Below are 57,671 nucleotides of genomic sequence, written 5' to 3' on the forward strand. Positions count from 1 at the left end.
CTCAGACTGGTTCTCGTCTTTTCTCATAGGAAGTATTGCCTGCTCATTAAAGAACAGCCTTTCCTGAGTAACTTTGCCCTGTGGTTCCAGCTCAACACCAAGAGATTTTAAAGCAGATAAAATATAACAATCATCTTTTTTCCAAAGATAAAAAGTATTCAGCCTTTCATGGGAGGATGATTCAAACCACGCAAACCCACCTCTATAAAGTGCAATATCAGAAGGATAATTAGGATAATCCCAATCCCAAAGACTACATTCAAATTTGTCCAATACAAAAAACGATTCTATCGTTGCTTTGTATGTTACCAGCTCACAAATAGGCTCATGGTCAATTAATTGTTTTGTCAAAGGCCATTCTGATACCATCTTAGATCCGAGCTTAAATTTTTGAAGTTGTCTTCTTATATCCTTAACATTCTGTTCAAACTTCTCATTTTTAGACGTTTTATAATATAAAAAAGAAAAGGCATCACTAGATGTAAATGCACAAACAAATAAGTCTCTTGTCACTTTTTTACTATCGCAATTTCTAACAAAATATGAATCATACATCATATACAATCCCCCTCCTAACTCATATACCAAATATGAACATGCGAATCGCGGTTTGGATGATAATGGAAATAATGACCAGTTCCGCTATCAATTTCTAGTCCTACTGCATTCTTTCACTCCCCATTTTTTCGATAATAAGTTCCTGATATCATATTATATTTTTCCGTTTTCAATTTTGTCAATACTATTATCATATTCTGTTATTAGTATTGACTTAATCAAAACCTGATATATAATTAAATTGTCAAATGTCACTTTTTGAGGAATCACTTTATGAGATTAAATCAATTAAACGCTAGGGAAAAAACTATAATGGATTTACTTTGGACCTCTGATTCAGGTTTAACCAGTATTGAAATGCTTGACAGATTGGACGACACTGATTGGAACAAGCTAAGCATTTTCCGTACAATCAACAGCCTGATTGACAAGAATCTGATAGAGGTTTCAGGCTTTGAACAATACAACACTCAGTACGCCCGTAGATTCAGATGTTCCATCACCCGGGAAGAATATGCTGCCAGGTTATTGAAAATGGATGGCCTTACGTACAAGTCTCTTGGAAACATTGCCATGGCGATGATTAAAAATGATGGCGATGATAATGAAGAAACAAGGGAAGAATTGATTGAGAGTCTTCAGGAAATAATTGACAGTCTAAAAAAGAATCAAAAAATTGATCAGGAAAGATGATGTATCAAATGAGCAACCTGGAATTGTTCTGTGACTTTTGGATTTGTGTGCTATATACCAGCATTTTTATTCTCCTGTTTTACCATATTAGAAAAAAGCTCATGAAACTGAGGCTCATAAGTGTTAGAGCTATCTGCTTCATCTATTTTTTATGCCTTTTACGACTCCTGCTTCCCTTTGAAGCCCCATGGGCCATCTGCATAACCAGCAGAATCTTCAATCCCATTATGGATTTCATGTTTTTTAGAAGAATTAGCTTTGGTCACCATAGCCTGTATTTTTACCAAATACTATTCACTTTGTATGTCACAATTAGTATTTTCTTACTATTAAGGCTTTTATTCTCCTATACTGTGGTTTCCGCACAAACCAGAAAAAAATCGCTGGATCCTTCTGATAAAGCCTACCGTTTCTTAAGCGATATACAGGATGATTATTCAACATCTCTTAATATCAAACTCTATGAACTGGATAATCTAAACAGTCCTTTGAGTACGGGCTTACTGAGGAAATGCATAATCCTACCAGCAAGCTACAGCACTCTATATTCGGATGAGCAGTTGCACTTCATCCTTAGGCATGAATACAATCATTTGAAAAATCGTGACTGCTTTTCAAAATTACTTGCAAACGTCGTTGTTTGCCTGTTTTTCTGGAATCCCTGTGTATATATTTTCAGAAAAGACATTGAACAGTCAATGGAACTTAGGTGCGATCAGATGACACTTGATGGTTTGACTGACAATAAGCGCCTTCAATACCTGGAAACAATGCTTCTTGTTATAAAGAATCAGAACACATTGAAAGCCTCTCGTTCATCATTATCGGAACGCTGTGCCCTTAAACTGGTTTCAAATTATCCTGTAGATCTCAAGGAACGCTTCCTGGTGATATCAAAAAAGCACTATGCACATTCATTTTTTAAAGACCTTGTCGTCTACACTTTTGCGGCAACACTATTTATTTCTTCATACACTGTATTCTTCAGTTCTCACTATGATCCGCCACTGGATGATATTGAACCTGATTGTGCATGTCATGAAATAGATCCCACTACAGATACTCTGGTTATTGATGATTCAGACTGCTATATTCTCTTAAACGATGGATCAACACTGTCAGTATCTGGTAATGCAATACAATTATGGGAAGAAAATGGAGGAAGAGTTATAAGAAAATAAAAAAAAGAATCCGATTACTAACTATTGTGTCACACTTTATTTTACATTGCCGATTTTGCATTGATTTAAAGGGCGGAAGTATATATACATACTTCCTTGCCCTTTTTATTTATAAACACATATCCGTCTGTTTCAAATCCACATCTTTCATGAAGTGCAATACTGGGCTTATTATCAACACGAACCTGGTCCTGTATGATTTTATAGCCGCGCTCTGTTGCAAGCATGAAAGCTTGTTTCATAGCCGCTGTAGCATATCCCTTGCTTCTTTCATCTAAATACACTTCAACACCAAGCGACACAATACTCATTTGTTTTATTACAAAACATATATTCAATTTTTAATGATGCATCTGATTAGTTCTAAAGTCTTAGTTTTATCAAGATTCAAGAACTCAATAAAGTCCAGAACATTCGGGTACATTGAGATATTACAAATCCTACGATAGTCCATGATGGATGCTTTCTCCATGTCGTTCAATACATATTCCGCTAAAATCTCGTTCAGTGCATCCTGTTGCCTTCTGGCCCATTCCCCATAGAAGGTTTCAGCGTCCTTTGACAAAAAATCTTTTCCTGATAATTCAAGGTTTGTTTCGCAGCAAAACTGATTGATATTGACCTCTGTTCCCGCCATATTAAAGTCAATGAGTCCGGCAAAATGCCCATTATCAACAAGGATGTTAGACTCGTTAAGATCTCCCTGAATCACGCATCGAGGCAGGTTCTTGTAAACTCTTTTTATCCTGGCTCTAGTATCTTCGTTGAAGGTAATTACTTCTTCGGCAAAAGAGTCCTCACCAATCTTTCGTAGTTCTTCTACCAGCATATCAAGGTTTTCCTGCTTTTCGTCAACATCAATATCAAGAGGAGCCAGATCAATCAGTGACCACATGGAATTTACTTCAGAAAGGTCAACTCCCGAGTACTTACTCGCAAGCCTTCCGATAGAGCGCCAAACTTCTTTGAAAACCACCGATGAATCAACCTCTTCTACCTTTTCCTCAAGAGAAGGATTATCGATATATTCTGAGACATAGCAGGCGTGTCCATCATGCATGAATACATAACTTCCTGACTTGCTCTTAATTAACGCAGGTGCGCACACACCTATTTCCCTGTATCTCCCAATAAGTCTATCTATTGATGAGAGACGTTCTTCTGTCATGACATCATTATTTATCCTCAACACATATTTCTTATCAAGGATAATATTTAAGCGATAGTCATCCTCCGAGGATGAGTCTATCTCTTTTTTCTCCTTAAAATCATTAATACCAAATTCTGTTAATATGCTTAATATCTCTTCTTTTTCCACTTTCTTCTCCCTTACTCCAAATTATTATGTGATTTTTTGTGCAATAAACCTCATCCTATCTGTTGCAGAGGGCTATTCATAGCACTTAACAATTTTTCCATCCTCTACTCTTATTTTCTTAAACTCTCCGATATCATCAGAACTATCATGTGAAACATAGATCATTGTAAGATCTTTTTGCTTTTCCAACCAGCTAAGAATATTGTGGCGTACATCAGCCTGTATCTCATTTAGGCCTTCATCGATAACCAGTAATCCTTTACCTGGAGCAATGGTCATTAATAATGCAATCTTTTGTTGTTCGCCACCTGATAGTTCAATGTTTTGCTTACTTAAATCATCAAATACACCATTCTCATTTATCCGAGGAATGGATAAAAAATTCTTAAGCAGATCCGGTTTTACTCCTTCCAGCATTTCACCTATTGTGGCATCAATTATATGTTCATTCTGAAAAACAACTCCCATATATGAGCAGATATCTGAATAGGTGAGGTTTATATAATCTAAATCATTAATCAGGATTTTTCCTGATAACGGATCAATTGCTTTATATATAGCCTTCAGAAACGTGGACTTTCCGCCACCATTATCGCCGGAAACAATTATTTTATCGCCTTTGTTTATTGTAAGGTTCTTAATATGCAAAAGCGTATTATCATCATATCCAAGCTCAGTATCTGAAAATACCAATTTGTTAAATACACTCACATCTGGATCATTAAACTCTCTCTTGGAAGAATCAAGCCTCTTTTCTAGTATTATCTTTACCGCCCTGCCACCGGAAAAAGCGTTTATAGCAGAGCAAAGGCACACAATAGGAACTGCAATCAATTCGCAATACTCTAAAGATGCGGCCACTGTTCCAACTGTTAGCTTATTTGTTACCAAGCCATACGCTCCATAAAATATTATCAGTAACACACCCATAAAAGAAGTCAGGCCCATTACTGTTTCAGCTTTACTTTGAAGCATTCCATATGAAACAGATTGTTTAATATACTTATCTCTGGCTTTCCCTATCTTCTCCCTATATCCCCCAAGGTTAAGATTGTTTTTTATAGCATTTATATTCATGTAAAAATCATCGAGCACTTTATTCATTTCGACTGATTTTTCCAGACACCGCTCTTTATTATTCTCGATCTTGCCCTGAAGCAGTTTAGGTATTATCAGAGTAATGATGTTCGGAATAAGGATCAGAACGGCCATTACTCTGTCCATTCTAAATATTGATGCCCCATAAAACACCAATCCGATTGCAGTAGAGATTATCACAAGCCTGTTCTCATAGAATTCCGATATCATTTCATCTATGTTTTTATTGATATCCGTATCTATTATTGCCTTCTCTTCGGAATTGGTTTTAATAAATATGGGGAAAGAATACTTATCTGTGATTCTCTTAAGACAGTTACTTTTGATTATAGCAGTCATATGAACAATACAGCGTTTTGATATGTATCCAAATAGCAAAATGCCAATTACTGATGCCATGTATGCAAATGCGGCATGCCAAATTTTCATATTCTCTATATTTCCATCAAGAATTACTTTTAACAATAATGGTTGTACAACAGTACATATCGATTCCAAAATTGCAGACGCCACATACGTTATCTCATTTTTCTTCGCTCCCTTATCAAAGCTCATTCAAGTCTTCCTCTTTTCATCAATCATCATCCAGCATGAAGTGAATCACATTGTTTCGAATAATAAAAAAGTTGTACCATAATCTTCTGTCTATTCTAAAACACACTGACTTCAGGAGAGCCATATACTGTAGCGGAACTATTAGGCGGAGCATAACTCCGCCTGGTTAGAATACACATCAACTAATAAATATTTAATCAACTACATAGTTATACTCGAGGCTATAGTCTCTATCGCTTTCTTCATTTCTAAGATAGTCATAACCTTTATCGGAAACAATCTTAAAGCCGCATTTCTCATGTGTTTTCAATGATGCTGTATTTTTCTTGCTCACGCAGTCACATACTCTAAAACTTCCTTCTTTTTTCAAATTTTCAAGGACAAGATTGATAAGATGCGCAGCATATCCCTTCTTTCTGCTTTCCGGAGGTGTTTCAAGAGCTTCAATATAGAACAATCTAGGCTCAACCATGTTGGTTCTTAGTGCACTGAGCCATTCTCCATTCTCTTCATATATCCAGTAAACACTATCCTCTCGCTTGAAAAAATCATTCTTTAAAAAATCGCAAAAATTCGTCTCCACAAGCTTAACTGCTTTTTCTTTATCCTTTTCGTCTGGATAAAAATACTCGGTATTATCATAATTACTCTCTGAGTATATATCCATCAGTTTTCTTTCATCCAAGTCACTATACTTCATTATTTTTCTAAGCATAACAATACCTCCCAAATGCAAACAGAAATCTGCTAAAAGTACAAATTCACTTTCTTCTACTTGTTCAATAGGTATAGGACCATCGATAGTTTCAACTAGCGTTCCCGCGACGAAGCAATGATTGGACGTCATTCCTCCCGTGACAAATCCGGTAATAGCACCAGACATAAAACCATCACACGCTCCATATTACTGCAAGCAGTAACATATTTGGGCGACAATGAAGTTTTGCTTTGCAAAAGGTCGCCCCAAGTAAAACTGAATCATGTTCTCACGCAAAGCGCAGCGGAGTGCGCTTTGCTACATAAAATAAAAAATGCCTTAGTTGCAGCTTGTTTAGTCTTTTCCAAGTCGCCACCACTGGTAACGAAGGCTATGCCACCATTTATTGCAGGTACGAATCCTTCTATTTGGTTTATTGTCCTTATTTTTAGGTCAAGATTAATCTGTGAACCCCAGTCCTTTCCTCAAAAGTGGAAGGACCGGGGTCCTTTTCCTCTTAGCGATGCCTTGGTATCACTGTGGTTCATATCCAGTACATCTTTTTAATCATAATAACCTTCACAAAAAACAATAATAGATTCCACTAGTAGCTCTTCTGATTCTCGCCATGAAGGACAATAAACACCAATACCATATTTTTTTGAAGTAAATCCATCTTCATCCAAAATAATTTCACTATCTCTTTGCGAGAACGCCTTCAATACGCAATCGAATGTTTCATCTCCAATCGTTATTTCATCAACACAAACATTAATATCTCCGTAAAATTCTATCGCTTCAACATACTGTCTATCCTTGTAGTACACAAAAAAATCTTGATAAACATCTGTAAGGCAAGTATTATCTGGTCCTCTGTAAAACTGCTCTAGTGGTTCGCCTATCTTATTATGTACTAATGAAATTGTGTTTCCAAATTCTATAGTATGAATACCTACATAAGGTGTAACAAAGTATCTCAATTAGAACTCCTCCTATTTAATTAAATCTTCTAATGTTTTCGTATATTTCAGCATTTGTTCAATCGCATCATCATATTTGGTCCCAAAAAGTGCTCGAATATTTTTTATATCCATGAGTTGAGCTTCCATAAACTTGCCCTGATCAATTAACTGTTTCTGCAATTCTCTATACTTAATAGCTTCCGAAGACCTTCCCCAGCTAGCTGTCTTTAGATGATCAGCAGTATCCATTCGAATTGCTGGTCCTTTTGATTTTGACAAAGGGCTTACTGAATCAGCAGGCATATGATGAACCTGGCCTCCCTTACCTTTCAATTCTCCATAAGCCCCTCCCTCTGGAATACAATCATTATGAACTAGAACAATCGAATTTCCTACGAAATATGTATGGTAATCTTCAACAGCAAAGTTATAGACGGGTATTTCGCACTGTAGCTGTTCCCAACGCTTGATCAGAAGATGTAGCTCATTACCTTCATTATCAACAAGAGTTGTTCCTTCCTCAAGGTCTCCAGCAATAACAAATCCGATATTCTTCACGTAGAAGGGATGGGCAGGTGTTGTTACTATCTCTTCTCCATCTACGTTCAGATGAATAAGCTCTGTAGTCTCATTGACATAGGTTTCAAGAACTCTCTTGTAGGTAACATCTCCTGTTTCAGGATCTTCTGAAAGGACGAATTCACCTTCTTCTATCTGATCTATAGGGGTAAGACCGTCGATAGTTTCAACCAATGTTCCCGCGACGAAGCAATGATTTGACGTCATTCCTCCCGTGATAAATCCAGTAATAGCACCGGACATGAAGCCGTCACAAGCACCATCGATAGCCGCCTGTTTAGCCTGCCCAATATCTCCGCCACTTGTCACAAACGCAATTACACCATTTATCTCAGCACCGGATGCTGCACCAGTTGCTGCTCCGATAATTGCACCCTCTAGAGCTCCGGTTGCGAAACAGTTCACTGCAGCAACTACTGTTCCAGCAGCTGCTCCGCCCGTTGCGATTGTAAGAACTGCTGCAACGCCAATAACAGCAAGACCTATTGCAACCTTCTGCTTGTTATTCAGCTCTGGCCAGTTACCGGATGTATCTATCTTATTGACAGGATCATTATCACAGTATGCAAAAAGATTATAGCCGGCAACATCGGATGATACGCCTGCAATTACACTATCAGGACTTATGAATCTATGGATCTCAGGATCATAATATCTTGCATTAAGATAATAAAATCCTGTCTCCTTATCATAATAATATCCTCTGTAACGAAGAGGATTCTTATCTGTAATTCCAAGAGAATCATCTGCCGTAGCAGTAGTATAGACAATCTTTCCCCACAGGTCATAGGTGTAGGTTCCCATGAGTTTTGAGTCTTTTGACCTGTATATTCTTTCTATATCGCCCTGTCCGTTTCTGGTAAAGAAGAAGTATTCTTCAGCAGCGTACTTTGCTCCAGCCTTATTTATATATCCAAGTTCAGCAACTACACTTCTGTCATAATAATACTGCCATCAGGAATCGTGTTCTTTTCACCAAGGCTGTTCTTTACATAATCGTAGGTAAAGATGTGAACTTTCTTTGTAGCTACTTCACCAGATTCATAGTTCATTACCTGAACATTGTAGACAAACAGCTTCTTATCAGATCTTTTCTATACAAAAATCAAATGAACCTTCTTCTAGAGAATTATACTCATCTAAGTGTATATGAGAGCCTACTGGAACTTCTTTTTGCGCTAAGTTCAAAAAGTGATTAGCCAAAGACTCTAATCCCTCATTATTTGCTGATAATCTAACTTCTCCATCTTCAAATAAAACCTTAATAATGAAACCATCCTTCCATTTTAGTTCTAGGCCTTTATTAGGGTCATAATTATTTATTATTATTTTTTCCATCATAACTCTCCTAGAAATATATGAATATTCCGTACAACTTTCATTTTTCCTATCTTTGAGATATTCTTTTCTAAAATTTCAAAATTGACATGCGGACCACCACCATGCTTACCCATAATATCATTGACTCCCATCCTAAAAACCCTAACACCATCAGAAGAAACGAACCTACCACTGCCTGGTACTGGTTCAGTATACCCCTCTCCAAGAAAATCAGAAGCAAAATCGAGTATATCATCAATATTCTTTGTCGAACCATCTACAAGACTATTGATGTCTTCTGCTTTACTTGCATTAGTATTTGCAGCACACATATTATGCACCAGCACATCCTTTGTGCCGACAAAATATGTATGATAGTCCTCAACTGCGAAGTTGTAGATTGGTACAGGGCTCTGCAGATATTCCCAACGCTTGATCTGAAGGTGGAGTTCATTGCCTTCCCGGTCGATGAGTGTTGTTCCTACTTCAAGATCTCCTGCCTTGATAAAGCCTAGACATTGGTGACAGGTACCAGTAAATTCTTGCCGGTAAGGATGCTCAAATTGCTGCTCTTATGGCGGAAATTGAAGAGCTAAAAAAGAAATAATCTTCATTAAGAGAAAACAAAGGGACGGTTCGTTCGGCTTATTTTCATGATAAGTCAAATGATCCGTCCCTATGACTTGAAATCACGTGAACAGAATTAAATATTCATTCTAATGTAACTGGTATCTTAACTCCATCCCCAAATGATAATAATCTTTTTTCAAGCTACTTTCTAATCACTTCCAGAATACCGCTTTTATAGCCTATAGCAGTGAAATAAAATCTTCCGCCCTGCCATGTGAATTTTAAGAACGGATAAAAGACAAAGTAACTACCCTTAATATTTTCCATCTCTTTAATAGGTATTTCAAAGAGAGTTTCTCCAAGCTCTATAGAAGACAGCTTAACTGAAATCACATCTATCACAACTAATTTATCCTTATTAACCCCAAGTCCTACCATTCCGTAGCCTCCTCCGGGAAGCCTTTTGGCAGTAACAATAGTAAAAATGCGTCTCTCGTCTATTTTCCCTTCATTAAACAATTTTTCATTTAAATCATTCTTTTTCTGTGCAGCCATTCCTTTCTCCTCCTTAGATATTTACTTGCACGATTATTTCGAAATTCTTTTTTGATCAAATATCCCCAAAACAATATGCGGTCTATCAGACAGCCGCTTCAGGACTTCCATCTTCATCAACATAAAGCTTATTGATCTCGTATGACTTTATATTTCCGGTATTACCTTTATCAGAGCCTTCAAGTCGCCTTTTTATCTCCTCAAGATAATCAGTTTTGGTAAAAAAGAAGTAGTTATCTGCCCCTGCATTATTGCTGCTCCACTCATAAACAAGATTTCCTTCGCGTCCACGAAAGGTGCTTATCACCACCTTGGAAAAACCATACTTCATCCCATCAGAGGTGTTCTTGCTCTCAAGGTCATTAAGCGCTTCCTCCGCCTTGTCCTTACTGCCAAATATGCCAACTGTAATGCTGCGTTCGGAACCACCATACCGGTAATATACCCTGTACAGTTGAAACTCATTGCCTCTGGTATTTTTCTTCGTCATCCATCTGATGACTCCCCAGACAATTACTGCGGTAATGATACTTATTCCCCAACTACTCATGTTTAAATCTCCTTTTCAGTAAGTAATGCAGTTCATGTAAATAAGACTATTCTAAGACAATCTTCTCAAACTAGTGGGGACACAGTCCCAAAATATTACTTTAAACGCGGGTTTGGTAATTGTCTATACTTTCAAAACTGTTAGCACTGTAAAACCAGCCATGTATTATCAAAGTTCTTTTCTGACATGTCTGACCTTTTGATCCAAAAATAGATGTGCCCGCAATCGCCAAACATCAATTCATACTCATCATTTTCAATTGTCCCCATCTGAAAAAGGAGCATCCAATCATCTGCATTTTCCTTGATACTAGCTATGACATTCTTTGGTATTACAGCGTAATCTTCAGAACTCCCTACTTTATATCCCCTATTTACAGTTTCACATTGCTCCTGCATTGGATCTTGTATCACATCAGGATATCCAAGTAACTTAATGCGTTCACCCATGTCGTCATAATCATATCCAGCCTCTGAAACGCATTCATCATAATCATCCCAATTAGGACTATCATCAAAATGAGTTTCTTCATAATTTGGAAGACTAATATGCTCGCTAAAAACAATTTGAAGCTCTGGAAGAATATAATCAACTTTCAGATCATTCGGAAACTCAGTTTCACAAAGTTCTTCCGTGTCACAAAAGTAAAAGACTTTTGCAGAACCTATATCAGCCGGGTCAAATCCCCACGTCATAGTCTCAAGTTCATAAAAAAAGCTCAGCACTCCATTCTTTGGTAACAATCCGTCTTTATTGTATTCTGATAAATCATTTAAGTTAATCTGAGCCAAAAACGAAAGTGGCCTATTCTTATTCTCACCAACGCCATTAACGTTTCCTGAATAGTATGGCCAGTTAAAATCAGATGGTGTATCTGGCTTTCCGCCTATTTTACTTTTTCCACACTCTATTTTTTCATCACAAGAGCTGTAATCAATCCTTATTTCTCTTTTAGCTATTTCGAGTAGTTTTTTTGTTAGAACATCTCTTTCATCATCTGTCATTTAATTGCTGCTCCTTTGTAAAAAATGTACAAGTCCCAAGATAATGCATTTTATAAGCTATCCCTTTCTTCATCTCCTATACAATTTTGCCAAAAATGATATTTTTCCAATAGCCTAAGCGGATTCTTCCCTGTTGTTAGAGTTTTCAAGGTCATATTGTATACTATGGTAGTGGGGTGCATACGTACATTGTGATCAAACCCACTTAAAACAGGTTTGTTTCTATAAACATATCTTTTTGATCGAGTCACTAAATCCCAATGAATCCTATCATGGTTATGAATAAATACCTGTGCAAAAAAGATGGCAATATCTAAACAATATAATGAAGTTTCTTCAGTAAATCCCCAGTTTGAGATAAAGGGAATCACAAAATCTGGCTGGCCTTCAATTTTTTGTTTATATTCTTCCTCCGATAAAATTTTCGTATCTATTTTTGATTCGTACCATTGCCAGATAGTTATTATCATATCCTCTGTAAATTCTAGTTTCTTAATCACCCCCTCTTCTATAAGCTTAGCCTCAAACATGTTTAAACGATTGGGTATATTATTAACAAACCATTTGAAGTACTGCCTTGCCTCTTTAGGTGTCATATCGTCGTAATCTTTATTTTCAAATGGCGGAATTGATAATTCATAATTCACAGACAAGCACCTCCTGATACTATAATCTGCAGATATTCCCAACGCTTTATCTGAAGGTGGAGTTCATTGCCTTCCCGGTCGATGAGTGTTGCTCCTACTTCAAGATCTCCTGCCTTGATGATGCCTAAATCCTTGACATAGTAAGGATGTCCGGGAGTTGATACAATCTCCTCACCGTCTATTGTCAGGTGAACAAGTTCATACGTATCATTTACATAGGTCTCAAGGACTCTCTTGTAGGTAACATCTCCTGTTTCCGGATCTTCTGATAGGACAAATTCTCCCTCTTCTATCTGCTCGATAGGAATCGCTCCATCAATGGTCTGCACCAGGGTACCTGCAACAAAGCAGTGATTACTGTTCATTCCACCAGAGATAAATCCTTCTATGGCTCCACTCATGAAACCATCGCAGGCACCGGTTACAGCAAGCTGTAACTATACGGGGCGACAATGGACGTTTTGCTTCGCAAAAAGTTCCCCCAAGTATAACTGAATCATGTATTCATTAAAAACTGTTTTCCATGTGACCAATCCACCGTCATTTAAAGACCTGGAACATACCCTTTCCAATTGTCATAAAATTCAATAAGCCTTTTCGCATTAGACTTTTCAGAAGATTGTCTTGCCAACTTTACTACTGCTTTCTGAGGGCTAAGAAATAATCCATGAGAAAATCCTGCTAATACCGTTTCATTTCTGTCATGAGATTTTTTTGTATTACATTCCCATTGAATTTTGCCATTTGAATGATTTACAAATACAGTTCCAAAATAAATCGCTACATCAAGTCCTATACCTATTGTTTCAACAGACAATTCTTTGTCTGAGATATATGGCAATACCCAGTCTGGTCTATCATCTAACTTTTTTAGATAATCTTCCCATGATAACTCCGTATAATAGATATATCGTTCGTACCAAGCCCATACATCTTCTAAAGATTTCTCAGAATAATCAAGTATAATCCCATTCTCTTCCAAAACTCTATCAGTCAACAATTTGTTTCTATTTGGAATTTCAGATATAAACCATTTGTAGTAGAACTTTGCCTCTTTTGCAGTCATCTGACAAAAAGGTTTCATATCAAAATCCGGTATCAAGTATTCATAGTTCATATTTAGTCTCTCAAAATTAATAATATATTTCAAATGTACATAATAAAACACTATAACCAGCCATTAAAAATGTAGGTTAACTTCAAATCCTTTTTGCAACAAATTCCATATTAACTTAGATGACGCACCAATCTTACCAGTAACCTCGCTCCTGTAAAAATGATAAGCAACTGCCGCTATTTCGTCATCATTTTGTAGAAGCCACGCATCTTTAGCTATCTGTGTTCTTATCCTACTAGAAAGACATGTATATCCTGTTTTTGCCTCGTGCGCCACGCCATCAGCAAGCTGATCTATAAAACGCCCACCTGTATTTGGAACCTGTCGAAAAGCCTGCGATTCACCGCCTACCTCTAATCGAAGTTTTGTCTCGCCCGATTTCCAACTGTTAACAAATTCATCGGAACCTGTGCACATATTATGCACCAGCACATTCTTAGTGCCGACAAAATATGTATGGTAGTCCTCAACTGCGAAGTTGTAGATTGGTACTGGGCTCTGCAGATATTCCCAACGCTTGATCTGAAGGTGGAGTTCATTGCCTTCCCGGTCGATGAGTGTTGTTCCTACTTCAAGATCTCCTGCCTTGATGAAGCCTAAATCCTTGACATAATAAGGATGTCCGGGAGTTGATACGATCTCCTCTCCATCTATTGTCAGGTGTACAAGCTCATAAGTATCATTTACATAGGTCTCAAGGACTCTCTTGTAGGTAACATCTCCTGTTTCCGGATCTTCTGATAGGACAAATTCTCCCTCTTCTATCTGCTCGATAGGAATCGCTCCATCAATGGTCTGCACCAGGGTACCGGCAACAAAGCAGTGATTACTGTTCATTCCACCAGAGATAAATCCTTCTATGGCTCCACTCATGAAACCATCGCAGGCACCATCGATGGCTGCTTTTTTAGTCTCTTCTGTATTTCCCCCACTGGTTACATAAGCTATTCCACCATTTATAACCGCTCCAGATACAGCACCTGTTGCTGCCCCTACTATTGCCCCCTCCAAAGCTCCTGTTGCAAAACAGTTGACCGCTGCGACTACTGTTCCTGCAGCTGCTCCACCTGTTGCTACAGTAAGAACTGCTGCTACAGCAATGACCGCAAGGCCTACCGCTATCTTCTGTTTATTGGTCAGTGTGGGCCAGTTTCCTGAGGTGTCGATCTTGTTGACAGGATCGTTATCGCAGTAAGCAAAAAGGTTATAACCAAGAACATCCGATGATACTCCGGCTATCACTCCGTCTGCATTTATGAACCTGTGTACCTTCGGATCATAGTATCTGGCGTTAAGATAATAGAATCCTGTCTCGTTGTCGTAGTAGTAGCCTCTGTAGCGAAGAGGGTTCTTTTCGAGGATTCCCTGCTCATCCCTTATGGTTACGGTCTTGCCGTTTACCTTTTTTGATGTGTTTTCAATTACGGAAACCGGATTGCCCCAAAGGTCGTATTCATAGCTTCCAACCAGCGTAGAATCAGCGCTTCTGTATATTCCTACTATATCGCCCTGGCCGTTTCTGGTAAAGAAGTAAAATGTCTCTTTTCCGAATTTACCGCCGTTTTTTTCGATATAACCGATTTCTGTTGCTATTCCGTTTGAATCATAATAGAAATTGATTCGATACTCGGGATTATCCTCTGCAAGAAGCATGCCTGCATTATAGATGTAGGTGGTTGTCTTGCCTTCCACTGTGTTGCCGTTCACCGTCTCGCAGCCCACTGTCTTGGAAAGGCGCTGGCCGTCGCTAAGGTAGGTATAGCGATGGATCCTGCTTCCATCCTCATATGATGTCAGGCTGTTATTTACTGAATTCCAGGTCATTTTATGGCCAAGATATTCTTTGGGATTACCACCTTTATCATAAGATATGGTCTTTTCCCCTGTCCCATCATTATAGGAAATCAGCTTATCCTTCCAGTTACTGTCATACTTATAGGTATGATGTTCTTCTACTGTATTTTTGCCTTCTTTCCTAAGGATATGCTCTTCTTTGATGTTCCCGCCATTGTCGTAGCTGTAAGCGTACTCCTTAGTACTTGCGTCAGAATAGGTCTCCCTTGCTATTATGATTTCTCCAAAAGGATCGTACTGATAGATCCTCTTGTTGTCTTCATTATTCTTTGCATGAGGCTTCTTGCTGTCAGGAATTGTATTAAACTCATCAATGGCACAGATATTTCCCCTTAAGTCATAGCGGTACTCGTAGGAATTTTCCGTGGTCTTGGAAGCACTTCCAAGACTGTTTACATAGCTGCTTATACTATTGTGAGTTCCGATAAGGTTATTGGATGAGGACATTCCGGACAGATATTCCACGGAAGTGTACAGCTTTTTCTTATCAGCGGCTTCAGCCTTCGGAGTATAGATCACCTTGGTATTTCTTCTTAAGGAATCGTATTTATATTCCTTGGTACTTTTATCAGGAAGTGTGTCTTTGGTGCTAAGTCCGTCCTTTGCAGATTCATACTTGTAGGACCTTAAACTGTTCTTTTCTCCTTCTGCTATCTCATAAGTCAGTTCCTGGACTTTGCCCTGATCGTTATAGATATACTGGAGCCTGCTGTACTGGTCGGTTCCCGATACCTTTCCCTTTACAGTTGTTCTTGAGATCTTGCCGTTCTCATCGTAGTCAAACTCCGTCTTAAGGCCGGTCTTATCTGAACTTATGCCATCACTGTCTGTGACTACTGTATTATCTGTATGGACTGCCAGACTTCCATCATTATAGTAAGCATAGGTGTCTGTAGTAAGCCCTTTGCCACCTGAAAGAGTTGTTACTTCAGAAGCCACATTTCCATAAACATCATAGGTAACATTCTTGATGCTTCCATCGGCATAAGTGGTTTTCTTGAGGCTTCCGTTATTGGGAACGTACTCATTTGTTGATAAGAGCTCAATTAATGTTCCGTCCTCATCGGTGAGACTTATACTTGTTACATTTCCAAATTCATCGTATCCATAAGAGTAATTGAATCCATTATGTTTGATGCTCTTAATATCCCCAAGACCATCATTATCATTATAGGTATAAGATATACTCCTTCCGATTTTCCCTTCGGCGTCTGTCTTTACGGCATTTTCGTTCCCTTCTACAATACCGCTCGATACGGTATTTATCCTTCCCAGGTCGTCATAATTATAATCAAATCTAATGCGCTGCTGAGGAGCCAGCTTATTTTTCGTCCAGGATACTATCTTTTCCAGCAGGCCTTTACTCATAGCTTCAAGATCTATAAGGTTGTAGCTTGGCCCCGTTTCATCAATAAGCAGCCCGGAATTTCCATCATAGTCATATACTAAAACCGCTCCGTTTGTCTGGGTAGTGCTACTTAGATAGTTGCCATCTCCGCTGTAGGTGTTCTGGGTAAAGAGCTCTAACTGCTTTACCGGATTCCCGTTCTCATCATTACTTACAGCCTTGTGGGCGGAAATAGATGCCTGATTTCCGTACTCATCATATTTCATGTAACTGTTAGGCCCAAGTGAAGCGGTTATCTGAGTATTGTTACCCGTCTTGTCATAGGTGTAGGTCTGAGTAACTCCACCGGGAATTACCATCTTCTTCATGCGACCATAATCATCATAGTCATAGGTGGTCTGCTTCTGGGACGCTGCAATTCCTGTCACCCTGCCGTTAGAGTCAAAGATTTTTGTAGAGATCTCATTCCTTGACAGTTGGAGACCATCTATATACATATGTCCTATGTTGTCATAAAAGTCAAAGCTTATGGTAGTATCCTTCCACTTATGTGCAGGCATAAGGAGAGTAAAGTACCTCCAGCCATCACTGTAATCGCTAAGTGTAAGGGATGATTCAAGCTTTTCCTCGTTACCTTCATGGGACGCCATGACCCTTAGCTGCCTTCCTTTTCTAATGGGAGTTGTCATGGTCTTTACCCATCCTGAGAGTACATATGCGCTTGTTGTGTCACCAAGATCAACTGTACATCTTAGAAATTTATTTTTTCCCGGTTCTCCGATTATGTGATAGCATTTTCCGAAATCTATCTCTTCATCTTCACAATCTACTATCATGTCAGAGTGAGCAGAGTCTTCAAAGCATTTCCATGTATAAGGCTGTTCCTGCTGCGTAAGCTCAAAGCTGCCATCCTCGAGAGCATTGTAAACGTTGGCAACATCACTCTTTTCCAGCTGAAGGCAGTCAAAAGATACAAATCCTTTTGCAGCATCTGACATACCTGCCACTTCTGCAGCTATGGTATATACATCACCTTTTTTTGCATCAAAGGATACTTTTAGTCTGTCCCAGCCTTCACTAAACTGTTTAACAGTAGCTGCTGTAAGCTTTTCACTTACAGACTCTTCCTTGCCTGAGCAGTTAGCAGTCAGATAAGCTTCACCGTCTGTAAGGCCATAGGATTTAACATAAGCGGAAAGTGTATATCTCCCATCAGAAGGTATGACCACCTCCTGGGATATTCCTGCCCTTTCCTTTTTAATATTCTTGAAGTTGCATACCAGAGCATTATTACCAAGGTAGCACATCTTTTCAAAAGAATCTGTTTTGACTTCTACCTTATTTGCGTTTTTAACATCAATAGCGCTTGATTTTATGCTTTCGCAATTATTATATATTCCCCAGCCTTCTTTCTTGTGCTCGAAACTATGGTTTTTAAGAAGGTTCTGGGTCTGCCGTCCTATAACTGCGCTGTCCTTAATCTTATTCCGGCCAGCACTGTCCTCGTCATTATTTTCAGGAGATGACAAGCCACCTGTTGAATAGTTGTGGGCCTCTGTTCCTTTTTCAAGATGGATACAGTCAAAATATGCAGTAACATTTCGGGTCTCAAGGGTGATATAGTATTTACCCTTTTTCTCCACCGAAAACTTTCCACTTACAATGACCCATTTCCCGGCGTCATGGATGCATTTTACGTCGTCAAAATAGTACTCCGTATTATCACTGTCCATAAGGAGAGCGGCTATATTTTGCAGGCCTTCTTCAATCTCTATGTCAAAGCTGACTCTGAAAGAAATGGCATAATCGCCTTTGTCAAGCTCTGCCTCCTGTTGGGCATAGCAGCGCTTATCAGCAGGCGCATTCACTTTAAGGCACTTTAAGCCAAGATATTGCCTGCTATCCGTTGCCTTTACCTCACCGCCATAAATCGGATCAATATATTTGACTTCTATGCCATATCTTCTTGCGATCTCGTCTGCCCCGGGCACAATCCAGCTCTCAAGTCCGTCTTCAAATCCCGGATTACTTATCAGATTGACATAATCCCCGGGATCTTTATCATCATATGAAGCCTTCACTGTTTGCTTCACCACAGCGTCTTCATAGGTGCAGGCGTTCGCCCCGAGAACTTCTAACTTGCCGGCAGAACCACTATTGTTTCCATCAGGACTTCTCGTTGAATAGACACTTATCACACGGCCTTTCTCGTCAAACACATATGTGTTAATAATGTCATCCCCGTTTCCATAGATATCATCTATGCCGCTGAACCTATAGGAAGTGGTATTGTCATAATTATATTGAACAGAATAGGTCTGACCTTCGATATCGTTCTGATGTTCATGGTCTTTTGCAAACTCCTGCACTTCTACAACACGGTTTTTATCATACCTGTATTGGATTTTGTAACCACTGTGATCCTGCATGCTGACCAGCAGGCCATTTTCATAGGTATAACTGGCAGTTTTTCCATTGGAAAAACTGATTGTTTCAAGTTGACCTTCTTCGTTATATGTGTATACGTTTTTGGCCTCAGCATCTTTTTTTGTAGGATCACTTATTTCACGAATTCTGTCACTTACATCCTCATCATATCTGAATACAGAGGTATTATTAACCGCATCGGAAACTGACAGGATACGCTCGTCCCTTAAGTCAAGGATATCTACCATCTCAACGGCTGACACAATTGCATCTCTTGCAGCCTTTGACTTTCTTTCGACGTCTGAGGGCTTTAGTTTTCCGGATGAATACAAAAGCTCCACATTATCTCTCGCAAGCTGGATCTCTTTGGCAATCTTATAATCCGTTTTCACATAGACATCATTTATAAGGTCGGTCATCAGAGAATGAATACTGATAAGGTTTTCCTTATATGCACCATCCTGTGCATAAGTAGCCTCTTTTAACCGGGCATATTCATACATCTCATCAAGTATTTCAGATGCTCTGGTATACTTATACTGGTCCTTTATTTCTCCGTATTTTTCCTGTGTTATTGTGATACTGTTTGCGAATCTCTTATCTGCGTTAGCCTTGTTCTCATATCTGTTTGAGTCGGTTATCATGCCCAGATGCCCGGCATTGTCAAAATACTTTACAAGAGAGCCGCTTTTATCCAACATCTTTAAGGGATATGTGTCCTTAAGATCTTTGTCCGTCACAGGAACAATATAGAGTTTTAAACCATCCTCATCCTCTGCAGCAGGATATCCTATTTTCTCGGATGGATTCTTTTTTGCAGTTTTCTTTTCTCCGTTTTCAAGATAAGTAACATCTTTTGCCTTAAAATAATGCTTTGTTCCATCACCGTCATAATAAACATACGGATAAGTCCCTATATCCAGCTCATTGGCAGGTATCACTATCCTCTGGTCATAGGATATTTTCCAGCCCTCCTCAGTATTGGAGTTGTACACATGCTGAATGTTGAAAGGCATGCGAAGTCCGTTGGTACTTACATCTGTATTGACTACAGTAAGGGCACCGGTGTAGTCATTTATATAGCCAACGCCTGCAGTTCCTGCTGAAGCGGAATGACTTGAAAAATAGTTCTCAAGACCGGTGAAGTTCTTGAAGGTGACCTTAAGATATGGTCTGCTTGAAGATTGAGACAGTCTTATGCTGTCCTTTGAGGTTATTGTCTCATCATAGGCACTAAACTCAAGGCCGTTGTTATCGGAAGGGTCAGCATACCAGTCTCTTACTGCTTTTGTTATATTGAAGTATCCACCGTTTTTTGCATAGTCAAGGATCCTGCTATCTGTAGAAGGTCTGTCCTTCCAGTCTTTTATCCTGGTTTCATTATCTACTTTTCTGTAACTCCACTTGGAATCAACTTTTCTTATGACAACGTAATTTTTATTGATTGAACTTTCAGATCCGCTAAGATAAAGCTGGGCATCTGTTACCACACTTCCTTTTTCTATATTGGGAAGTTCAAACTTTATATATGATCTGAATATTACAGGTTCTTTCTCTCCGTCAGAGCTTTTGATCTTTTCGGATCCAACGTAAAGAGAGTCTTCATTCACGGCATTATGGTCATTTATACAAAAAGAGTCCAGCAGAAGATCATTTCTGACTTTCTTGATGACCGGGTCGATGGTGACAGGGTATTTTGCATTGTCAAGCCACTTTTCATCTGCTGTCAGAGTAAGGTAAATATAGCCATCTTCAGTTGTAGCCGTATCCTCCAAGGCAGACTGCTCATCTCTCAAATCATCAATATTCTCGTTATCAGGAGTATCAATATATTCCTCTTGTGGCAGGTTATTACTCAGGCTGTACCATATTTCATAGCTTTCATTATCATCGGAATCCGTCATGAATGGAGCCGGAAAATAATATTTTACCTCCCCACTGTTTTCATCATAGAGTTCAACTTCATTGGCGGAAGTAACTCTGGCTTTCAGCCCCGAAAGCTGTATCTTGAATGAAAAAACATTTCCGCTTTCTCTACCGGGAAGTATGATGTTTTCCTTGACGCCAAGTCCCGTTGGAGAATACTCAAGCTTTATACCATCACTGTATCCATCATAGGTAACTGTGGCGCTGTTTACCACATGTCCTATGCTCTCTTCTTCGCCATAGTCTGCTCCTGCTTCTTCTACAGTTACATCCAGCTCACTTTTTGTCTCCTCAGTGGTCTCATCTTGAATACTTTCCGGATAATTATCTGTATCTTCATCTGTGTTCTTATCTGTAGTATCATCCGTATTCTGGGATTCATTACCAGCAGCATCTTCTATGCTGACCTCATCTGAAGGAACAGCCTCCATCTCAGATGACTGATCACTGTCTACTATTATTTCGTATTCTGGAGAATTTTCTGATATGATTTCAATTTCTGATTCATTGTCAGGCTCTGATGTATTTTCAGGCTCTGATACACTTTCTAAACTGTCTACATATTCCCAGTTTACCTGATATTCATCCTCTTCAAATCTTACTTCGCCCTTACTCTCCTCGTTGTCTGTAAATAGAACGCTGTAGGTATTATCTACATTTTCATAGCCTTCCTCTGTCTTTTTTACAGAGTTATCTATCTCAACATAAGTTCCATCCTCGGAAAGATAATGTACCGGCTCAGAATATAATACAAGGCTCTTTGAATTGTCACTCAAAAGATATTGCTTGGAAAATTCATCTCTTGCATCAATAATCTCACTTACAACTGTTGCCGGCTCTGAATCTGCAGACGAAATTACTTCTCCGGTGTCCTTTTCTGATTCTGCTATAGCTGCAGATTCCTGATAGTCCTCTTCCTCTTCAGTAGCTGTATATTCATCGCTTGACGGTTTTACTGGATTTTTATCATAAGCATAGGATACTTCCGGATTCTGACTAAAAAGTATTGAAATAGCCAGTAACGTACTGGCAATTTTTCTGCATATTTTCTTCATGCTCTTCTCCTTACTCTGATACTTTGAAATTCCACTTTTTAACAAGGCCTGATCCATCAAGGACTTTTACCTGGATAATGATGTTCTTTGTCTCAAATTTATTTAAAGGATTAAGAGTCAAGACACCATCTTTATAGCTGGCTTCAAGACATTTGGGAGTATCTGATTTTACCTGGATATCGGGACAGACACGCATTTTCTCTGCATCTCCTCCTTCCGGGTCGTTGTATTTGAGGGGAAGTTCAAGCTTTCCATCCTTAAGTGATATTATGGTCACCTTGCTGGTATCAGCCTTATGATACGGAATATCTCCAAGAGATATGTTCTTTACCGCGTTGCAGCCAACAAGGTCAATTGAGCCAGATGCATTGCTTCCATCCTTGGCCGTAGCTATGATAGTTACAGGTGAATATGAGCCGGCTTTCATCGTTACTACGCCGCTCTCAGAAACTGTAGCAACAGCCGGATTGCTTGATCTATAGGTGACTTCCTTTGTCATGGGAGCTCCATAAGCGGAATTTACAAGTGCGCTAAGCTTTATCGTTTTGCCTTTAACTATATATTTGCTGCGATCTTCCGGAATAAGGAGTGATACCCCTGTAACCGGGTTTTCAACGCGTACAGTTATTGTCTTTGTCAGAGTATTTCCTTCTGAATTCTTAGATCCGTCAATTGCTGTGTATTTAATCTTTGCTGTGCCTGTTCCATTACCGGTTGCACTTATCTTCCCGTTTTCATCCACTTTTACGATGTTCTCGTTGTCACAGGTGATCTTATAAGGTCTTTTAATGAACTCTCTCCCATTGGATGAGGTCAGCTTTACATCCGGAGTAAAGGATGTCCTTGCACCTGTTGTTCCCGACGTCCAAAAAATAACATTTTTCTTTGTGCTTCCAACAATGCTTTTTCCATCCTCAAGAATGTCCATACTTTTGATGTAACAGGGATTGATATTAACTGTATATGTATCCTTGATCTCTCCATTTTCTTTTGAAGTAGCACTGATTTCGCAGCTTGTTAATGAACAGTCTTTAGCAATTTTCAGTTTTCCTTTTGAATCAATACTAACTCCCTGGTCTGAAGAAGAAACTTCCCATACAACTGCAATTGACGCATTTTTAGGCAGGGCGGAAACCGTGTACTGATAACTCTTTCCGGCTGCGACAAGGGTGCTTCCTGATATGGTCAATTCGGAAACAGCTACCGCTTTTGCCGCCCCCTTAGTCTGTACTACTTTAAAGGCCTCTTCTTCATCATTAGCTGTGCTCTCCCCCTGTTCTTCCATTAATGGATCAATATCATCTATTCCATCATTTTTATCATTCTCTCCGATATCTTCCGTTTCTTCATTTTCTTCCACGGAATCACTTTCATAGTCCACTGAGGAGATTTCTATCTCGTTATCTATCACATTCTCCTCGTCATAAGCTCTTACCTGCCCCGGTATAGTAAATCCAATGATAATCACCATCATCCCCAATAAAACCCGTTTCTTCATTGTTACCTCCTTAGCATACGTTTTATATTCCAAGAAAATTTTATGGTATTACTCCATAAAGAAGTAGTGACAGAGCAGTGAAAATTTATTTTCACTGCTCTGTCACTTGTAAAAATCTCTGCATGTATTTATATTCTTTTAGTACAAAATTACGACATATTTCAAATATGTCTATTGATATTAAAGGAGTTTATTTATTTTGAAAACACTAATCAGATCACTATTTATTACCATTGTAGCAGCTGCCTTAGTAGCATTGATACCATCCAACCTAATAGTCACCGGTGGAAAAGTACCCGGCGGCCAGGGATCTATTAGGCCTTTGGGCTTTATAGAAGAAATTGAGGATGAAGAATTCTGAACTAAATAGTCCAATCTTTTCCGGCGTTTAACTGGTTTAGCTTTGAATTATATACCATATTCATAGTATTATCTCTGCAAAAATCACTTATAGTAATGCTCTGTTTCAGTATATCTGCATATACGTTATTGGAAGGATCTTTATTAAGCTTAGCCTTATTCCACGCAATATTACTGATATTTACATGAACCGAATGGAGCCTGTAACTTTTAAGATCCTCTATGATAATCTTCTGGGAGATAGCATTTGACTCGTCATATTTTCCAAGGTTTCCCAATTCATTTGCAGCATTTCCCATAATTGAATTGTAGATTGATTTATAGTTTCTTACTCCATTCTCTTCATAGAAGTCGCACTTTTTTATTAGCACATCTTTATACTTTTCTTTGTGTCCTTTGCCGGCCAGGTTCATAAAAATGACCATTTCCGATTTTGTAAAATATGAATCTGGACTACATTCAAAATTTCGTGGCAATGTGAGATCTAGTGCCCTCTCTAGATTATCAGCAAATCTTTCGACAGATATTTCTTTTCTGTTTATCTTCTGAAGATTAATTAGCCTGATTAAAAGCTGCTGGTTCCATTTGCTTGCAGGTAATTCCTTTTTTAGCTGCAACAGCAACTGATTTTTTTGCCTGGCATCAGAATCATTGCTTGCAGCAAGATACCTTGCATATGTGTTCAATACATGAATGTCATCGGTCATTATTTCACTGCGCCTGTAATCGCTGCTAAGTCCAAGTTTTAACAATAGTCTTGAAACTGTTTCAGTTTGTGCTTTTACCTTTTTGTTCTCTATTCTCATTATGGTTCTTTCTGAGCAAATCATTTCTGATAGTTCTCCCCGGCTCATCCCATACATAAGTCTGCGAGTTCTTATTATGTCATTGAGGCAGCAAACTATAGCATCATCATAAATAAAACCGCTGTTTTCAACATCTATGGAAACATTGTATTCATCCCGTAAAGAGTTTAAGGCTATATTCATTGCTGATTCACTATTGATTGTTTCTTCGGTAATGCTGTTATCACAAGCAACAGACGTATACATATCATAAATAGCTTCTCTGGCGCCAATGAGCTCCGATAAGTAATAAGATCTTTTGGCTTCCCTCAATAGTTCTATAGCGTCATTACTATATCGGCAGAGTTCATCCCAGTCCTTGACAATTGTATTAGCGCTCTTTTTTAACAGATAATAATAACCAACTACAGCCATAGGATATACTTTTGCCTTAGCTTCGAATCTTAATTGAGAACTCCTGATATATTCCAGAACGCTGATATACCGTGATTTTTGGCTACGATAATCATCTGGTTTATTAACATACCGGTTCTGTAAAGACAAGTACTTCAGAATCAGATATATTTCATCGGGTGCAAGCAAATATTCTTTCAAGTTCTCAATTGGTAGCTGAGGCATAGTCAGCTCTATTGCCTCCCGATATAGTAATATAGCCTTTCCGCAGTCTTCTCCGGACATCAGACTCAGTCTGGCTTTCATATCCAGGATAAACTGCTTTTCAATCTTGTCCTTCCCATCGGTCTCCAGATCATCTATGATGCTTTTGGCTGTAATCATATCTTCTTGCTCAATAGCAAATATAAGATCCTGACATTTTTTCCACCTGTCATATTCGTCAAATTGGACAAAATCCTCATACCTCTCAGAAGATATTCCAAGCCTTGCCAAAAGTCTATTTCTGAATCTATAATCAGGCGTTTTTTCTCCTTTTTCAATATAGTGCATCATGGCTGGGGAATATAGACCATATCCCAGCTTTTCATATGATGCATTTTTCTCTTTGCGTATAATACGTAAAAAGTCATTGTATCTAATCTCTTCGCACTGATTCATATATCCCTCATTTGCAATTGCTTACTGGATAGTCAAAAACACTCTTGTTATCATTATATCACACGTATATGAGCGTTATTATATTCACCTTTGCACTCAAAAGCTCATGTTGAGGTCAAAATTGTATCACTGCTATCATTCAGAGCAGACCCTCATTGACTTTGGGAAGCTGAATTGAACCCTTTCTTGAACTCCTACATGATTGAATTCTTAGATTCCCAATCGATTTCATTGCGAAAGACCTTCGTAAAGAATTGATGGCCGGAGTGAAGAAATTCATGCTTGAAATAAAAGCTTGTCCAGATTGAAATGATCGTTCTAACAATTATAATTGTATATAGGTAAAAATCCTAATGGTACAAAATAGTAAATTCGTGATAACGCACAGTTTTATCTGTGCTAACGCACATCTTATAGAGGTAAATGTGATGAATATACCCCTTACACTCTTTAATCTACAGGAGACCAGAGAGGCCAGTTTTTTGTACCTGGTACAACTTGCGATAGTTGTACCACTATCATTACTTTTGATCCTGCATATATTGCAAATAAGTATCGAAATACTTTTTATACTCTCTGGATATGAAATTTCTTCTTTTATTTCCCTGCATCGTACACAGATCTCTAAAATGTCCCAGCCCAGCCAAATTCATCAATCCGCATTTTAACCCCAATTCATATTTTCCATTAACGAAAGGATATGCCATAACCTCCCATTGAGCTTCATCAATGTTTCTAACAGCTACTTCATCAAAATACACTGTAAGCATCTCTTCAAACTCTGCTCTAGAAACTGCAAATGAAGCAAAATCATCCTTTTCCCATAATTCAAAGTACCATTTTTCCAATGTTTTCAGGCTGTCTACTGAATAATCAGCATTAAACTTGCTGTCCGTGCAGATATTCTCAAACCTGCTTAATAAACTATCCTTGTATTCAAAAAAATAGCTTTCTGCATCAGCCATGCTATTAAACTCATTTAGTTTTTCTCCATACTTCACTGCAACTTCTAATCCTGCTTTAGACATATTCACCTCATGGTAATACTATTAATCAAATTCTTTTCATCTATTGATAAATCACATATTGAAAAACCTATAATTTGATCGTTACTATCTACAAATATTTCTACTCTATCATTTCTAAAAGAATTCACAATTTCCTTTGTTTCATCAAAAGAACAAATCAATTTGTTTTCACAATAGTAAATATCATATGATTGATTAACATCAATATAATCATTAACTTTGGTAAAAATACTAGTATCAACTATGATATTTCCGTCTAATGAGGGTATGCTAATATCTTCCCCCTTTTTTATAGTTAATCCATCAACGAAAAATGTTGCATCGGAAATGAATCCATCTTGACAATCAATCCCTAGCTCCAACGGTGGTATTCCAACAACATTTGTTAATCTCCAATGGCTTGGAATCCCTTTAAATTCAGGATTTACTAATGATATCATTAGTAAATCCTCTGCTACTTTTTCAAATACAATATTGAACTTTATTTTGGAAGTAACTAAATCTTTTTTTATTAGTAACACTTTTCTGCTCCTTTTTCATACTACCTTTTACTCCATTATTGCTGTTTCATCTTTTGTAATAATACATGAGCAACCTTGAATTGTTCTGTGACTTTTGGTTCTGTGCGTTATATACCAGTATTTTTTATACAATTTCATATATTGTTGATTTTCAGCCCGTAACCACATCTATGTCATGTTATAGGCTGGAAATCAACAATCAAATAACGCTTCCATGGTTATCACATTAGTAAATATCCCACTGTAAGCATTTTTCTTTAATCCATACGTCGTTACAAGTGTGTTCCTGACAACTTTTTTTCTGGATATCTTTTCCATTATAAGCCTGTCCCTAGTACGCATCTTCTCTTCATAGCTGCTATCAACAGAAAACTCACCACTATAAAACTTCAGCTCACAAAGATTTACTACATTATCTGCACGATCTATCAGTAAATCGATCTGAGTTCCTTCTGAATCGTCGTTTTTCTCTTTTATCCACATGGACATGTTTGCCTCAACTCCATTAATTTCCAGAGCTTTCTTGATTTGTGGATAATGTCGATAGCATACATTTTCAAAAGCCAGGCCTCTCCAAGTATTTAAAGTGCTTGAATTTACATTGTATTGCCAAAAACTTTCTTTTTTCTTTTGACCTTTAATAAAATATAAATATGTCAGGCAATATGGATCAGACAATCTGTATTTTTCTTCCCGTTTACCATCTGAAAACGGAATATATTTAATTAAAAAGTCACTTTCTTCAAGTGCTGAAAGAATCTTGTTTAGTTCGCTACCTGAAATATCACTGAATTTTTCGGATATTTCACTTCTTGTATACCCAAGATTCCTTCCAAACAAAAACTCAACAATCTCTTTTGTCTTTGTAGGCTTATCAAATGCTGATGTGAAAAGATTTTCATATTCCCCTTTAAGCATGGGATTCTCATCAAACAGTATCCTATCGATATTCTGAGCCAGGCTCAATCTTCCATCCATATAGCCCAGATAATAAGGAACACCACCAAATACCATATAGCTCTGTGTAATATCGTATCTGGAAAATTGGATATTCTGACTTAAGAAGTATTCTTCACACTCTTTCAGGGTAAATGGCAACAGTTTTATCTTATGGGTAATCCTGTTATAAAGACCACCTTTATTATTTATCAGCTTATTCTGAATCCATGAGTTAGCACTTCCACACACTATCAGCATGACATTTCCACGTTCATTACACCAACCATTGTAGAATTCTTCAAACGCTGTAATAAACCTGGATTTTTTGGTATCCATCCAGGGGAGTTCGTCAATAAAAACTACCTGCTTTGAACCATCATCTTTTTCTGTAAGCAGCTTCTTAAGCATAAAGAATGCCTCAAGCCAGCTGGTTGGTCTTGCACCTTTTTTCATCCCATACATCTGCAGGGACAGATAAAAGCTTTCAAGCTGGTCCTTTAAGGTTACTGCTTTTCCGCTTTCATTTACTGGTGATAGTCCTGTATGATGAAATGCATATCTTCCCTTAAAAGTATTATTTACAAGATATGTTTTTCCAACACGTCTTCTGCCGTAAATCACCACTAAATCAGTCTGTTTTCTTTCATATATCCTATTCAGTTCTTCCTGCTCTTTTGTTCTTCCTATCATGCTAATTGTCCTATTTTTGATTAATTTTATTATTACAGGACAATTATAACACATTTTTTGCGTTATAATTGTCCTGTAAGCATATTTTTTATAATTAGAGGACAATTATAACAAGTATACTGCAACATATCATCTCTAATGTCATCTCTAATTCACTATTTTTATCAGCATGAAATGTTATTTGTTCACTATTTTAAAATCGAGTAGCCTGACTCCTACTCGATTTCGCACACGAGCATTCCGCACTTAGTGCTCCATGTTCTTACGACCGGCAAATGAATTTGTATGCAAGCATCCATTCGCTTGCCGGTCTTGTGCAACAAAAAAGATTCCCTCGACAAAATGTCAAGGGAACCGCTCTTTTTCACGTTTTTTACTCAGCTATTTCAACCAGCTCAATCTTGAAGTTAAGCTCTTTGCCTGCCATCTCATGGTTAGCATCGAAAGTGATCTCTGTCTCAGTCTTATCTGTAACCTTAACAGGAATAGGTCTTCCGTACATATCCTGAAGGTATACTCTCTGACCTACCTCTACAGACTCAGCGCCGGGAAGCTCAGCGATCTGAATTGTTATAACCTGCTTGGGATCGTGCTCGCCGTAAGCCTGATCTGCTGTGAGATGAACATCAACAATCTGTCCTACTTCCATCTCAGCTACTGCTCTGTCGAAGCCTTCGATCATAAATCCATAGCCACAGATAAACTCAAGGGGCTCTCCTCTGTCATAGGAAGAATCGAACTGCTCACCGTCGTTGAAGGTTCCCTTGTAATGTACTCTGCAGGTCTTGCCTACGTTCTTACCCTCGAATAAAGGCTCTGAATGGCATCCGCCGCAGCTGCCACAACCGCCTGAAGAACAACCGCCGCAGCCTTCCTCAGCTTCCTCTTCCTCATGATGTCCGCAGGAATGACCATCCTCATGATCTCCGCAAGAATGTCCTTCGCCGTGGTGATCACAGTTAACGCCTGTGCTCTCAAGCTCGCCCTTAAGGTAAGCCTCTACAGCCTCATCAGCGCTTCCCTCTGCTCCGGCAAACATTTCAATGCCATACTCCTTAAGAGCGTCATAGGCACCGCCGCCGATACCGCCGCAGATAAGAACCTTGATATCATTATTAGCAAGAAGTCCGGCCAGTGCACCGTGGCCGCTTCCGTTAGAATCAACGATCTCAGAGGATACTACTTTGCCATCCTCAACCTCATACACTTTAAACTGTTCTGTATGTCCAAAATGCTGGAAAATCTGACCATTATCATAAGTTACTGCAATTTTCATCTTTATATATCCTCCAATCCAAATATTCTCCCATTATATATAAAGATGTCAACAAAAACAACTGCTATTATTTCTTTCCGAAAAATTTGAAACAAAGCATGGTGATATCGTCGAACTGGGGCGCCTCTCCCACGAACTCATCGATATCTTTTCTAAGTGTCTCAATGAGCTGCTCAGGCTCCTGATTAGGATCTTTGTTAAGGGCTGTCAAAAGTCTCTCATTGCCAAAGAGCTCATTATGTATATCCGTTGCCTCTGAAACACCGTCAGTGTATTGAATAAGTGTATCCCCGGGATGAAGCTCAAATTCATGCTCTTTGAATCGTATTCCTTCCACTGTCGCAACAGCAGGTGAATGTCTGTATTCCACAAGCTCAAATTTACCGTCGGCTCTCTTAAGAACAGGATGTTCATGTCCTGCGTTGGCAGCAAGGCCTTTTCCTGTATTGATATCCAGTATTGCCAGCCAGACTGTAACAAAGAGGCCTTCGTCATTGCCCTCACAGAGCTGGTTGTTGACGTCGGTAAGGACCTCCGAGGGGCTTCCTCCCATGATGGCTCTGTTCTTGATAAGAGTCTTGGCTATTACCATGAACAGGGAAGCCGGAACGCCTTTTCCGGAAACATCCGCAACCACAAGTGCCAGATGGTCTTCATCAATAAAGAAGAAATCGTAGAAGTCTCCACCCACCTCTTTTGCCGGATCCATGGAAGCCGCCAGAACGAACTCCTCGCGCTCTGCATAGGGCGGGAATATCTTCGGAAGCATATCCGCCTGGATCTTGGTAGCTACGTTAAGCTCCGCGCCAATCCTCTCTTTTTCCGCAGTTACATGCTGAAGATTGAGCATGTAGTCCTTAAGCTCGATTATCATGTTGGCGAACTGATCGGAAAGGCTTCTGATCTCATCATCGCCCTTGTTATTATTCCTGATCTCCTCAGCAATATTCTCATCCTTTTCACGGGAATACTTCTCAACGCTTCCATCCAGACTGATGATTCGATTAAGGAAATTCTTACGAATCAGCATGATCATGATGCCGGTACCCAAAAGAAGTACCGCCAACAAGCCGATAAACTGACTGAACACCGCCTGAATTATGGCCTGATTCACACTGAGAACGCTGACCTCGGAGCAGATAAGTCCCACTTTTTCACCATCTATTACAAGAGGTGTATAAAAAGCATAGTTGTGTCCGTATTCATTATCAAAAATATCGAATTCTGTGGGCTCAACACCTGTGTTCCAGGCCTCCCAGAAGGTCTTATGTTTATCAATATCAGTCTCAACAGTATCTCCCAGGTAGAGATAATCCTTGCCGTCAACCGACTTGACTCCTCGAACAGCATCAATCATATAGCATACATGAAGGTCGTCCACAGGATATACAAAATACGCATAGGCAAGGCCAAAAGCATCTCTTGTCTCCTCAAATATGGTAAGCCAGTAGGCCTGGGTGTACTCGGCATATTTAAGCTTCAGGTCCTCATCCAGTTCCTCAAAGGGCATATCCGCAAGAAAGGCTTTACCGGGGTATCTCTTGGCAAACATGGTCTCAAATTCTTTTTCCAGAGCTACGTAATCGCCGGAATAGTCAGCAGGGATCATCATTTCCTCGTAGTGATCCTTAAAATATTCCTTGAATTCTACGAAGTTGGCACCATCCTTCCGAAGCTGCATGCCCACGTAGGCGTTAAGCTCCTTCAGGTTGTTCTCACATTCTGTGTGGTATGCCTTAGTCTGATTCAGATAGGTGTATATCGCACTTATAGTGATGATGATCAGCGCATAGATTGTGAACATTACAGCAAATTTGGTTAAAACGCTTCCTTTTTTCGGCTCAGATCTATTTGCCATGTTACGCCCTCCTAATATAGCCTGATACTACTTTCGCCAGCTCTTTCCTGTATTTTGATAAAAAAGCAAGATGGTCTTCCGCAGGGCCATCAAATACATAGACCCTTCCCTCGCTCTCCGAATATTTGCTCCAGGGGTTCTCCTTAGAGACGCCCTTTCCTCCAAGCTCTGCGCTGTCTATGGGAGCCTGTATCGTTCCGGCCATTTCCAATTTATTGCTTACATTGGAGGAATAAACCAGGTAGGTCTCAAATATGGAATGAAGAAGCTCCTTATCTGCCTTGTCACCGAAGTTTTCTTTAAGATATTTCCGGAAAAAGGCTTCCTCGGTGGTCTCATCAGTCATATCAAAGCCGGTAATATCCGCATCGGTCTTTCCTGCAAAGATTGCCGCAGCTGTAGCCATCATCTCGGGTCTGCTCTCCTGTCCGTAATCTACTCCGGGTCTTGGAGCATCCAGCATGATGACTCTGCCCACCTTATGGCCTTTGTCCTCAAGCTTTTTTGCCACCTCAAATGCAACAGGTCCACCCTGAGAATATCCAATAAGAATATCCTCATCCTTAAACAGAGTTTCTACAGCTCTGTAATAATTTTCTATGGTCTCGTCCCACAAAATGTCGTCACAGCGGGAACCTGACATCAGCTCCTCCAGAGTCATACCGGCAAAAGCCGCATATTTACTGTCTGTAAGGCCATATACCTGTCCCTCGTAGTCCATCTCTTTTATCAAAGGCAGGTAACATAAGGACATTCCTCCCGACGGAGGCAGGCAAAACAGCGCAGGTATGTCTTCCCTTCCTGATTTAAGGATATAGATTCCCTTATCCTCTCGCTTGATTCCTCTGTACTTATCCTGCAAAAGCTGCCCCATAAGCCTTGGTGTAGGGGATAAAGTTACATCAGCAATACTTATATCGTACTGACTGATCTCTGAAATAAGCCTCATGAGATCCAGAGAACTTCCGCCCAGTTCGAAGAAGGAATCATCCCTTCCAACCTTGCCAAGCCCCAGTATCTTTTCAAAAAGTGCAGCGATCAGTTCTTCCAGATAGCCTTCCGGAGCGGCGGTATGCTCGGAAAATTTCGGTATAGGAAGAGCCTCCAGATCCAGCTTGTCACTGGCATTTCTGGGAAGGCTATCCAGCTGCACAATAGCAGCGGGCACCATAAAAGCCGGAAGCTTCTTTTTAAGATAGGCCTTCAGCATATCGGTATTCATAGCTTCATCGGCAGTGATGTATGCCGCCAGATAAGCTTCCCTTCCGTTGTCAGCTCTCTTTATAACTGCTGCTTCTCTTATGGAGCTGCATTCTCTGATTCGGCTCTCTATCTCGCCGGTCTCTATTCTGTAGCCTCGGATCTTGACCTGATCGTCATATCTTCCAAGGCAGAAAATATCGCCATTTGGGGCAAAATAGCCCACGTCACCGGTGCGGTACATGCGCTCCCCGGTATAAGGATTGATCACAAAGGCCTTGGCATTAAGCTCTTCCCTGTTGTGATATCCCCTGGCAAGCCCTTTGCCACCGATGCAGATCTCGCCCTTTTGCAGGATTCCGCAGAGCTTATCCTTCTGCAGGATGTAGACCTTTTTGTTATCATAGGGCCTTCCGATAGGTATGGGTCCCCTGTAGCCCTTGGTATATCTGTAGGCCAGAGCATTTACGCAGGCCTCCGTGGGACCATAGTCATTGACCATAAGATCTGTATGCTCCGCCCATTTGGCAAAAGCATCACTGTTGGCGGCATCTCCGCCTACCACAATACCATCGAACCTGCTGAACTTATCAGGATCAAGGGCCTGCAAAAAAGCATTGGTGGAAGAAATAAGCCTGACCCTGTTATCCCTGCAATACTTAGCCATAGCTTCAGAACTTTTTAGCTTATCCTTGGGTATCATACATAAAGTGCCGCCATAGGCCAGTGGAATAAATATCTCATACACCGACGCATCAAACACATAATTGGCCAACTGAAGCACAACCTTAAAAACATCACCGTAGAATGACCTGTTGGAGTATATCATTTCAGTCAGAGCGCGATGTTCGATTTCAACGCCCTTGGGCTTCCCTGTGGTTCCGGAGGTATAGATCATGTAGGCAAGTCTGTCCGGCTCCGGATCTATGGGCAGTGTCAAAAGATCTTCAGATATTTCCTTCTGAAGAAGTTCGTCAACATCTATATCTATTATTTTATCACAAGCATTCTTAAAGAGTTCATTTCTATTCGGTGTGCCGTCAATAATGCTTCTGAGAACAGCCACAGGTTCACAGTCTGACAGGATAAACTGCACTCTTTCATCAGGAAAATCCGGGTCCAGAGGCACATAGGCGGCTCCGGCAATAAAGGTAGCAATAAGTGCCACGATCATTCCAAGGCTTCTGTCGGCATAAACTGCCACGTAGCGCTCCTCTCCAAAGCCAAGCTCTTTTGCAAGAGCCAGGGAAGCGCGCCAAAGCTGCTCATAGCTTAGGCTCCTGCCGTCCATGATCACAGCATCTTTTGAAGGATTCTCCTTTATACTTCGAAGCAGCATCTCAGGGAAGTTCTCCGGAGGGAACTCCACGTCTGTGCCTGCCAGCTCAGAGAGCATAAGCTTTTTCTCGCGCTCAGGTATTCTCTCAAGCTCAGAGATCCTGATATTTTCGTCAGAGGTTATCTGGGTGATGAGGTTATCAAATCTTCCCATGAGGCACTCAATGTAGGACTTCTCGTAGCATCCGCTGTCGTACTGGATTTCAAGGCTAAAGCCCTCCTGCTCCTCTATGCTCACAGATAAAGGATAGTCCACCTCCTCATGCTGCATAGTAATGCTGTATCTGTCATCCTCCTCATCTGCAGGGTAATTCTCATAAACATAAAGAGTCTTTATAAGGCCTGAGCCCGCTTTTTTCCGGGTCATTATCCTGTCGAGAGGGGCATTTTCGAAGGGCTGCATCATCAGGTAGTCCTCCTGCCTCTTCTTCATAAGCTCTGACACCGGTGTATCAGCTTCCCATTTTATTCTTACAGGGATAGTGTTGATAAACATGCCCACGGCGTTTTCTACGCCTTCAGCATTTATATTTCTGCCGGACACAGTTTCTCCGAAGAGGATATCTGCGCCGTCATTTTCAAAACCAAGAAGAAGGCCGAAAACAGTGCTGAAAAAGCTGCTTAAGGTTACCTTATTGGTCTCTGCGTATTTCCTTATGTTCTTCTCTTTTTCTCCGGTTATGGGAAGCTTGGAAAAAGCGGCCTTTCCGCCGGTTTCGCCCGGCTGCCCAAAGCCTGCTCCCTCGTTTATTCCCTTGAGATATCCGTCCCACTTTGATAGTACGGCTTCACTTTCTCTGTTTCCGGTAAGACGCAGATATTCGGAGTATTTAAGTCCGCGGGATGCCTCTTTTACTGCTTCCTCCCGGAGGCTGTCGCAGGATCCACCTTCACAGAGCCTGTAATAGTAATCCATGACAGTATCTGTAAGTATCCTGAAGCTCCAGCCGTCGAGGATTGAGTGGTGGGAAGATACAAGGAATTCCTTATTATCATCGTTTTCAGAGTCCCTGTTGAAGGTCACTCTGAGAAGCACATCCTTTTCAGGGTCAAAGCCTCTCTTAAGGTCCGAAGCGGCGATTTCCTCCAGAGTCTGTCCACTTATTTCCTTGTACTCCGCACAAATAGTACCCTCCCGGAGGATTATCTGCCAGGGTTTTTCATAGCCGTTTATGGCAAAACGGGTCCTGAGGGCATCAAATCGTACAAAGGAAAGCTCCAGAGCCTTGCAGAACGCGTCCTTATTCCAATCCCCCTTAAGAAGGAGCTTATCCTGCAGCATGTATGCACCGGTCTCGGGCTCAGCATACAGGCGATAAAGCATGCCCTTTTGAAGGGGCGTCAAAGGGCCAATGGCCTCTATGTCCTTAGGGTCTATATCTACAGAAAGTCTGTCAAAGTCCCTAAGGCTCATGATTTCGGAAACGCAGAAATCTGATGGAGAAAGGATCTTCTCATTATCAAAATCCCCGGAAAGCCAGGATTCAAGCTGAGTTGCGTATTCATCTATAAGACCTCTGACCTTATCCTCGCTGTAGATATTGTCATAGACGCACTCTATTTGAAGACCGGTATCTACCGACCTTATGTTAACGGATATGGTTCCGGGATCCACGTTCCTTGCATCGGACTCAGGGCCCGCGTATTCGCTGCTGTATTCTATCAGATTCTCACGGCTGCTCCTGCTATCGCCAAGATAGTTAAATACAAAGCCCCCGATTTCAACAAGATTCTCATGTAAAAGTCCATAGCCAAGGCCGTAGTTAGGCACCAGAGCCATCTCTTCTTTGATTTCAAGGATCTGCCTGTCCATGTCAGCAAGGGCAGGAATAAGCATTGGATAAACGGATGTAAACCAGCCCACTGTTCTGTCGCAGTTGAGGTCCTCTCCGATATTTCCCCTGCCGTGACTTTCCATCTGGAAAAGAACATTTTCAGCCCCATATTTGCTGCCAAGGGTCCTTACCAAAAATGCCGCCAGAATGGCATCGGGCCTTGCAGAGTATCTGTTCTTGGAAAGGCTGATGAGCCTGTCAGCGCGGGCCTTATCAATATCCTTTACCAGGATCAGGGACTTCCTATCCTTTGGAGCCTCATCCTGCATAAAATTCTTCAAAAGACCGCAATAGCCTTCTCTGCAGCCTTCTACCTCTTCATAGACCTTGTTCCAGTAGTCCTTCTCCGATATGAACTCCGGAGACTCCTTGTACTGCCAAAGAGCCTTGGACCACTCTCCGAAGGAAACAGTCCTTGGAGGTAAAGATTCTTTTTTGTACAGAGCATTAAGATCCCCGGTCAGGATCTCCCAGGACACCTCGTCTATCACATAGTGATGGAAGGTAAGAAACAGCTGGTCTCCCTTTTCACTTCGCAGCAAAGCAGCCCCCATGACTCTTCCCATAGAAGGGTCAAGAGATGCGCTGATATCGCCCATAATCTTTACTTTTTCCTGAGCTGAAATATCTCTGTAAACAGGAAGCTCTATGGTGTCGAGCTCCTCTTTATTTCTTATCCTTATATTTCCTTCCTTATCAAGCACCATCCTGAGCATTCCATGGTACCTGACAAGTTCCTCCAAAGCCTCCTTAATGGCCTCTACGTCAGCAGTTTCTCTTATGTCAAAAAGAGCAGACTGGGCATAGTAAGCGGGATTCACCATCTTTGCCTGAGTAAACATCCGCATAATGGGTGTTGGTATAACCTCATCAAATTCGGTGTATTCCTTCTGCTCCTCAGGCTTCAGATACGGGCCGAGAGCCCGGGCAGTCCTGCATTTAAGCAGCATTCCCGCATTGACGCTGTAGCCCTTTTTCCTGAGGATGGAAACTACCATTATTGCCTTGATGGAGTCGCCGCCCCAGGAAAGGAAATCATCGGTGGCTTTCATGTCCTTGATATTAAGAACTTCCTCAAAGGCCTCCAGGCAGTCCCTTTCTTCCCGAGTTTCAGGCAAAAGGCTGCTCTCATTTTCCTCATTCTCTGCAAAACCCGCCACAGGACATGGCAAAGCTCTCCTGTCTATCTTTCCGTTCAGAGTGAGCTTAAACTTTGAAAGAGGCACCAGTGCTGAGGGAACCATATATATGGGAAGGCGCTTTTCAAGCTGCTGCCTGATCTCCCGGATTCCCTTTCCCGAAATATCGCCATTTTCAGGGACATAGTAGCCACAGAGCTGCCTTACATCGTTTTTATCCTCCCGGATTATTACGGCTGCATCCTTTACAGCCTCAAGGCCACGAAGGGCTGATTCTATCTCGCCAAGCTCGATCCTGTAGCCCCTAAGCTTAACCTGGTCATCCATACGGCCGATAAACTCGATGTTTCCATCAGGAAGCATTCTTGCCAGGTCGCCGCTTCTGTACATTCTTCCTTCTACAAAGGGATCCTGCACATATTTCTCATCAGTAAGCTCCTGCCTGTTGAGATACCCTCTTGTGACCTGCCTTCCGGCAATGCAGAGTTCTCCCGGCACGCCGATTCCGCTGAGCTTATTTCCCTCTAAAATATATACTCTTGTCCCGGGCACTGCGGTGCCGATGGGAACGTTCTCTTTGTTTTCCCTGGCCTTAAATATATCCCTGCCCTTATCTGAGAACCTGAAACTGGTGGCATTTACCGTGGTCTCAGTGGGGCCATAGGTGTTAAATACAGTTCTTCCCCTGCTCCAGGCCTTTAAAAGGGCATAATCCGGAGCCTCGCCTCCCACATCAAGAAGACGAAGCTTAGGAAGCTTCTCCGGGTCCATAAGCCGCAGGAATCCCGGTGTAAGGGATGCCACAGTAACCCCCTTTTCCTGGCAGTAGTCAGAAAGTCTCTCCGGGTCTCTTACTATCTCCCCGGGAATAAGGCATAGGCTACCACCTACTGATAAAATGTGGAAAATATCCCACACTGACTGGTCAAACACAAAGTTGGCAAATTGAAGCACTGTATCTGAAGCATCAAGTTCATATATATTCCTGTAAGAATCAAGAAGAGCTGAAAGCTGGGCATGCTCTACAACAACACCCTTGGGCTCTCCTGTGGAGCCTGAGGTAAAGATCATATATGCATTCTGAGATAGCTCTACCATCGGCAGTTCCGGACATTCTGCCTCCTGGGAATCCTCCCGGAAAAGTTCTTTATCGGACATATGAATAACAGGGATATCCGCGCTAATATCAATGTCCACGCCACATTCAAGAACGGCATCCGCGTCGCAATCCTCCAGCATAAAGCTTATGCGCTCTTTGGGGTATTCCGGAGAAATAGGCACGTATCCTGCTCCTGAGCGCAGTATTCCAAAGATCCCTGCTATCATGGCAAGGCTCCGGTCTGCAATAATGCCCACCCAACGCTCTTTTTTAGGCATGTCTGCGCCGGTGTATTCCTTCAACAGCTTTCCGGCTATAGCTCCGGATGCCTCCCAGAGCCGGCTGTAGGTCAAATAACTGTCCTTAAATACAACTGCTGCCTTGTCAGGATGATCCTTAGCCTGCTGCCCCACTCTGTCAAGAATGGTATCAGCCTTAAACTCTGCCACGGCTCCAAAGCTGTGATCAAGAAAGAGCTTCTTTTCCTCCTGATCTGTCATGGAAACATCGCTTACAAGTCCGGTATCTATCTGCAGACAGGACTTGAGAAGATTCTCAAAGTGCCTGCCCATCCAGCTGATGCTCTCTTCGTCAAAAAGATCTTTGTCATATTCAAAAACAAAGTAGTAGAATTCCTTCTCCCTGCCGGCCTCCAGAGTCAGGTCATACATAGGCATTTCGTCATAGGGCCAGTAGAGCTTCGCCCCGCTTCCCTCCATGTCCGGAAGCTTGCTGTCAAAATCCCGCATCACGAAGAAGACATCAAACAGCTGATGTCCGTGGGCTGTACGTCTCAAGCCTCCCAGATCTTCATAGTCCTCTGCTATATCCTCCAGTGAAGCCTGCCTGTTATCCAGCATGAACAGTATCTTGTCCCTGGCTGAGGCTAGGAGCTCATTAAAGCTCATTTCTTCCTCTATGGTCACAGGAACAGGCAGTGTATTTGCAAACATACCCTGAAGGGATGCGGTATTTCTCTGCTGCCTTCCATCCACTGCCGTGCCCAGCAGGAACTTCTTCATGCCGGAATATTTATAGAGCAGAAGAGAAAAAGCAGTAAATATATATACATAGGGAGTGATTCCCTGATCTCTGCAGATCTTCTCAAGTTCGTTAGTCTCACCGGCTCCGAACTCAAGCCTGAAGTGCCCGGCCTTGGAACTTCCGCTGTCATTATGCCTTCCGTCATAGGGAAGCCTCAGCTCCCTACATTCTGCACAGTCAGCTATGAGCTCTGTCCAATTCTCTATGCACTTCCTGTAGGAATCGGAAGCCATCCAATCCTGCTCCCAGGCTGCATATTCCTTCTGATGTATGGTCATGCCGGGAAGCTCTTCGCCGTTATACAGAGCCGCAAACTCCTTACCAAACATGGACATTCCTGTGCCGTCATTTACAATGTGGTGCCAGTAAAAGGTTATTCTGCCCTCTCCAAAGCTCCACCAAAACAGTGGGGCTTCTTCAAGAACAAATGCCTCCGGTGCCCCATCCCTATATGCATTCTGAACAGCGCTGCGGATCCGGTTCTCCTTTGCAGGCTCTATCTTCTGAAGAATCTCAGAGCCCTGCATATGGAAGCTGGTTCTTAAACTCTCATGCCGTGCAAACAGCTTGTATAGAGCATCCTCAACCTTCGCCCTATCCAGCCTTCCCTCGGTCTCTATGGTCATGCTGAGCAGATAGGTGAGGTCCCCCTTATTTAGCAGCTTCTGGGCAGTATAGATTCTCTCCTGAGCTTTGCTCACAGGATAGTATTCCCGCTCAGGAATCAGAACATCCCTGATCTGTGCAAATCCAGCATCCTCGCCCTCTTCCAGCCTTTTATCTATAAGTGATGCCAGCGCCGAAACCACAGAATTATCCATGACATCTCTGGAGCTGAGGCTGCAGGAAAGCCTCTTGTCAACCTCGTAAAGAAGCTGCATTGCAAGCAGGGAATTGCCTCCGATCCGCATAAAGTCGTCATTTCGGCCCACTTTTTCAATTCCCAGCACTTCCTCATATATATCCGCTACAGCCTTCTCCGTGTCGGTTACCGGTTCCTCGTAAACTGCCTTATTCCTGTCAAAATCAGGAATCGGAAGCTTCCCATAATCCACCTTTCCATTGGTGTTAAGTGGGATACTGCTTATTCTTGTAAAGAATGAGGGACACATGTAGGAAGGCTTATTTTTCAGCACAAAGTCTTCCATAGCCTTTGTATCCAGTTCTTTTTCCGCCAGATAATAGGCCGCGATAACTCTCTGACCACCTATCTCAGGGGTTGAGATCACCACCTCATCTATTCCCTCATATTTTCTTAATAGCTCCTCTATCTCTGCGGGCTCTATTCTGATGCCGCGGATCTTGACCTGCCTGTCGGCCCTTCCCATGAACTCCAGTAGGCCTTCCTCATGGCGGATCACCAGATCTCCGGACTTATATACCCTCTTGTAATCGGGCTCATCGGAAAAAGGATTGTCCATAAAGGATTTGGCGGTAAGCTCAGGCCTGTTCAGATATCCAAGGGCCACGTGGGGACCTGCTATCCACAGCTCACCTATCTCACCCTCCGGGACCTCCTGCCCCTTTTCATCTACAACGTAGAGCTTTACCTCATCCACTGCCCTTCCGATGGGCACCTTACCGGTGTACTCCTCTTTTACAGGGAAAATCGTGGTATACAGCGTGCACTCCGCCGGGCCATAGTCGTTATGAAGCATATATCCTTTGGGCGGGCGCACAGAAACCAGGGCTTCACCTCCCACCGTCAGATGCCTCAGAGATTTGTTGGAAACTGTCTGGGCAAACTGTCTTCCAAGCTGCGTGGTCATGGTGAGATGGGTGATCCCGTTCTTTTCAAGGAAATCATTGAGTTTTTTAAGGTCTGTCCTTATTTCTTCAGGAATAATATAGATAGAAGCCCCGGCAGTCAATGGCAGAATAAGCTCCACTATTGCCAGGTCAAAAACAAAGCTTGGATGCTGGCCCATACGGCAGTTTGCATCCACTCCATAATAATCAAGATGCCATTTGCAGGCAGAATAAATATTCCCATGGGTCAGAATGATACCCTTGGGCACGCCGGTGGTTCCTGAGGTGTACAGGATAACAAAGGGATCTTCGCCCCCTGCCTCTTCCCATATAGCCTCATCTGCTTCCGGAAGATTTGGAATATCCTCCATATAGAGAATCTCACGCTTTGCGCCTTCCCCGGTCACAGACTCTATAAGATGAACCAGCGCCTTTGAAACAATGATCACAAGAGCATCCGCATCCTCTATCATAAACTTAAGGCGCTCCGCCGGATATGACGGATCCAATGGCTGGTATGCACCGCCGGCCCTCAGTATTCCAAGGGGAGCAATGGACATATACTCACACCGTGGCACCAGCACTGACACCACATCACCCTTCTTAAGACCCAATCTCCTGAGGTAAGCCGCCAGCTGACTGCTAAGCCTGTCAACATCCTTATATTTATAGCTTTTTTCCTCACAGCAAAGCGCAGGCATATCCCCATATGCCCGCATAGAATCCGCAATAAGCGGCATTATCGATTTTTTTTCATTGCACACGTCTGATCCGTGCATCGCCAGTTCCCTCAATCCTCTTTATCATTTCTGTAAATATAGTCCACCATCAGCAGGTCCTTGAATGAAATATCAAAGCCTATCCTCCTGGCGGTGGTGTAATTCACTCCTATCTTCGGCGTGGTCTCACAGACCATATCCAGCTTATCGAAGGGCACTCCCTCCTCAGCATATCTTCTGATCTGCTTTACCATATGTGTGGCCGACTCCGGACAGTCCGTAAGCGTAACTCCAAAGAGCACTCCGTTGGCCACGGGAATAAGCTCATCCTGGGCCAGAGTCTTTATATTTGAAGGAATGATGCAGTCATCCAGAAGCTCCTGCATTTTATCCTCATATTCGATGGAGGAAATGGTAACCAGCAGGCAATCTATGCCTTTTGCCGCAAGACTCCTGTAAGCCGCCTTCAGCTCACTGTAATATTTCTCATAATCCTCATCATTAACGGGCTCATCCACATGCTCGTACACCACTTCAAAGCCGTACTGCTCTGCTTTGGCTTCTATGGTGGGGATAGCGGAATAAATATAGGCGTCCTCGGAATCCTCATATACCACGCCCAGCTTTTTAAAACCAAGGAATTTGTAACCTGCATCCAGCTGCCTTATATAGGGCGTTGTATCCACCAGGGCAAAAGACCTGTCGTCAAACCGCTCCGTTGTGCTTTTTACAATGCCTGATTCTATTGGATCCGCAGCAAACATATTCATAAACTTGTACCCTGTTTTGTTCTGGGCAAGGTAAACTCCCGAGCCGGTGCCCATGGACAGCATGATGTCCACATCACTGGTTAAAACAGTCTTTTGCTCCTCCTCATCCATCTCGTCCAGATTGTAGAAGGCATCCCTTACAAAGACATACCCTGCGCCGGAAACATTGGCATCGCAGATATCCTCCCATAATTTCCGTGTATCTCCGATAACGAATTTCTCCTCATAATTCACGTCCTTGTACTTCTCTGCAAAAGAGCTGTCTATACTTCCCTGCTCTGCAAACTCAAGAGCTATGCACAAAAGGAGCTGGGTAAAAGAGCCATACTCCTCACTTTCAACATATCCGATCCTTACGGTGCTTTGGGGCGCTGATTCTGAACCTGCGGAAGCAAAGGCATAATTTGCATTAAGAACCAGAGAAATCAGCAAAACGCATATTATCAACATTTTCATGCTCTTTTTCATGCTTTTTCACCTCCTTCACTGTCTTTCCTGTTGAAATGAAGGATCGCAGCGCCATAGACAATAAGTCCCACAACCAGCACAAGCACGATGACCTCTGTGGCCTTCGCAGCGCCTTTTCCCAGACGGGCTGTAATCGCTATAGGTCCTATTCCTATGGCAAGTTTTCCGAATATCATCTGAAGCAGCGTACTATGCTCGGTAACAGTACCCTTCACGTGGTCCAGACCGGAATCGATGACCACAAGGCCGAAGCAGTCCCAAAGGCTGGTGAAAATAATTGCCAGGATTGCAGCCCAGAAACTAGATGTAAAGGCAAATAATCCAATACTCAGCGTCTGAAGGAGCATGTAGATAAACATCGCCTCTCTTGTCTTTATCCTCTTGGTTACCCATTCGGATATAGGATCTGTGAGGTATGCGATTATCATGAAATTAGTCATAAGAAGTCCCGCAACCATTGAATTGGAGAGATTCATCTCATCTCCGAACAGCGGAAATGTGTATTCTACAAACAACGAGGACATATACAAAGGAATAACAACAAATATCATGAATATGCGAACCTGAGGGAATCTCAGCTCCTTCAATGCCACTGTCAGAGACAGAGGTTCCTCTTTTTCCTGTTTCTCCGGGAAATGAGCGATATAAATAAGCATCAGGCACAGGCATCCTATGGCCGCACCTACGATATAAACTACAGAATAGGACGCAACGTCCGCTATAAGACCACCTATTACAACTCCGCAGCATACGCCCAGGTTAATTGCCGCCATATATTCCACCAGCAGCCTGTTGTGCATATCCTTGTCCTTCTGGGAAGCCGCATAAAGCCTGATGGCATTGACGATTATGCCGTCGCAGAAACCAAAGATGAATCTGGAAACGATAAGGAATGGAAGGCTTGGGGAAAAGGCGCACAGAATATAACCGATGATACCGGCAATAATTCCGGCTATCAGAGTCTTTTTCATACCGAACTTATTTATAAGATAGCCACAGCCGAAAAGTCCCATAAGTACTGATACCGAGTACATGGTATTGGGCATACCACCTAGAAATGACATGGATTCGGGAAGATTCATGGCATCAAACATCTTGTTGGCAAATACAGAGAAAAAGCCGCTGTCCAGCGCAAAGGCGATTCCCTCGGCGAAAACAAAAAGCCTAAATCCCGGGATATACACCACGTCCGCGGACTGTGTGTCACGACATTCAATATGATTAGTCAGGAACTGGATGGCCTCCATGCTCATAAAGATCGTAATAAGGATCAGAATAAGGATATCTATGGCATTGTTGACGCGCTTTCTGTTGATATAATCCCTGCTGTAATAACAATTAAGGCCAAGGCTGCTCTCCCCTGTCACATCAATACTGGTATAGCGGTTATTTATGCCGTCGCTCTCCAGGGGCGCACCGTTTACAAGCTCAATACGGGAGATCTCAGAGATACTCTGGACAAGCTCCTCGAAATATCCCTCAAGATCTGTGATCTCGTTATATTCAACGCCCTTTTCTATAACCTCGTTTATATCGCTTTCCACTGCCTTTGCGGTCATGACTGCAATTTTATCCAGGGATTCGGCAAAAGCATAATCAACCTTTGCCATGGCAAGGCCCCCCAGCACGCACTGGGACACAACCAGGATTATGATGGCTGAAATGCGCATCCTTTTTACGCTGAGCTCATTGCCTCCCTTAATAAAGCAGGCAAGAAAAGAGGCTGCGATCACTCCCAGCATAACGTATAAGCCAATCCGGACGATGTAGCCTATATATTCTCTGGTAGCTGCATCCACGGATTCTCTTTCAAATTTAAGGATTATCTCACCGCCGTCGAAATCCACAAAGGCATACAATCCGTCATCCCGGAAAACATATTCCTCCTCTGAAGTAGTTCTTCTTACAGATTCAGTTATATCTCCTACGGCTTCTACTCTGCCCTTGTTTTTATCGGCGATCTCAACGCCTTTTATGTCATCCGAAAGTCTTGTTATTCCCTCCATGATTCCTGTAAGTCCATAGAACTTATCCAGGGGTTTTCCAAAGCTCAAAGCGTAATTGATCTTTCTTACTGCACTGGAAGAATTTAAAACACCGGAATAAACCACAGTATCTGCCTGCAGCTTTCTATAGGACATTATATTAAGGGCAGCAGAAAAAAGCGCCATTACTACTCCCAACAGGACTATTGTAAGAATAACGCGATTTCTTTTAATCTTCATAAGTCGAATACTCCTCAAGTGTCATAACACCTCACTTTATTTTACTATGATACAGCGCACTTTTTATCTAAAATAAGTATAAAAAAGGGCCGCAAAAATGATGTGCTCATTTTTACGGCCCCTTGAATATATATGTTATATATATTATTTATCTGTTGTTACTGTTGTTGATGCTGTTTCAGATTTTCCTCCCAGGAGCTTGATTCCAAGGATTACTGCAACTGTAAGGATGATACCGAATGCCAGAGAAACATACCAGACTCTGAGTACTCCTGCAACAAGATATGTAACAAAGGATATTCCTGCTGCAGTCATGGCATATGGAAGCTGAGTGGATACGTGCTTGATATGATCGCACTGAGCTCCGGCACTGGCCATAATGGTTGTATCCGAGATCGGTGAGCAGTGATCTCCGCATACAGCACCTGCCATGCAGGCAGAAATGGAAATGATCATAAGCTCGCTTGAAAGATTGGCGTCAAATACACTTACTACGATAGGAATAAGGATTCCAAAGGTTCCCCAGCTGGTACCTGTTGCAAAAGCAAGGAATACAGCCACAAGGAATACTACTGCAGGAAGAAGGCTCATTATTTCATTACTGGAAGCAAACTGTGAAACAAGACCTGCCACAAAATCCTTGGCTCCAAGAGAATCTGTCATGGCCTTCAGGGTCCAGGCGAAGGTAAGCACCAGGATCGCAGGAACCATGCTCTTAAAGCCCTCAGGAATTGCATTCATGCACTCGTTGAAGCTAAGAACCCTGGTTGCCAGGTAGAAAATAACTGTCAGTATAAGTGCCACAACAGAGCCAAAAACAAGACCTACAGATGCATCAGAGTTGGAAAACGCATCAATGAAGTTCTCTCCTGAGAAAAATCCGCCGGTATAGATCATTCCGATAACGCAGCAAACAATGAGAGCAACTATAGGAAATACCAGATGAGAAACCTTACCCTTTAAGGAAACAGGGGGTTCAGGCTGATCCTCAGCACCGGTAATACTGGATGCCCAGCTCTTTGCAGGCTTTATTCCCTCATGCTTGGTAAGATGCTCTGCTTCCTTCATAGGGCCAAAATCAAACTTGGCAAAGGTCAGAGTTAACATCATTACAATTGTAAGCAGCGCGTAGAAGTTATAAGGAATAGCTCTTACAAAAAGAGTAAGTCCGTTGGCTCCGTCAACGAAGCCGGTTACTGCTGCCGCCCAGGATGAAATAGGGGCAATAATGCAGACAGGAGCTGCAGTTGCATCGATAAGATATGCAAGCTTCTCCCTTGAGATCTTATGCTTATCCGTAAGAGGTCTCATAACAGAACCTACGGTAAGACAGTTGAAATAGTCGTCGATGAAAATAAGGATTCCAAGAAGAATGGTGGCAAGCTGCGCACCGGTCTTGGTCTTGACATGGGCCACAGCCCATCTTCCGAAGGCTGCCGAGCCTCCTGCTCGATTCATCAGCATGACCATGGTTCCCAGAATTACCAGGAATATCAGGATACCCACATTCCAGGGGTCTGAGAGCTGGGCGATCATTCCGTCCACAAACACATGTTGTATGGTTCCCTCGAGATTAAAACCTGAATACAGAAGTCCCCCCACAACAATACCGATAAACAGCGACGAGTAAACTTCCTTGGTGATCAGCGCCAGAGCTATGGCAATAATTGCCGGCAGCAGCGCCCAAAATGAGTTAACAAACATATTTACCTCCTTACCGCTCTTTTTCACACTATTACACTATTTTGTTAAAGTATACCACTACTATACCATATCTTGTATAGTAATATCACAAAAAACAGACTTTATATACTCTTTCTTTCCTTTATTGCAGTCAGGATTATAAACACGTATACCATTCCTATGCAGGCAGTGATGAACTGATGCAGTGAAAAGGTGGTCTGGAACACGCTCATCTTATTTCTTAAGGGACTCTCTGCCGGGATAAATGTAGGAAGGAGCCAGAGAGCTATGGTAAGCCCCATGAAAGCTCCCTTAAGGGCTGCAGAAATCACAGCTGTTATTATATTCTTAACGCTAATTACTGGCTTTCCCTCTGCCATAATGCCCTTTTTCATAAGGAAATTAGCTGCCACAGCCAGCACAATATTTCCCAGCATTATAAAAGGGATAATAAGAGGCACTGCGGTCATTACAGGCGATGCTGCAATGATGTAGGCTGTTACCGGGGTGATGATGCTGAGAATTATTCCACAGGGAAGGTTCACCATAAGAACCGCCAGAACAATGCAGGTATTGATGATAGGTCCCGTTATAAAAATACTGAGAGTCTTGAAAAACTGGCTGATGATACATATAGCCAAAAGAATTCCTGTTATTGCGATCTGTTTTGCCCCAAACTTCTGATTTGATTTTTCCATTTTCTCTCCCCACTCTGAATTATATTAATAATATGAAATCTAAACATTCTATAAAATAATATCATAAATGTAACTATGTTGTTGCGCAAAAACTTTAAATCTGATATTTTATTTAAGGAAAATTTATATCACCTTTGGTAAAAGGGAGTAGTTAACATACTTTTGTATGCAACATTGTTCGTCAATACGGGAGCTGAACGTTCCCCGGACATGTTATAGATAACGAGACTTTTACTGCATTTAATGGCAGTAGTAGTCTCTTTTTTTCTGCCGGAAAGGAAAAACACATAATGAAAACACTAGCAATTATCTTATTTGTCGGCATGTACGTAGGGCTGATAATGTTCCCCAAGCGAAGGGCGCTTATAGCACTGGCTGTGGCTGCAATCTTCGTCGTAACAGGCATCCTGCCTTACACCAAGGTTCTTGGCGTCGTTGACTGGAACGTGCTTCTGATGATCTTCGGAACACTGCTTCTCGTGGACTATTTCATAGAATCCAAGATGCCAAACCTTATCGCGGAGAAACTTCTGGATCTTGCCCCCAATGTAATGTGGGTAACAATCTTCATGTCACTGTTCTCCGGTATTATCTCAGCCTTCATCGACAACGTGGCAACTCTTCTTATGGTAGCCCCTGTTGGACTTGCAATCTGTAAAAAGCTTAAGATCAATCCGGTTCCCATGATCATTTCAATCGCCGTATCCTCCAACCTTCAGGGTGCAGCTACACTGGTTGGTGACACCACCTCCATCATGCTGGCAGCCAAGGCCTATGCGGATATGGACTTCATGGATTTCTTCTGGATGGACGGACGTCTCGGTATCTTCTTTGCAGTTGAGCTTGGTGCTCTTCTCACAGTGCCCATCATGATGATACTCTTCAGAAAGGACAAGGAGCCTGTTACTTCCACTGAGAAGACCGTTATTACCGACTATGTTCCCACTATTATGATGGTGGCTCACGTAGTGCTTCTCATGGCTGCTTCCTTTATTCCAGATAAGCCTGAGATCACCAACGGTGTGATCTGCTTTGTATGCAGCCTTATCGGTATGGTCTGGGAATACTTTAAGGATCACGACTTTGATCGCATCAAGAGAGTTGTTAAGAACCTGGACTACGATACAATCCTTCTTCTTACAGCGCTGTTCATGGTTATCGGTGGTATCACAGAGGTTGGTCTTGTAGACGACCTTGCAGATCTCATCGTAACAACCGGCGGCAATAACCTCTTTGCCCTGTTTACCATTGTAGTTTGGGGCTCGGTTCTTATATCCGCATTTATTGACAATATCCCTTATGTAGCTACTATGCTTCCTGTTCTTAAGGGTGTTACATTAGCTCTTGGCGTTAATCCTTGTCTCTTATACTTCGGTCTTCTCTGCGGAGCTACCCTTGGCGGTAACATCACTCCCGTAGGTGCCAGCTGCAACATCGCAGGTGTCGGAATGCTGAGAAAAGAGGGCTACGAGGTAAGCTTTAAGGACTTTGCCCGCATCGGTATTCCCTTTACCCTTGCAGCAGTTATCGGTTCTTACGTATTCCTCTGGGCACTGTGGAGATAACTTAACTTAATAAAAAGGTTTCAAAAGCCATTTGAGATAGTTTCTCAAATGGCTTTTTTACTGCAAATATTTCTAATAGAGTATTTATATTGTGATAATTTTTTTTTAATATTTCATTGATATAATAATACTAGATATTTGCAACCTTTTTTCAAAGGACAGGAACCCGTAAATGAACGACCTCACCAATAAAGAAGCGATATACGAATACGTAATATCTCATATTGATGATGCCATAGCCAATGAATGGATCAAAGTATACTTCCAGCCCGTTATAAGAGCTATAACGGGACAACTGTGCAGTGCTGAAGCTCTGGCCAGGTGGATTGATCCCGAAGTAGGGTTCCTTGCTCCCGACAAGTTCATTGGTGCCCTGGAAGACAGCAAACAGATCTACAAGCTGGACTGCTTTATGGTAGATTGTACCTGCAAAACTATTGCTGATCATCTTGAAAAGGGATATACGGTCTGTCCTGTTTCCGTCAATTTCTCCCGTCTCGATTTCCTTATGTGCGACATGCTGGAAGTGGTTGAAACTGCTGTGGCCAAATATAATATTCCCAGAGATTATCTTCATTTTGAGGTCACAGAGAGTATGATCGCCCAGGATGAAGACCTGATGAAGGATGTTATCGACCGCTTCAGGACCAGAGGATACGAGATCTGGATGGACGATTTTGGCAGTGGCTACTCTTCTCTTACTCTGTTAAAAGATTACTCCTTCGACCTTCTGAAGCTTGATATGCGCTTTTTGTCTACAATGACGGAGAAATCCAAGGAAATCCTCCGTTCTACCATCAGTATGGCCAAAAAGATAGGTATCAAGACCTTAAGTGAAGGTGTAGAAACCTTAGAACAGGTGGAATTCCTTACATCCATCGGCTGTGGCAAGCTTCAGGGCTATTACTACGGAAAGCCCCAGCCTCTGAGGGATATGGTGACCAATCTGTCGGAAAAAGGCATAACTATTGAAGAAAGAAACTGGCGCCATTACTATGAAGCAGCCAGCATAAACGTAATAGATGTTGAGACTCCCCTTCAGATACTGGAATATGATGGTGAAAACTTCCGTACACTGTTTATCAATGAAGGCTACAAACAGCAGATTTCCATTAGATGCGACGATATCGAGTGGCTGGATAGAAGGCTCTACGGTCCTGAATCTCATCTTATGGGCAAATTCCGTAAGTTTGCAGAAAAATGTATTAAGAGTAAAAGTATAGAAAACTTCTACTTCACTGAAAAAGGAAACTATTACTTCATGAAAGCCCTCTGCATAGCTGAAAATGAAGGAAAATATCTGTTCAAATGCAGAGTTACCAATGTTTCCATGGATCAGAACACCAAAGAGTCCGAACGACTGGATTTCCGCCTGAGATCGCTGAATAATCTCTTTGAGGTTGTTCTTCTTATGAATGTTAAGAACAATTCCGTATTTCCTCTTCTGGGCGGATTTACATACATGAATGATAATGCCATCAAATCAATGACCAGCAAAGAAGCTGCCGAGTCCTTTGGCAGCAGGTTTATCTTCCCTTCTGAGCAGGAAGATTTCATGGCATTTATGGACTTTGACACTATCCAGGACAGGCTGAAAAAATCCGGCCGTCCCTTTGTGGAAATGCCCTTCAGGGTAAAGCAGACAGATGGCTCCTACCAGTGGCGCCAGATTTCGCTGATGCCTATACCCGGAACCAGCGAAAATGAATATCTGTATGCCATTAACCAGCTATGCGACGAGATCTCAGAAGCATTGGATAACACCTGCTATCTCAACTTTGAAAGCGGCGCCGCTGGTCTGGATGAAGTTACCATAGAATATGCCAGAATATGGCAGAATCTCCTTAGCAGCTCCTCCATGAAGTTCTTCTGGAAAGACACTCAGCGTAGATTCAGAGGTGTCAGCAAGTCCTTCCTGGAGTTCTATGAGATCAAATCCCTTGATGACATCATCGGAAAGACTGATGAAGAAATGCACTGGCACGTGGATGACGGTCCCTACCAGGGCGATGAGCTGGACGTTATAGGCAAGGGCAAAAACGTTGTCAACGCCCGCGGACAGTGTATCGTAAACGGCGTAGTCCACAATATTATATGTAATAAGATGCCCATTTATGACAAGGGCAAGATCATTGGTCTTGTGGGCAATTTCGCTGATGTAGATCAGGAAATATACCGTGTAAACAAGCTTCTTAGTCCATCCAAGCTTGATAACATGACAAGGCTCATGAATAACAAATTCTTCCTGAATGCCATGGTGGATTATGCGATGCAGTACAATGATGCCGGCAGGAACTACGGCTATATCATGCTTCATAATGCCAACCAGAAGCGTATTGAGGAAACCTATGGCAGTAAATACGGTGTTAAGGTCATCAGGGAAATCGGTGAAAAAATCATCGAAGTCATCGGCCAGCGCGCAGTGGCGTCCCGTACCAAGGAAGCATATTTCGGTATCATTATATACATTGATTCAAAGGAAAAGCTGCAGGCTCTGACCCATGAGCTCAAGGAAAATGTGGAATCCATCAATCAAGTAGACGGCAAGAGTGTTACCATCAAGTGCACCGCAGCCTGCCTCCTTCGAACCGAAGAACGTGTAAAGGATGAAACCATCTATCAGATGACCATGGATATGCTAGATCAGCAGGAAGAATCATAAGAAAATAAAAAATATGGCTATCGAACCGGTAATCTCAGGTTCGATAGCCTTTTTTATTGTCTTAATTAATTATCAGCTGTCCCCAGGTGTCTGAAGGAACAATTCCCACATAGGTCTTGCCTCTGTTAACTGAGATCTCAGCTCCCGCTGCATTGTAATAATGTGTCATGCCTGTCTCACTGGCCTTTTTCCAGGTAATAGGTATTGCCTTACCGTTGGTGATGTAATAGCCGTTTCCGGTTCCGATTACGTTGTAGGTCAGGTATCCGTTGGGATCAAGCTGTGTAAAGGATACGTTCTGAAGGATAACGTTCTTGAAGGTAAGAACCTGGCTGTCCTCAGCGTCCTGGTGTAATAAGCCGTACTCAAAGTAATCGTAGGTTCTGGTAGCAGCATTATATGCAAGCTTACTACTATTGTGAACAAAGATGTTGGCAAGATCCACGTTATTTGCTACCTGCTCGCTGGCAAGATCTGTGTCTGCTGCATTGAACAGGAAGTGGCTTCCTCTCTCCGGAGGATTGGTATAGGTGGTTGCAAGCTTTGCCTTGGCAAATCTGTTAACCAGCTCTGAGCCGTATACATACTCTGTAAATTCCCTGGGCTTGCCGTTCTTTACTCTGGTGAAACCGCCGCTGATATGGGCTGCATAGGGCTGTGCCAGATAAGTATTGATGTAAAAAGGTCCACCGTCATGGATAAGTACAGCGTTGAACTCATCTGATAAAATAACATTAGTTGTTCTTACACTGCGGATGCTTCCTGTCTGTCCAAGGTTCGCCCAGTCCTTATAAAGACACATGAATCTGGTGATACGACCATTGGCTGTGCTGTTCATCATCTCGTAGACAATATCAGCCTCAGCAGTTCCATAGTGCTTAAGTGCAATCTTCTCATTGTCCACCATAATGGCTACAGGTCTCTGATTGACGATCTCGTCTCTTACCTCCAGACCTGTAAGTTCGTTGGTTCCTGCATAAGCAGTGGTTGGCGCTGAAAGAACACATAATATCCCACAGGCCACAGCAAATACTTTTCTTAATTTCATACCTTCCCCCTTGTTGTGGTTTTTATAGTTTAATCTTTTTTAAACTCTGTCTCTACGGTATCTTCTCTCTTCTCTTTTTTGTCCATAAGGTAGCCGATAACAATACCGATGACGATTCCGGCAATTGTTCCCACCCAGAGATTGGAAATAACGATACCGATCATAAATCCTGCCACAAGGCCTACAAACACATAAACTCCGGTCCAGGCAGTCTTCTGTTTTTTCATGGAATAATAGACATCACCGTCCTTGGTCTGACGGCGAACATAGCCGGCCCTCTCAAGGCCCCGCACGCGATGTTCGTCCTCATACCTGCAAACGGTGCTGATTTCGCTGATATTATTGAATCTGAATACGAATCTTGCAATCTCGTATAAGATCTCAGCAGAATATTTAGATTTCTCGTAGTTTTTATCGAGGTCTAAAGTGATTTTGACCTCGTCACGAAAATTGGCATTCTCAAAAAAGAAAGAGCCAATCTTATTATGATCCCCATTTTTAAGTGTTACAGTCCATTCTTCTTCCCAAAGCTTCTCCTGGTTGCCCGGCTGAATGAAAAAATGTCTGGTCTCAAGCGGAAAATTTAACTCACCCACTTTTTTAACCTCCCCATATACAAGTAGCTATATTTTAGCCTATATTGAGAAGCTCTTCAACCTGATTTCGCTTTTCATAAAGGACACAGCCGCCCTTGTGGTCGTCCTTAAGTACATCTCCCCTCTGAAGTTCCAGGAAAAGCCTTGATTTCATTGCATCTCTGAGGGATGTCTCCTTAACATTTATGTCTGAATAAGGAGAAAATGGGCAGGGCTCAGCTCCGCCGTGAGAATTGATATGAAAGAACCCTCTTCCTGCAGCAATGCAGCCGCCGGAGCTCTTCTCATCTCCCGGGAAGGAAACAAATACCATCTCAGGGTGCTCAGCGCGAAGGCGCATGATCTCAGCCTTGAGGTAATCTCTGTCCTCATCCTGGGGTGCAAGGTGCTCTGAATCCTCACTTACAGGTACAAACTCAACAAAGATAACAGCCTTACAGCCTTTTTCAGAGAGCATGCTGATAAAGCTCTCGGAGGATACCTCTTTGATATTCTCGGTGGTTACTGTTACTGATGAGCCGAAAATAAGGCCCCTTTTCTTGAGCTCGTCCATATTTGAAACAAGCTTGTCGTAAACGCCCTCTCCACGTCTATGGTCGGTGGCGTCCTTACCGCCTTCTATACTCATAATAGGAATAAGGTTTCTGCACTTATCGAAATCATCAAAATACTTCTCGGTCATATATGTTCCGTTGGTGAAGATAGGGAACAAAATAGAGGGCTTCTTGCCTGCTGCCTCTATAACTCCTTTTCTTAAAAGGGGCTCGCCACCGGCCAAAAGGATGAAGCTGACACCCAGTTCCTCTGCCTCGTTAAAGATATTGCTCCACTCCTCATCGGTGAGCTGATTAACAGGCTCTGAGTCCTCAGTGGCGCTGTTGCATCTTGAATAGCAGCCTGCACAGTGAAGGTTGCAGCTGCTGGTGATGCTGGCAATAAGAAACGGAGGCACATGCTCGCCCTTTTCCTCAAGCTGCTTACGCTTGGAAGAAGCAACCTTACTTGCCAGGGCAAATTTTGCCATATAGGCACTCTCCTTGGGGTTCTTCAGGGTTGCTCTGATGGCATCTGAAACAACTCGCTCTACTCCCTTTGTCATATATTCCTGAATGTCGAATTCCTTGGTCATAACTTATTCCTCTTTTTCAAATCCTTCCATAACTTCAGCGAATTTCAGAAGATACTCCTCCTGATCCGCTGCGACTTTCTTACTATTTTCGATGATCATTTCCTGTGAAAGCTTATCCGCAGAAATGAATTTAAGATGCTGCGCTGCTCTTTCACTCTTTATCACGATCTGTCTGTACTGGGGGCCTATACAAAGAAGCCGAAGCGCCTCTTCATCAGATAAAAAACCGCTGGTCATTATGCCCATAGTATCAAATATAGTATCGTTCGCTATGGGGCCAAAAATTATATCAAAATTATTAAATTTATCCGGCATTGACCTTCTGTTGGAAAAAACATAGCTGAACCACTCCCGGTCCCTGTCAAAATACTTGATATTAAGCCCTGTTTCATCCAGCTCATAGGAGTTGACGATAATATCCGCTCCCGTCTTCTCCCTGACCCAGCGCCCTGCAAACTCAGCGCTGTCCGACAGATAAAAGCCCTGACCAAAATCAGCATTGGTGCGCCCATAGTGAATATCCGGGCTGGGTATCTCTAAATAGCCTCCGTGAAATAATTTCATCATATGATCACCTTACACAAAATATCTGGTTACCCGATCATTATACCACATTTTTCATTTATAGCAATTATATTTTGTGCAATCTTTCTTTAATATATTTATCTTTTTATACAATAGGTAATTGCGAAACTCGCCGTGCGCGTTCGCAATCTTGAATTTAAACAAGGAAGAATTCATGCAGAGCATGTTCTACTGTTCTTATCGGATTATCGTGTTATCAAGACACATAAAAAGCAGCAGACCGTTTTATTGATCTACTGCTCTATGCGCATTTAGCAATTATTTTATTTTTTTGAGCCTGTTGATAAGGTCATTTGCCATATCATTATCCTGTATCAGTGTGATTCCGAAACACTTCTTACCGGCATCCTTTATTGATGCACCGATGTGGTAAACGGTCTTTCCATCAACAACAAGAAATCTGTCATGAAATGCATTAGTGTATTTCACTGTAAGATTTGGATATTGAGCATTGAAATTGCTTATATCTGTCTGGCTCAGCTTAGTCTTTGGAAAAGTATAAACATTGACGTTAACACCTTTCTTTTTCTTTGCCAGAATATTTAACGTCACAACATCAACATAGCCATCCACAAGATCAATTGTCTTACCAGCCTTCTTTATAAGCGAAACTATAAGGCTAAATGCATCATAAATCTGACCGTCATAGAAAATTTTCTGCTCTGATTCCGCATGATCCGCGATATACTCAAATACTTCATCAAGCTTCTCTTCGGTTTTCTTCTGAAACTCTAATTGCTTAAGTTCTACCGCACTTATCCTTTCAAAAAGCATAGCGTTATTTGCCATGAACCTTCGCATTTCAACAAATGCATCCATGATTCGTATACTGACTTTAATTGCTACTTCACTATTCAAAACTGCTGAAAGCATAGCAATTCCCTGTTCTGTGAACACGTAAGGCAAATATCTACGTCCACCATACTCCTCACTTGAGGTCGCAAATTGCGACCTCAAGTTATCATATTCTTCTTTGGTCAGCTGAAAACAGAATGTCTCTGGAAATCTTTCAATATTCCTCTTAACACGCTCATTAAGACGCTTTGTCTCAACTTGATACATGTCTGCCAAATCGCTATCAAGCATGATCTGCTGATTCCTGACAGTATAAATCATGTTCTGAATGTCTGTGTTATTTTTCAGTTCGGTATTGTTGTTCTGAGTTGTAATAGCTGTATCTTTATGTGTTTTTGCCTTCTTAGCTGCCATCTAATGCATCTCCCAACTTTCATAAACTTGAGGTCGCAATTTGCGACCTCAAGTGGCTGCGACCTCAAGTCTATTAGACTATAACACAGTGAAAATACATTTACAATAATACAAAAAGCAAAAGTGCCGTATTTATGCGGCTTTTGGCGTTTCGCAAACGCCTATCTTAGTCACATAGCCCTTATGATCATTGTTATATTTTACATTCCAGTTCTTGGCTATTTCAGTCGCATATTTCTCATTTAAAACCGGGTAAAAAATAGGCTGTTCCGGAAGCCTTGGCGGAAATTTCTTATAACCACTGTCAGCAATAAGCTGCAGTTCTTTTGTTCCTACAGGTCTGTATAAGATCATCGAATTTTTCTCCTTTGTTCCTTTAACACCAAGCTTTATGCCATATATGTGGTAAGGAATTTCCAATCCAATTTCTCGTAGTAACATGATGCTCTTCTTTCCTTTACTTGGTATTAGTTATTGAAATTGGCATTCCAAAATGGAATTCTCCAACATCTTCCATGCTTTCGGAAGCTTATTCCTTACGAATTTCGCATAGGAGCAGTCCGGCGTTTCCAGCATGTTCTTTTCTCTCATAGTATCAGTAACCATCCTTTATCGTCTATGTCAGTGGATTATTCTTACAGTTCTTGCAGACCTCCCTGGCAACGTCAATATCTTCCACTTCCGAAAGTTCTTTCAACGCTCCCGGCTTAATACACCGTCCAGCTATCATGCTCATGTCATAGCACATTCCGTAATCTATCGTCTTCTTAAAGACCGGGCACTCTACGTCAGGATAAAAAGGCTCTGTATCTTCTAACATCATTAGCATTCTCCCCCAATTTAGTATTCTATCTGAACATCATAGTA

At 41.7% G+C, this 57,671-nt stretch carries 41 protein-coding genes and 1 pseudogene; 5 read left to right on the plus strand and 37 right to left on the minus strand.

Annotated elements, in window-relative coordinates:
• A partial coding sequence (locus T359_RS20965; protein WP_197027121.1) for a hypothetical protein occupies nt 1-558 on the minus strand: 558 nt, incomplete at its 3' end.
• Nucleotides 559-831: 273 nt separating this feature from the next.
• Here T359_RS20965 and T359_RS0117620 point away from each other — a divergent pair.
• The gene (locus T359_RS0117620; RefSeq protein ID WP_026518530.1) at nt 832-1,251 is read left to right on the plus strand and encodes a BlaI/MecI/CopY family transcriptional regulator; all 420 of its coding nucleotides are present in this window, start codon (nt 832-834) and stop codon (nt 1,249-1,251) included.
• 236 nt (nt 1,252-1,487) lie between these two features.
• Nucleotides 1,488-2,432, plus strand: a complete 945-nt coding sequence (locus T359_RS0117625) for a M56 family metallopeptidase (RefSeq protein WP_242839131.1) — start codon at nt 1,488-1,490, stop codon at nt 2,430-2,432.
• Between the two features lie 65 nt (nt 2,433-2,497).
• Here the strand turns inward: T359_RS0117625 and T359_RS0117630 are convergent, their stop codons facing one another.
• From T359_RS0117630 to T359_RS0117710, 18 genes and pseudogenes are all read right to left on the minus strand, one after another.
• Nucleotides 2,498-2,716, minus strand: a complete 219-nt coding sequence (locus T359_RS0117630; protein WP_242839127.1) for a GNAT family N-acetyltransferase — start codon at nt 2,714-2,716, stop codon at nt 2,498-2,500.
• A gap of 50 nt (nt 2,717-2,766) precedes the next feature.
• Nucleotides 2,767-3,750 carry a phosphotransferase enzyme family protein gene (locus T359_RS0117635; RefSeq protein ID WP_026518533.1) on the minus strand — a complete coding sequence of 328 codons (984 nt, stop codon included), beginning with the start codon at nt 3,748-3,750 and terminating at the stop codon, nt 2,767-2,769.
• A gap of 72 nt (nt 3,751-3,822) precedes the next feature.
• Complete coding sequence (locus tag T359_RS0117640) at nt 3,823-5,403, minus strand: ATP-binding cassette domain-containing protein (RefSeq protein WP_026518534.1); 1,581 nt, start codon at nt 5,401-5,403, stop codon at nt 3,823-3,825.
• Between the two features lie 193 nt (nt 5,404-5,596).
• Nucleotides 5,597-6,118: a GNAT family N-acetyltransferase gene (locus T359_RS0117645; RefSeq protein WP_026518535.1), complete on the minus strand. Its 522-nt coding sequence runs from the start codon at nt 6,116-6,118 to the stop codon at nt 5,597-5,599.
• A 545-nt stretch (nt 6,119-6,663) separates the two neighbouring features.
• Nucleotides 6,664-7,080, minus strand: coding sequence for a hypothetical protein (locus tag T359_RS20970; protein ID WP_035784891.1), 417 nt, complete (start codon nt 7,078-7,080; stop codon nt 6,664-6,666).
• Between the two features lie 12 nt (nt 7,081-7,092).
• Entirely contained in the window at nt 7,093-8,445 is a 1,353-nt protein-coding gene (locus T359_RS21930; protein ID WP_026518536.1) for a polymorphic toxin-type HINT domain-containing protein, read from the minus strand.
• A gap of 122 nt (nt 8,446-8,567) precedes the next feature.
• On the minus strand, nt 8,568-8,693 hold the full coding sequence (locus T359_RS23215; RefSeq protein WP_256374496.1) for a hypothetical protein: 126 nt from the start codon (nt 8,691-8,693) through the stop codon (nt 8,568-8,570).
• Nucleotides 8,694-8,724: 31 nt separating this feature from the next.
• Nucleotides 8,725-8,979, minus strand: a complete 255-nt coding sequence (locus T359_RS0117665) for an Imm32 family immunity protein (RefSeq protein WP_051545588.1) — start codon at nt 8,977-8,979, stop codon at nt 8,725-8,727.
• Entirely contained in the window at nt 8,979-9,302 is a 324-nt protein-coding gene (locus T359_RS0117670; RefSeq protein ID WP_155840176.1) for a hypothetical protein, read from the minus strand. The genes T359_RS0117665 and T359_RS0117670 overlap by 1 nt, the downstream gene beginning before the upstream one ends.
• Before the next feature lie 3 nt (nt 9,303-9,305).
• Nucleotides 9,306-9,467, minus strand: a pseudogene (locus tag T359_RS23490) (polymorphic toxin-type HINT domain-containing protein); the annotation flags it as partial.
• Nucleotides 9,468-9,732: 265 nt separating this feature from the next.
• Entirely contained in the window at nt 9,733-10,086 is a 354-nt protein-coding gene (locus T359_RS0117675; protein WP_026518539.1) for a hypothetical protein, read from the minus strand.
• Nucleotides 10,087-10,171: 85 nt separating this feature from the next.
• On the minus strand, nt 10,172-10,636 hold the full coding sequence (locus tag T359_RS0117680) for a hypothetical protein (protein WP_026518540.1): 465 nt from the start codon (nt 10,634-10,636) through the stop codon (nt 10,172-10,174).
• 140 nt (nt 10,637-10,776) lie between these two features.
• Nucleotides 10,777-11,640, minus strand: a complete 864-nt coding sequence (locus tag T359_RS0117685; protein ID WP_026518541.1) for a YwqG family protein — start codon at nt 11,638-11,640, stop codon at nt 10,777-10,779.
• A gap of 50 nt (nt 11,641-11,690) precedes the next feature.
• Nucleotides 11,691-12,287, minus strand: a complete 597-nt coding sequence (locus T359_RS0117690; protein WP_026518542.1) for a hypothetical protein — start codon at nt 12,285-12,287, stop codon at nt 11,691-11,693.
• Nucleotides 12,284-12,688, minus strand: coding sequence for a polymorphic toxin-type HINT domain-containing protein (locus T359_RS20985; RefSeq protein WP_051545590.1), 405 nt, complete (start codon nt 12,686-12,688; stop codon nt 12,284-12,286). The genes T359_RS0117690 and T359_RS20985 overlap by 4 nt, the downstream gene beginning before the upstream one ends.
• A gap of 143 nt (nt 12,689-12,831) precedes the next feature.
• Nucleotides 12,832-13,404 carry a hypothetical protein gene (locus T359_RS0117700; RefSeq protein ID WP_026518543.1) on the minus strand — a complete coding sequence of 191 codons (573 nt, stop codon included), beginning with the start codon at nt 13,402-13,404 and terminating at the stop codon, nt 12,832-12,834.
• 63 nt (nt 13,405-13,467) lie between these two features.
• Nucleotides 13,468-22,014 carry a polymorphic toxin-type HINT domain-containing protein gene (locus tag T359_RS0117705; protein WP_026518544.1) on the minus strand — a complete coding sequence of 2,849 codons (8,547 nt, stop codon included), beginning with the start codon at nt 22,012-22,014 and terminating at the stop codon, nt 13,468-13,470.
• Nucleotides 22,015-22,024: 10 nt separating this feature from the next.
• Nucleotides 22,025-23,512 carry an Ig-like domain-containing protein gene (locus T359_RS0117710; RefSeq protein WP_081795657.1) on the minus strand — a complete coding sequence of 496 codons (1,488 nt, stop codon included), beginning with the start codon at nt 23,510-23,512 and terminating at the stop codon, nt 22,025-22,027.
• Nucleotides 23,513-23,711: 199 nt separating this feature from the next.
• On the opposite strand from T359_RS0117710, the gene T359_RS22655 reads away from it, so the two are divergent.
• The gene (locus T359_RS22655) at nt 23,712-23,873 is read left to right on the plus strand and encodes a hypothetical protein (RefSeq protein WP_155840177.1); all 162 of its coding nucleotides are present in this window, start codon (nt 23,712-23,714) and stop codon (nt 23,871-23,873) included.
• A 1-nt stretch (nt 23,874) separates the two neighbouring features.
• Here the strand turns inward: T359_RS22655 and T359_RS0117720 are convergent, their stop codons facing one another.
• The 11 genes from T359_RS0117720 to T359_RS0117770 form a co-directional block, all read right to left on the minus strand.
• On the minus strand, nt 23,875-25,731 hold the full coding sequence (locus tag T359_RS0117720) for a helix-turn-helix domain-containing protein (protein ID WP_026518546.1): 1,857 nt from the start codon (nt 25,729-25,731) through the stop codon (nt 23,875-23,877).
• 521 nt (nt 25,732-26,252) lie between these two features.
• A complete protein-coding gene (locus T359_RS0117725) occupies nt 26,253-26,759 on the minus strand; it encodes a hypothetical protein (protein WP_026518547.1) in 507 nt (168 codons plus the stop codon).
• A gap of 2 nt (nt 26,760-26,761) precedes the next feature.
• On the minus strand, nt 26,762-27,280 hold the full coding sequence (locus T359_RS0117730; RefSeq protein WP_026518548.1) for a hypothetical protein: 519 nt from the start codon (nt 27,278-27,280) through the stop codon (nt 26,762-26,764).
• Nucleotides 27,281-27,472: 192 nt separating this feature from the next.
• Complete coding sequence (locus T359_RS0117735; protein ID WP_035784897.1) at nt 27,473-28,909, minus strand: AAA family ATPase; 1,437 nt, start codon at nt 28,907-28,909, stop codon at nt 27,473-27,475.
• A 373-nt stretch (nt 28,910-29,282) separates the two neighbouring features.
• On the minus strand, nt 29,283-30,185 hold the full coding sequence (locus tag T359_RS0117740; RefSeq protein ID WP_026518550.1) for a NifB/NifX family molybdenum-iron cluster-binding protein: 903 nt from the start codon (nt 30,183-30,185) through the stop codon (nt 29,283-29,285).
• Nucleotides 30,186-30,252: 67 nt separating this feature from the next.
• Nucleotides 30,253-32,043, minus strand: a complete 1,791-nt coding sequence (locus tag T359_RS20990; protein ID WP_051545592.1) for a PP2C family protein-serine/threonine phosphatase — start codon at nt 32,041-32,043, stop codon at nt 30,253-30,255.
• 1 nt (nt 32,044) lies between these two features.
• Nucleotides 32,045-42,226, minus strand: a complete 10,182-nt coding sequence (locus tag T359_RS0117750; protein ID WP_026518551.1) for a non-ribosomal peptide synthetase — start codon at nt 42,224-42,226, stop codon at nt 32,045-32,047.
• Nucleotides 42,227-42,237: 11 nt separating this feature from the next.
• Nucleotides 42,238-43,404 carry a hypothetical protein gene (locus T359_RS0117755; protein ID WP_026518552.1) on the minus strand — a complete coding sequence of 389 codons (1,167 nt, stop codon included), beginning with the start codon at nt 43,402-43,404 and terminating at the stop codon, nt 42,238-42,240.
• Nucleotides 43,401-45,629, minus strand: a complete 2,229-nt coding sequence (locus T359_RS0117760; protein WP_026518553.1) for an MFS transporter — start codon at nt 45,627-45,629, stop codon at nt 43,401-43,403. Before T359_RS0117760 ends, T359_RS0117755 begins: the two co-directional genes overlap by 4 nt.
• A 144-nt stretch (nt 45,630-45,773) precedes the next feature.
• Nucleotides 45,774-47,333 (minus strand): Na+/H+ antiporter NhaC family protein, encoded by a 1,560-nt coding sequence (locus tag T359_RS20995; RefSeq protein ID WP_051545595.1) that lies wholly within the window; start codon nt 47,331-47,333, stop codon nt 45,774-45,776.
• 101 nt (nt 47,334-47,434) lie between these two features.
• The gene (locus T359_RS0117770; protein WP_026518554.1) at nt 47,435-48,010 is read right to left on the minus strand and encodes an ECF transporter S component; all 576 of its coding nucleotides are present in this window, start codon (nt 48,008-48,010) and stop codon (nt 47,435-47,437) included.
• A 290-nt stretch (nt 48,011-48,300) separates the two neighbouring features.
• On the opposite strand from T359_RS0117770, the gene T359_RS0117775 reads away from it, so the two are divergent.
• The gene (locus tag T359_RS0117775) at nt 48,301-49,575 is read left to right on the plus strand and encodes an SLC13 family permease (protein ID WP_026518555.1); all 1,275 of its coding nucleotides are present in this window, start codon (nt 48,301-48,303) and stop codon (nt 49,573-49,575) included.
• A gap of 172 nt (nt 49,576-49,747) precedes the next feature.
• Entirely contained in the window at nt 49,748-52,237 is a 2,490-nt protein-coding gene (locus tag T359_RS21935) for an EAL domain-containing protein (protein ID WP_026518556.1), read from the plus strand.
• Between the two features lie 61 nt (nt 52,238-52,298).
• Here T359_RS21935 and T359_RS0117785 read toward each other — a convergent pair whose 3' ends face one another.
• The 7 genes from T359_RS0117785 to T359_RS0117815 all read right to left on the minus strand — a co-directional run bounded on the left by T359_RS0117785 (nt 52,299) and on the right by T359_RS0117815 (nt 57,627).
• Complete coding sequence (locus T359_RS0117785; protein WP_026518557.1) at nt 52,299-53,285, minus strand: DUF3048 domain-containing protein; 987 nt, start codon at nt 53,283-53,285, stop codon at nt 52,299-52,301.
• Between the two features lie 29 nt (nt 53,286-53,314).
• Nucleotides 53,315-53,881, minus strand: a complete 567-nt coding sequence (locus T359_RS0117790; protein WP_026518558.1) for a hypothetical protein — start codon at nt 53,879-53,881, stop codon at nt 53,315-53,317.
• A gap of 34 nt (nt 53,882-53,915) precedes the next feature.
• Nucleotides 53,916-55,010: a radical SAM protein gene (locus T359_RS0117795; protein ID WP_026518559.1), complete on the minus strand. Its 1,095-nt coding sequence runs from the start codon at nt 55,008-55,010 to the stop codon at nt 53,916-53,918.
• Between the two features lie 3 nt (nt 55,011-55,013).
• A complete protein-coding gene (locus T359_RS0117800) occupies nt 55,014-55,577 on the minus strand; it encodes a DUF3990 domain-containing protein (RefSeq protein ID WP_026518560.1) in 564 nt (187 codons plus the stop codon).
• A gap of 276 nt (nt 55,578-55,853) precedes the next feature.
• Nucleotides 55,854-56,804 (minus strand): ORF6N domain-containing protein, encoded by a 951-nt coding sequence (locus tag T359_RS0117805; protein ID WP_035784903.1) that lies wholly within the window; start codon nt 56,802-56,804, stop codon nt 55,854-55,856.
• A gap of 132 nt (nt 56,805-56,936) precedes the next feature.
• Nucleotides 56,937-57,245 carry a hypothetical protein gene (locus tag T359_RS23150; RefSeq protein ID WP_242839128.1) on the minus strand — a complete coding sequence of 103 codons (309 nt, stop codon included), beginning with the start codon at nt 57,243-57,245 and terminating at the stop codon, nt 56,937-56,939.
• Nucleotides 57,246-57,420: 175 nt separating this feature from the next.
• Complete coding sequence (locus T359_RS0117815) at nt 57,421-57,627, minus strand: hypothetical protein (protein ID WP_026518562.1); 207 nt, start codon at nt 57,625-57,627, stop codon at nt 57,421-57,423.
• Nucleotides 57,628-57,671 lie beyond the last annotated feature (44 nt).

Source organism: Butyrivibrio sp. MC2021, assembly GCF_000621605.1.
Classification (GTDB): Bacteria; Bacillota; Clostridia; order Lachnospirales; family Lachnospiraceae; genus Butyrivibrio.

Excerpts from the sequence above, each read along its gene's own strand:
- T359_RS0117620 (WP_026518530.1), top strand. The coding sequence starts at position 832 with ATGAGATTAAATCAATTAAACGCTAGGGAAAAAACTATAATGGATTTA.
- T359_RS0117625 (WP_242839131.1), top strand. The coding sequence starts at position 1,488 with ATGTTTTTTAGAAGAATTAGCTTTGGTCACCATAGCCTGTATTTTTAC.
- T359_RS0117640 (WP_026518534.1), bottom strand. The coding sequence starts at position 5,403 with ATGAGCTTTGATAAGGGAGCGAAGAAAAATGAGATAACGTATGTGGCG.
- T359_RS0117645 (WP_026518535.1), bottom strand. The coding sequence starts at position 6,118 with ATGCTTAGAAAAATAATGAAGTATAGTGACTTGGATGAAAGAAAACTG.
- T359_RS21930 (WP_026518536.1), bottom strand. The coding sequence starts at position 8,445 with ATGGGAACCTACACCTATGACCTGTGGGGAAAGATTGTCTATACTACT.
- T359_RS23215 (WP_256374496.1), bottom strand. The coding sequence starts at position 8,693 with ATGAACTATGAATCTGGTGAAGTAGCTACAAAGAAAGTTCACATCTTT.
- T359_RS0117665 (WP_051545588.1), bottom strand. The coding sequence starts at position 8,979 with ATGGAAAAAATAATAATAAATAATTATGACCCTAATAAAGGCCTAGAA.
- T359_RS0117675 (WP_026518539.1), bottom strand. The coding sequence starts at position 10,086 with ATGGCTGCACAGAAAAAGAATGATTTAAATGAAAAATTGTTTAATGAA.
- T359_RS0117680 (WP_026518540.1), bottom strand. The coding sequence starts at position 10,636 with ATGAGTAGTTGGGGAATAAGTATCATTACCGCAGTAATTGTCTGGGGA.
- T359_RS0117685 (WP_026518541.1), bottom strand. The coding sequence starts at position 11,640 with ATGACAGATGATGAAAGAGATGTTCTAACAAAAAAACTACTCGAAATA.
- T359_RS20985 (WP_051545590.1), bottom strand. The coding sequence starts at position 12,688 with ATGAGTGGAGCCATAGAAGGATTTATCTCTGGTGGAATGAACAGTAAT.
- T359_RS0117700 (WP_026518543.1), bottom strand. The coding sequence starts at position 13,404 with ATGAACTATGAATACTTGATACCGGATTTTGATATGAAACCTTTTTGT.
- T359_RS0117705 (WP_026518544.1), bottom strand. The coding sequence starts at position 22,014 with ATGAAGAAAATATGCAGAAAAATTGCCAGTACGTTACTGGCTATTTCA.
- T359_RS0117710 (WP_081795657.1), bottom strand. The coding sequence starts at position 23,512 with ATGAAGAAACGGGTTTTATTGGGGATGATGGTGATTATCATTGGATTT.
- T359_RS0117720 (WP_026518546.1), bottom strand. The coding sequence starts at position 25,731 with ATGAATCAGTGCGAAGAGATTAGATACAATGACTTTTTACGTATTATA.
- T359_RS0117725 (WP_026518547.1), bottom strand. The coding sequence starts at position 26,759 with ATGTCTAAAGCAGGATTAGAAGTTGCAGTGAAGTATGGAGAAAAACTA.
- T359_RS0117735 (WP_035784897.1), bottom strand. The coding sequence starts at position 28,909 with ATGATAGGAAGAACAAAAGAGCAGGAAGAACTGAATAGGATATATGAA.
- T359_RS0117740 (WP_026518550.1), bottom strand. The coding sequence starts at position 30,185 with ATGAAAATTGCAGTAACTTATGATAATGGTCAGATTTTCCAGCATTTT.
- T359_RS20990 (WP_051545592.1), bottom strand. The coding sequence starts at position 32,043 with ATGGCAAATAGATCTGAGCCGAAAAAAGGAAGCGTTTTAACCAAATTT.
- T359_RS0117750 (WP_026518551.1), bottom strand. The coding sequence starts at position 42,226 with ATGCACGGATCAGACGTGTGCAATGAAAAAAAATCGATAATGCCGCTT.
- T359_RS0117755 (WP_026518552.1), bottom strand. The coding sequence starts at position 43,404 with ATGAAAAAGAGCATGAAAATGTTGATAATATGCGTTTTGCTGATTTCT.
- T359_RS0117760 (WP_026518553.1), bottom strand. The coding sequence starts at position 45,629 with ATGAAGATTAAAAGAAATCGCGTTATTCTTACAATAGTCCTGTTGGGA.
- T359_RS20995 (WP_051545595.1), bottom strand. The coding sequence starts at position 47,333 with ATGTTTGTTAACTCATTTTGGGCGCTGCTGCCGGCAATTATTGCCATA.
- T359_RS0117770 (WP_026518554.1), bottom strand. The coding sequence starts at position 48,010 with ATGGAAAAATCAAATCAGAAGTTTGGGGCAAAACAGATCGCAATAACA.
- T359_RS0117775 (WP_026518555.1), top strand. The coding sequence starts at position 48,301 with ATGAAAACACTAGCAATTATCTTATTTGTCGGCATGTACGTAGGGCTG.
- T359_RS21935 (WP_026518556.1), top strand. The coding sequence starts at position 49,748 with ATGAACGACCTCACCAATAAAGAAGCGATATACGAATACGTAATATCT.
- T359_RS0117785 (WP_026518557.1), bottom strand. The coding sequence starts at position 53,285 with ATGAAATTAAGAAAAGTATTTGCTGTGGCCTGTGGGATATTATGTGTT.
- T359_RS0117795 (WP_026518559.1), bottom strand. The coding sequence starts at position 55,010 with ATGACCAAGGAATTCGACATTCAGGAATATATGACAAAGGGAGTAGAG.
- T359_RS0117800 (WP_026518560.1), bottom strand. The coding sequence starts at position 55,577 with ATGATGAAATTATTTCACGGAGGCTATTTAGAGATACCCAGCCCGGAT.
- T359_RS0117805 (WP_035784903.1), bottom strand. The coding sequence starts at position 56,804 with ATGGCAGCTAAGAAGGCAAAAACACATAAAGATACAGCTATTACAACT.
- T359_RS23150 (WP_242839128.1), bottom strand. The coding sequence starts at position 57,245 with ATGTTACTACGAGAAATTGGATTGGAAATTCCTTACCACATATATGGC.
- T359_RS0117815 (WP_026518562.1), bottom strand. The coding sequence starts at position 57,627 with ATGATGTTAGAAGATACAGAGCCTTTTTATCCTGACGTAGAGTGCCCG.